At 71.1% G+C, this 56872-nt stretch carries 49 protein-coding genes and 2 tRNA genes; 26 read left to right on the top strand and 25 right to left on the bottom strand.

Translation table 11 applies throughout. The annotated features are described in order from the left end of the window. Window positions 1-840 precede the first annotated feature (840 nt). On the top strand, window positions 841-2037 hold the full coding sequence (locus VFW71_12545) for a hypothetical protein (protein ID HEU5003589.1): 1197 nt from the start codon (window positions 841-843) through the stop codon (window positions 2035-2037). A gap of 59 nt (window positions 2038-2096) precedes the next feature. Here the strand turns inward: VFW71_12545 and VFW71_12540 are convergent, their stop codons facing one another. Next, window positions 2097-2861 carry a L,D-transpeptidase gene (locus tag VFW71_12540; GenBank protein HEU5003588.1) on the bottom strand — a complete coding sequence of 255 codons (765 nt, stop codon included), beginning with the start codon at window positions 2859-2861 and terminating at the stop codon, window positions 2097-2099. Window positions 2862-3083: 222 nt separating this feature from the next. Continuing rightward, the gene (locus VFW71_12535) at window positions 3084-7808 is read right to left on the bottom strand and encodes an IPT/TIG domain-containing protein (GenBank protein HEU5003587.1); all 4725 of its coding nucleotides are present in this window, start codon (window positions 7806-7808) and stop codon (window positions 3084-3086) included. 779 nt (window positions 7809-8587) lie between these two features. Here VFW71_12535 and radA point away from each other — a divergent pair. The 10 genes from radA (at window position 8588) to VFW71_12485 (ending at window position 16961) form a co-directional block, all read left to right on the top strand. After that, window positions 8588-9994, top strand: coding sequence for a DNA repair protein RadA (gene radA / locus VFW71_12530; protein ID HEU5003586.1), 1407 nt, complete (start codon window positions 8588-8590; stop codon window positions 9992-9994). 182 nt (window positions 9995-10176) lie between these two features. After that, entirely contained in the window at window positions 10177-10653 is a 477-nt protein-coding gene (locus tag VFW71_12525) for a CarD family transcriptional regulator (protein ID HEU5003585.1), read from the top strand. A gap of 39 nt (window positions 10654-10692) precedes the next feature. Then, entirely contained in the window at window positions 10693-11370 is a 678-nt protein-coding gene (ispD, locus tag VFW71_12520) for a 2-C-methyl-D-erythritol 4-phosphate cytidylyltransferase (protein HEU5003584.1), read from the top strand. Window positions 11371-11374: 4 nt separating this feature from the next. Continuing rightward, window positions 11375-11866, top strand: a complete 492-nt coding sequence (gene ispF / locus VFW71_12515) for a 2-C-methyl-D-erythritol 2,4-cyclodiphosphate synthase (protein ID HEU5003583.1) — start codon at window positions 11375-11377, stop codon at window positions 11864-11866. A 7-nt stretch (window positions 11867-11873) separates the two neighbouring features. Further along, entirely contained in the window at window positions 11874-12602 is a 729-nt protein-coding gene (gene rlmB, locus VFW71_12510) for a 23S rRNA (guanosine(2251)-2'-O)-methyltransferase RlmB (GenBank protein HEU5003582.1), read from the top strand. A gap of 20 nt (window positions 12603-12622) precedes the next feature. After that, window positions 12623-12699: transfer RNA gene (locus VFW71_12505), tRNA-Thr, on the top strand. Between the two features lie 24 nt (window positions 12700-12723). Continuing rightward, the gene (locus VFW71_12500; GenBank protein ID HEU5003581.1) at window positions 12724-12999 is read left to right on the top strand and encodes a hypothetical protein; all 276 of its coding nucleotides are present in this window, start codon (window positions 12724-12726) and stop codon (window positions 12997-12999) included. Window positions 13000-13231: 232 nt separating this feature from the next. Then, entirely contained in the window at window positions 13232-13735 is a 504-nt protein-coding gene (locus VFW71_12495; protein ID HEU5003580.1) for a (2Fe-2S)-binding protein, read from the top strand. After that, window positions 13735-16113: a molybdopterin cofactor-binding domain-containing protein gene (locus tag VFW71_12490; GenBank protein HEU5003579.1), complete on the top strand. Its 2379-nt coding sequence runs from the start codon at window positions 13735-13737 to the stop codon at window positions 16111-16113. Before VFW71_12495 ends, VFW71_12490 begins: the two co-directional genes overlap by 1 nt. Next, a complete protein-coding gene (locus tag VFW71_12485; protein ID HEU5003578.1) occupies window positions 16110-16961 on the top strand; it encodes a xanthine dehydrogenase family protein subunit M in 852 nt (283 codons plus the stop codon). Before VFW71_12490 ends, VFW71_12485 begins: the two co-directional genes overlap by 4 nt. Before the next feature lie 219 nt (window positions 16962-17180). On the opposite strand, the gene VFW71_12480 is transcribed toward VFW71_12485, so the two are convergent. From VFW71_12480 to VFW71_12460, 5 genes are all read right to left on the bottom strand, one after another. Beyond that, complete coding sequence (locus VFW71_12480) at window positions 17181-19310, bottom strand: ABC transporter ATP-binding protein (GenBank protein ID HEU5003577.1); 2130 nt, start codon at window positions 19308-19310, stop codon at window positions 17181-17183. Then, window positions 19307-20215: an ABC transporter permease gene (locus tag VFW71_12475; GenBank protein ID HEU5003576.1), complete on the bottom strand. Its 909-nt coding sequence runs from the start codon at window positions 20213-20215 to the stop codon at window positions 19307-19309. The genes VFW71_12480 and VFW71_12475 overlap by 4 nt, the downstream gene beginning before the upstream one ends. After that, on the bottom strand, window positions 20215-21162 hold the full coding sequence (locus VFW71_12470; protein HEU5003575.1) for an ABC transporter permease: 948 nt from the start codon (window positions 21160-21162) through the stop codon (window positions 20215-20217). The genes VFW71_12475 and VFW71_12470 overlap by 1 nt, the downstream gene beginning before the upstream one ends. Before the next feature lie 72 nt (window positions 21163-21234). Then, window positions 21235-23097, bottom strand: a complete 1863-nt coding sequence (locus VFW71_12465) for an ABC transporter substrate-binding protein (protein ID HEU5003574.1) — start codon at window positions 23095-23097, stop codon at window positions 21235-21237. Window positions 23098-23359: 262 nt separating this feature from the next. Then, a complete protein-coding gene (locus VFW71_12460) occupies window positions 23360-24208 on the bottom strand; it encodes a phosphosulfolactate synthase (GenBank protein ID HEU5003573.1) in 849 nt (282 codons plus the stop codon). Between the two features lie 336 nt (window positions 24209-24544). On the opposite strand from VFW71_12460, the gene VFW71_12455 reads away from it, so the two are divergent. Further along, complete coding sequence (locus VFW71_12455; GenBank protein HEU5003572.1) at window positions 24545-25987, top strand: site-specific DNA-methyltransferase; 1443 nt, start codon at window positions 24545-24547, stop codon at window positions 25985-25987. Next, on the top strand, window positions 25894-26409 hold the full coding sequence (locus VFW71_12450; protein HEU5003571.1) for a hypothetical protein: 516 nt from the start codon (window positions 25894-25896) through the stop codon (window positions 26407-26409). Before VFW71_12455 ends, VFW71_12450 begins: the two co-directional genes overlap by 94 nt. 210 nt (window positions 26410-26619) lie before the next feature. Here the strand turns inward: VFW71_12450 and VFW71_12445 are convergent, their stop codons facing one another. Both VFW71_12445 and VFW71_12440 read right to left on the bottom strand, forming a co-directional pair. Continuing rightward, on the bottom strand, window positions 26620-27597 hold the full coding sequence (locus VFW71_12445; GenBank protein HEU5003570.1) for a hypothetical protein: 978 nt from the start codon (window positions 27595-27597) through the stop codon (window positions 26620-26622). A gap of 2 nt (window positions 27598-27599) precedes the next feature. After that, on the bottom strand, window positions 27600-28385 hold the full coding sequence (locus VFW71_12440; GenBank protein ID HEU5003569.1) for a biotin--[acetyl-CoA-carboxylase] ligase: 786 nt from the start codon (window positions 28383-28385) through the stop codon (window positions 27600-27602). A gap of 60 nt (window positions 28386-28445) precedes the next feature. Here VFW71_12440 and rlmN point away from each other — a divergent pair, with 60 nt between their 5' ends. Both rlmN and VFW71_12430 read left to right on the top strand, forming a co-directional pair. Then, a complete protein-coding gene (gene rlmN, locus VFW71_12435; protein ID HEU5003568.1) occupies window positions 28446-29489 on the top strand; it encodes a 23S rRNA (adenine(2503)-C(2))-methyltransferase RlmN in 1044 nt (347 codons plus the stop codon). 34 nt (window positions 29490-29523) lie between these two features. Further along, window positions 29524-30417 carry a PAC2 family protein gene (locus VFW71_12430; GenBank protein HEU5003567.1) on the top strand — a complete coding sequence of 298 codons (894 nt, stop codon included), beginning with the start codon at window positions 29524-29526 and terminating at the stop codon, window positions 30415-30417. Between the two features lie 29 nt (window positions 30418-30446). Here the strand turns inward: VFW71_12430 and VFW71_12425 are convergent, their stop codons facing one another. Next, window positions 30447-30935 (bottom strand): GNAT family N-acetyltransferase, encoded by a 489-nt coding sequence (locus VFW71_12425; protein HEU5003566.1) that lies wholly within the window; start codon window positions 30933-30935, stop codon window positions 30447-30449. 56 nt (window positions 30936-30991) lie between these two features. On the opposite strand from VFW71_12425, the gene VFW71_12420 reads away from it, so the two are divergent. Further along, on the top strand, window positions 30992-32461 hold the full coding sequence (locus tag VFW71_12420; GenBank protein HEU5003565.1) for an FGGY family carbohydrate kinase: 1470 nt from the start codon (window positions 30992-30994) through the stop codon (window positions 32459-32461). Window positions 32462-32468: 7 nt separating this feature from the next. Here the strand turns inward: VFW71_12420 and VFW71_12415 are convergent, their stop codons facing one another. Together VFW71_12415 and VFW71_12410 are read right to left on the bottom strand one after the other, a co-directional pair. Continuing rightward, the gene (locus VFW71_12415) at window positions 32469-33665 is read right to left on the bottom strand and encodes an iron-containing alcohol dehydrogenase (GenBank protein ID HEU5003564.1); all 1197 of its coding nucleotides are present in this window, start codon (window positions 33663-33665) and stop codon (window positions 32469-32471) included. Further along, a complete protein-coding gene (locus VFW71_12410) occupies window positions 33665-33967 on the bottom strand; it encodes an antibiotic biosynthesis monooxygenase (protein HEU5003563.1) in 303 nt (100 codons plus the stop codon). Before VFW71_12410 ends, VFW71_12415 begins: the two co-directional genes overlap by 1 nt. Before the next feature lie 74 nt (window positions 33968-34041). Here VFW71_12410 and VFW71_12405 point away from each other — a divergent pair, with 74 nt between their 5' ends. Then, window positions 34042-34512 carry a GatB/YqeY domain-containing protein gene (locus VFW71_12405; protein ID HEU5003562.1) on the top strand — a complete coding sequence of 157 codons (471 nt, stop codon included), beginning with the start codon at window positions 34042-34044 and terminating at the stop codon, window positions 34510-34512. A 10-nt stretch (window positions 34513-34522) separates the two neighbouring features. On the opposite strand, the gene VFW71_12400 is transcribed toward VFW71_12405, so the two are convergent. Then, complete coding sequence (locus VFW71_12400) at window positions 34523-34825, bottom strand: hypothetical protein (protein HEU5003561.1); 303 nt, start codon at window positions 34823-34825, stop codon at window positions 34523-34525. A 96-nt stretch (window positions 34826-34921) separates the two neighbouring features. Between VFW71_12400 and VFW71_12395 the strand changes: the two genes are divergently transcribed. The 3 genes from VFW71_12395 to VFW71_12385 all read left to right on the top strand — a co-directional run bounded on the left by VFW71_12395 (window position 34922) and on the right by VFW71_12385 (window position 37018). Continuing rightward, window positions 34922-35305, top strand: a complete 384-nt coding sequence (locus VFW71_12395; GenBank protein ID HEU5003560.1) for a VOC family protein — start codon at window positions 34922-34924, stop codon at window positions 35303-35305. Next, complete coding sequence (locus VFW71_12390; protein HEU5003559.1) at window positions 35302-35463, top strand: hydrophobic protein; 162 nt, start codon at window positions 35302-35304, stop codon at window positions 35461-35463. Before VFW71_12395 ends, VFW71_12390 begins: the two co-directional genes overlap by 4 nt. A gap of 724 nt (window positions 35464-36187) precedes the next feature. Continuing rightward, on the top strand, window positions 36188-37018 hold the full coding sequence (locus VFW71_12385) for a DUF3592 domain-containing protein (protein ID HEU5003558.1): 831 nt from the start codon (window positions 36188-36190) through the stop codon (window positions 37016-37018). Between the two features lie 66 nt (window positions 37019-37084). Here the strand turns inward: VFW71_12385 and VFW71_12380 are convergent, their stop codons facing one another. Together VFW71_12380 and VFW71_12375 are read right to left on the bottom strand one after the other, a co-directional pair. Next, window positions 37085-37996 (bottom strand): TIGR01777 family oxidoreductase, encoded by a 912-nt coding sequence (locus tag VFW71_12380; protein HEU5003557.1) that lies wholly within the window; start codon window positions 37994-37996, stop codon window positions 37085-37087. A gap of 86 nt (window positions 37997-38082) precedes the next feature. Then, window positions 38083-39546 carry an alkaline phosphatase family protein gene (locus tag VFW71_12375; GenBank protein HEU5003556.1) on the bottom strand — a complete coding sequence of 488 codons (1464 nt, stop codon included), beginning with the start codon at window positions 39544-39546 and terminating at the stop codon, window positions 38083-38085. A gap of 478 nt (window positions 39547-40024) precedes the next feature. On the opposite strand from VFW71_12375, the gene VFW71_12370 reads away from it, so the two are divergent. After that, the gene (locus tag VFW71_12370) at window positions 40025-41986 is read left to right on the top strand and encodes a cellulase family glycosylhydrolase (protein ID HEU5003555.1); all 1962 of its coding nucleotides are present in this window, start codon (window positions 40025-40027) and stop codon (window positions 41984-41986) included. 151 nt (window positions 41987-42137) lie between these two features. Here the strand turns inward: VFW71_12370 and VFW71_12365 are convergent, their stop codons facing one another. The 7 genes from VFW71_12365 to VFW71_12335 all read right to left on the bottom strand — a co-directional run bounded on the left by VFW71_12365 (window position 42138) and on the right by VFW71_12335 (window position 48909). Beyond that, the gene (locus tag VFW71_12365; GenBank protein ID HEU5003554.1) at window positions 42138-43094 is read right to left on the bottom strand and encodes an RNA polymerase subunit sigma-70; all 957 of its coding nucleotides are present in this window, start codon (window positions 43092-43094) and stop codon (window positions 42138-42140) included. Further along, window positions 43091-43531: a glyoxalase superfamily protein gene (locus VFW71_12360; GenBank protein ID HEU5003553.1), complete on the bottom strand. Its 441-nt coding sequence runs from the start codon at window positions 43529-43531 to the stop codon at window positions 43091-43093. The genes VFW71_12365 and VFW71_12360 overlap by 4 nt, the downstream gene beginning before the upstream one ends. Window positions 43532-43566: 35 nt before the next feature. Then, window positions 43567-44355 carry an SDR family oxidoreductase gene (locus tag VFW71_12355; GenBank protein HEU5003552.1) on the bottom strand — a complete coding sequence of 263 codons (789 nt, stop codon included), beginning with the start codon at window positions 44353-44355 and terminating at the stop codon, window positions 43567-43569. Between the two features lie 60 nt (window positions 44356-44415). After that, a complete protein-coding gene (locus VFW71_12350; GenBank protein HEU5003551.1) occupies window positions 44416-45411 on the bottom strand; it encodes a nitroreductase family protein in 996 nt (331 codons plus the stop codon). A 45-nt stretch (window positions 45412-45456) separates the two neighbouring features. Next, the gene (locus VFW71_12345; protein ID HEU5003550.1) at window positions 45457-47076 is read right to left on the bottom strand and encodes a phenylacetate--CoA ligase family protein; all 1620 of its coding nucleotides are present in this window, start codon (window positions 47074-47076) and stop codon (window positions 45457-45459) included. Window positions 47077-47427: 351 nt separating this feature from the next. Next, complete coding sequence (locus VFW71_12340; protein HEU5003549.1) at window positions 47428-48054, bottom strand: hypothetical protein; 627 nt, start codon at window positions 48052-48054, stop codon at window positions 47428-47430. Window positions 48055-48267: 213 nt separating this feature from the next. Beyond that, a complete protein-coding gene (locus tag VFW71_12335; protein ID HEU5003548.1) occupies window positions 48268-48909 on the bottom strand; it encodes an NAD(P)H-dependent oxidoreductase in 642 nt (213 codons plus the stop codon). 530 nt (window positions 48910-49439) lie between these two features. Between VFW71_12335 and VFW71_12330 the strand changes: the two genes are divergently transcribed. After that, complete coding sequence (locus VFW71_12330) at window positions 49440-50114, top strand: TNT domain-containing protein (GenBank protein ID HEU5003547.1); 675 nt, start codon at window positions 49440-49442, stop codon at window positions 50112-50114. Window positions 50115-50276: 162 nt separating this feature from the next. Here the strand turns inward: VFW71_12330 and VFW71_12325 are convergent, their stop codons facing one another. Beyond that, the gene (locus VFW71_12325) at window positions 50277-51560 is read right to left on the bottom strand and encodes a DNA/RNA non-specific endonuclease (GenBank protein HEU5003546.1); all 1284 of its coding nucleotides are present in this window, start codon (window positions 51558-51560) and stop codon (window positions 50277-50279) included. 423 nt (window positions 51561-51983) lie between these two features. On the opposite strand from VFW71_12325, the gene VFW71_12320 reads away from it, so the two are divergent. Further along, window positions 51984-52748, top strand: coding sequence for a GNAT family N-acetyltransferase (locus VFW71_12320; protein ID HEU5003545.1), 765 nt, complete (start codon window positions 51984-51986; stop codon window positions 52746-52748). 94 nt (window positions 52749-52842) lie between these two features. Here VFW71_12320 and VFW71_12315 read toward each other — a convergent pair. Then, a tRNA-Sec gene (locus tag VFW71_12315) sits at window positions 52843-52933 on the bottom strand. Window positions 52934-53014: 81 nt separating this feature from the next. Then, window positions 53015-53521, bottom strand: a complete 507-nt coding sequence (locus VFW71_12310) for a DinB family protein (protein ID HEU5003544.1) — start codon at window positions 53519-53521, stop codon at window positions 53015-53017. A gap of 83 nt (window positions 53522-53604) precedes the next feature. Here VFW71_12310 and VFW71_12305 point away from each other — a divergent pair, with 83 nt between their 5' ends. The 3 genes from VFW71_12305 (at window position 53605) to VFW71_12295 (ending at window position 56848) form a co-directional block, all read left to right on the top strand. Beyond that, complete coding sequence (locus VFW71_12305) at window positions 53605-54435, top strand: hypothetical protein (protein HEU5003543.1); 831 nt, start codon at window positions 53605-53607, stop codon at window positions 54433-54435. A gap of 74 nt (window positions 54436-54509) precedes the next feature. Continuing rightward, window positions 54510-55307 (top strand): ABC transporter ATP-binding protein, encoded by a 798-nt coding sequence (locus VFW71_12300; GenBank protein ID HEU5003542.1) that lies wholly within the window; start codon window positions 54510-54512, stop codon window positions 55305-55307. Next, complete coding sequence (locus VFW71_12295; protein ID HEU5003541.1) at window positions 55283-56848, top strand: hypothetical protein; 1566 nt, start codon at window positions 55283-55285, stop codon at window positions 56846-56848. The genes VFW71_12300 and VFW71_12295 overlap by 25 nt, the downstream gene beginning before the upstream one ends. The last annotated feature ends 24 nt before the right edge of the window (window positions 56849-56872 follow it).

The following is a 56872-nucleotide window of genomic DNA, read 5'->3' as shown; positions in this document are numbered from 1 at the left end:
TCAGCGGCCACGGCCGCGCCGGCGGCGGTGGCGATGCCTTCCGTGGCCACCCTTGGAGCGCCCGAAGCCCTCCCGTCCGGGGGGCTCCGGACTCTGCAGGAGCCCTCCCCCGCGGGGGCCGCCTTCCAGCCGCCCCCAGCCGCCCCGCCCGAGGCTGGGGCTACGGGTGATCCCGCCGGGCTGGGCAAGGCCCCGGAGGCCGCAGACAGTCAGCGGGCGGGGGAGCCGGAACGGCCGAGCGCCATCCCTGGCGGGGCACACGCTGGGGACGGCCACACTCCCGACGGTCAAGCGGCCAACGGTCAAGCAGGCAACGGTCAAGCAGCAAACGGTCAAGCAGCAAACGGCCACACTCCCGATGACCGCATCTCGCAGCCCTCAGCGCCAGCAACCGGTATCTCCGGGGCAGGCACTATCGAGTACCGGCACGCCGGAACCCAAGCGCCGGAGGCAGAAGCTCAGGAGGCTGCGCCGCTCATCCCGGCGCCCCCCTCCGGAGCCGTAAGCCTCACCCTGGCAGGCGCCGCCCCCGCCCCGGCGGACGAGCGCGCGTCGCCCCCGCTCCACGAGAGCCTGTGGGGCCCTGCTCGCTTCGCCGGTCCGCCCCTCCGGGCCGCGCCGCAGGCGCCCCACGTCCCGCTCCCGAAATCCGAGCCGAAAACTGAGCCGAGGTCAGAGCCGAGGTCAGAGCCGAAGGCCCCACCGAAGGAGCACGCTGAACAAGCCTGGGTTCGCCCTGCCCGCCAGCGCACTCGCACGTCCCGGGTGCCGCCGTCCGAGGTGCCGCCCCCGGCCCCGACACCCACGCCAGGGGCGGCCCCAGCTCCCAGGCCCGCCGTCATGTCCCGCGCCCCGGAGGCGGTGCGGAGCGCGCCGGACATCGGAGACCGTGATGCGAAGCCGGCGAGGCGATTTGGCCTCCTGGCCCTGCTGGGGCGCTCGCCCGTCCTCGTCATCGTTGCCGTGGCGGTGCTTCTGCTGGCTGCCGTCCTCGCTTACCCGCACCACACTCCCAAGCACACCAAGGTCAAAGGCACCCGCACGTCGCTTCCGGCCCAGGGCGCAGTGATCTCCGACCTGGCCGGCTACAGCCTGGTGTCAGTTGGGCCGACGGGTGCCGTCACGGTGGCCCCCTTCGGCGACCTGTCGCCCCGCCGGACCATCCCCAATTTCACCGCCTCGGTGTACCCGCAACTGCCCATCGAGTCCGGCCAGTCGGTGGCACTGGTGGCCGACGGGCAGGCCTTCCGGGTGGGCTCCCCGCCCGGCGCCGCCCCGGCCCTCCTGGGGACGGCGGCCACGGTCTTCCCCTCCGAGATCGACGACACCGTCGGGGCCTACACTCCCGGCTCGGGCAGCTCGCCCGCTACGGTCCGCACGCTGGCTGTGACCGGTACTGCCACCAGCTCGGCGGCGATCCCCTTCCCCCCGGCCTATACGCCCGTCGCACTCCTCTCCGACGGCTTCTACCTGGTACTCAAGGCAAACACGCTCCAGCTGTGGGACTCCGCCCGCGGCCTCGGCCAGTCGGCCATGGTGGCAAGCTATGGCAACGCCTCGTCGGTGATTGCGGTCTCCGGCACGCAGTTCGCCTGGCTGGACGCCGCCAACTGCGACGCCCACGCCGAATGCCCGCTGCACATCACCGACGCCGCCACCGGGCAGGGGTCACTGGTCGCGGCACCACCCGGCTACGCCGGGTACCTGGGGGTCGGCGCCTTCGACCCGGTGAACGCGAATCTACTGGCCGCCCTCGTCTACGACCCGGTCAACAACGCACCCGGGGCGCGCCTGGCCCTCCTCACCCGCAACCCACGGGGCAGCTGGGTGCCCGTGCTGGTCCCGCAGTCGTCGCTCATCCCGGGCAAAACTGTGTCTGGCCAGGTTGCCTGGACCCCGGATGGGGGCCATATCCTCTTCTCGGGCGGCTACGGTCCGATCCACGACTACCGCCTGGGCGATATCTCCGCCTTCGAGACCGAACAGCCGGCGTCCGACGCTTTCGCGGTCATCGGGAAAGCCCTACCGGCGCCATAGAACCGGCGCCATAGCAAGTGGCCGGCGGCTCCGGCGCACGCCCGCCGATCACAGGCGCACTAGGTCAGGATGTCGACCGGGGTCCCCAGCGGCACGGTGTGCAGGAGCTGGGAGAAGTCGGTCGGGCGCATCCGCACGCACCCATGGGAGGCCCGCCGCCCGATGATGCTGGTGTCCGTCCACCCATGGATCCCGGCCCGGCCGCCGCCCGGCCAGTTGTCCAGGACCGGCGAGAACCCGGACAGGGCGAAGATTCCCGGGGTGTAGGGCGCGCCGTAGGATTCGCTCGCCCAGATGTAGAACCGGCCGTAGGGGGTGGGGGTGGACGGGGCGCCGGTGGCCACCTCGAACGACTTCTGCAGCGCGCCGCCCACGTACACCTCGAGGCGGAACTGCGACTGGTACACGCGGATGTAGTAGGGGTCGGATCGGATGGTGACGTCGGAGGCCTGCACCCACGCCTCGGCGCCGTTGGGCTTGACCGGGACTTCCACCAGGTACCACCCGGGCGCGGTGCCCACCACCAGGAAGCTCTCCGGCTGGCCCATCCCGTTGATGTTGGGGAAGTCGGCCAGGACCTTGCCCACCGCTGGGGAGCCGTAGACCGGCACGGTGGACACCGCGGCGTCGGCCACCATCGATGTCGCCGGGACCGGGATCGGGGAGGGCGAGGGCAGCACAACGGGCGATGGCGAGGGGGACGCCAACTCAGGGATGCTCGTCGGCCCGATGTTTGCCACCGGGTGACCGCCGCCCGTGTTGCGGTGGTAGAGGTAGGCGTCGGCGAGGAGGCCGCCGATCAGCACCACGACGACCCCCACCATGATCGCCCGCCCCAGGAGCCGGGACCGGGCCGCGTTGCGGACCGGCGCTCCGCCTTCGGCTCCGGTTTTTCCCGGCGCTCCGCCTTCGGCTCCGCTGTTTTCCAACGTCGTGCCCCACTCGGGTCCGCGAGGCCCCCGGCCTCGGAGAGGATGCGTCCTAGACTAGATCGGCTCCGGCCCCGGCGCCCTTGAGTGCGCCCAGCGGAACGACAAGGGGCTCAGCTAGCCCAGGCTCCCGGCGGTGAAGTCCGTGATCGCCCAGCCCCCGCCGCCGTCCCAGGCCTCCACGCCCACGGTCCCGGCCGGTAGCGGGTTGGAGTCGGTGTAGGTCAGGTTCCAGGTGGCCGGCTCCGGGGTCCCGTCGGTCCAGATCTTGACCTGGATGGTGGCCGACGATCCCGCCGTCGTGATGCGCACCCGCTGCCAGTACGACGTGCCGTTGACCGCCGGGAAGGCGACCGCCGCCACCCGGGCCTCGCCACCGCCGGACGCGCGCATCACGTTGATCTCGGCCCCCGACACGGGCGAGTCCAGCCCGGCGGCGTAGAAGGTCGACGTCCCCGAGAAGCGCACGACAATGTGGCCGGCGTCGTTGTTGTAGCTGCCCGAGGTGTAGCGGTCGACCACCTCGGTGTCGGTCATGCCGGGCGAGTTCAGGGTCACCCGGGCGGTTGCCATCGAGGAGCTGCCGTGCACCTGCCCGCTGTTCCCGGCCACTGACAGCACCGAGGAGACCCCTGACTGCTGGGTCCAGAGGTGGCCGTCGGAGGCCGTGCCCCAGCCGCCGGTCAGGGTGCGCCCCTGGAAGGTGTCGTTGGCGATGATGGTGCCCGAGGCCATCGGGTAGGGCGCCACGGTGATGACGTGCGAGTTGGACGCCACCACCTTCACCTTGTTGCCCACCCGCAGGATGAACGAGTAGCTCCCGGGCTGGGTCGGGGTGCCGGACAGCACGCCGGACGGGCTCAGGGAGAGGCCGGGCGGCAGGCTCCCGCGGACCAGGCTGAACGCCGGTGCCGGCGAGCCGCTGGCGGTGAAGGTGTAGGTGTAGGCCGTGCCGACGGTGGCGGCGGTCGGGGGCGAGTCGGCGGTGATGACCGGGGCCGAGTCGGCCACCGGGGCGGTGAGGTCACCGGCGGAGAAGTGGTCGATCGCCCAGCCGCCGCCGCCGTCCCAGGCCTCGACGCCGGTCACACCTGCCCGCAGCGGGTTGTTGTCGGTGTAGGTCAGGTTCCAGGTGGAGGGTTCGGGGGTGCCGTCGGCCCACGCCCGCACCTGGATGACGGCGGTGGTTCCCGCCGTGGTGATCCGCACCCGCTGCCAGTAGGAGGTGCCGTTCACTGCCGGGAAGGCCGCGTTGGCCACCCGGGTCTCGGCGCCACCCGACTCCCGCATCACGTTGATCTCCGCCCCGGACACCGGCGAGTCCAGTCCGGCGGCATAGAAGGTGGTGGGGCTGGAGAAGCGCAGCATCACGTGGCCGGCGTCGGTGTTGTAGCTGCCCGAGGTGTAGCGGTCGACCACCTCGGCGTCGGTCACCGAGGGCGAGTTGAGCGTGAGCCGGGCGGTTGCCATCGAACCGCTGCCGTGCACCTGGCCGGTGTTGTTCGCCACCGAGAGGACCGAAGCCGAGCCCGACTGGAGGGTCCAGGCCTGGCCGCTGGCCGAGGTGCCCCAGCCACCGGTTGCGGTGCGCCCGGCGAAGCTGTCCTCGGCCACCGGTGCCCCGGCGGCGATCGGGACGGCGGGCGTGGGCCCGACGGTGACCGTGGTGGTGGCCGAATGGGCGCTCCCCACCGGGTTGGTGGCCACGACGTCGAAGGCGAATGTGCCCAGGGTGGTCGGCGTCCCGGCAAGGGTGCCGGTGGCGCCCAGGGTCAGCCCGGGCGGCAGGGTCCCGCTCCCGAGCGAGAACGTCGGTGCCGGGCTGCCGCTGGCGGCATAGGTGTAGGCATAGGGCACGTCCACGAAGGCGACGGTCAGCGGGGTGTCCGCCGTGAAGACCGGGCCGCTGGCGCTCGGGGCGACAGTGATCGTGTGGGCTGCGGAGGTCGCCGTCCCGGCCGAGTTGGACGCCACGACGGTGAAAGCGAACGAGCCGGCGGAGGTCGGCGTGCCCGACAGTGCCCCGCCCGAGCCCAGCGTCAGGCCCGGGGGCAGGGTCCCGCTCGCGGTGAAGCTCGGTGCCGGGCTACCGCTGGCGGCAAAGGTGTAGCTGTAGGGCTGGCCCACGACGGCCGTGGTGGCCGGGCTGTCGGCGGTGAAGACCGGGGCGCTGGTGGCCGGCGGGGGCGGCGGGCCGGGGGACAGGTTGCCGGCCGAGAAGTTGTCGATCCGCCAGCCGGACCCGTTGTCCCAGGCCTCCACGCCGACCGACCCGGCGGGGAGCGGGCTGGTGTCGGTGTAGCTCAGGTTCCACGTGCTCGGCTCGGAGGTGCCGTCGGCCCAGACCCGGACCTGGATCGTCGCCGCGGATCCCGCCGTGGTGATCCGCACCCGCTGCCAGTAGGCGGTCCCGGTCACGGTCGGGAAGGCCACGTTGGCCACCCGGCTCTCGACGCCGCCCGAAGTGCGCATGATGTTGATCTCGGAGCCGGACACCGGGGCGTCGAGGCCCGCCGAGTAGTAGCTCGAGGGGCTCGAGAAGCGCAGCAGCACGTGCCCGGTGTCGCTGCCGTAGGCCCCGGAGGTGTACCGGTCCACCACCTCGGCGTCCGCTGCGGTGGCGGTGCCCAGCGTCAGCCGCTCGGTGCCCAGCGAGCTGCTGCCCTGCAGGATGCCTTCGCCGCCGGACACCGACAGCGCGGTGGGCGAACCGGTCTGCACGGTCCAGGACTGGCCCGCCGTGGTGGTGCCCCAGCCACCGCTCACAGTGCGCCCGGCGAAGGTGTCGGTGGCGAAGATCGTGCCGGAGGCCCTCGGGGTGCCCGGAGGCGGCGGCGCCGAGTAGGTGAAGCCGTTGGGCAGGGTGGCGGTGCCGGCGGGCGTCGTCACCGACACGTCGACCGTGCCGGAGCCGGCCGGGGTCGTCGCAGTGATCCGGGTGCCGGCGGCGTTGATTGAGATCCCTCCGGCAGGCGCCCCCCCGAAGGTGACCGAGGTGGCGCCGGTCAGGTTGGTGCCCGTGATGGTCACCGGGGTCCCGCCGTCGGCATCACCGGAGGGCGGACTCACGCCCGAGATCGTCGGGGCGGTGGGGGGCGGGGGCGGGGTGTTGGTGGTGTAGGTGAACGCCCCCGGCAGGGTGGCACTCCCGGCCGGTGTCGTGACCGCGACGGCGACCGTCCCCGACCCGGCGGGCGTGGTGGCCGTGATCCCGGTGCCCCCGCCGTTGACCGACACGCCGATGGCCGGGGTGCCCCCGAAGGTGACCGAGGTGGCCCCGGACAGGTTGGTGCCCGCGATGGTGACTGCAGTGCCGCCGGTGTTTGGCCCCGAGGTGGGGTTCACGCTCGCGAGCGTCGGCCCGGGGGGTGGCGCGGGCGGGGCATAGGTAAAGGATGCGGGCAGGCTGGCCGTGCCTCCCGGGGTCGTGACGACGATGTCCACCGTCCCCGACCCGGCAGGCGTGGTCGCGGTGATCTGGGTCCCGGCGGCGTTCACCACCACCGAGGCGGCCGGGACGCCCCCGAAGGTGACCGCGGTGGCCCCGGCGAGGGCTGTGCCCGCGATCGTCACGCGGGTGCCACCCCCCGAGGGTCCGGTGGCCGGGCTGACGCTGGCCAGGGTCGGCTGGGCAGGCGGTGGCGGGGGCGGCGGCGGCGTGATCGAGGCGGGGGGCAGGAGGTCGGTCATGGGCGAGGCTCCGCCGTCGCCCGACGCCATGGTCCCCAGGCCCCAGGTGCTCTCGACGGTCTTGAGCAGCGAGTAGTGGTCGTAGTTGACGTTCGACGTGGCGTGGAAAGCCGGGGCGCTGGTCGCCACGATGGTGGCGACCTGGTTGTTGTTGTCGCTGCCGGCATCCTCGTCCCAGGTCATCATCATCATCGACCGGGTCTGGGTCCACGCCGGCGAGTTGAAGATGATGGGCAGGTTCTGCGACAGCCAGTTGTCGCCGTCTTGGATGCTGCCGTCGTGCATGTCCGAGATCAGGTTGGGCGTGATCCACACGTAGTTGGCGGTGGTGCTCAGCGAGGACATGTCACCGGAGAAGTGCGAGTAGTCCACCACGTTGGCCTGGCACTCGGCGGTGCCCTGGAGGCTCTTGAAATAGGGGAAGGGGTCGTGGCGCACGGCGTACTCGCCGTTGTCCGAGGACCGGCATGCATTCCCCATCGACTCCATGTAGCCCTTCCACGACAGCCCGGCCGGGTCCAACTCGTTGGAGGCCAGGTTCGCCCCGCTGACGATGCACGAGCCGGTCGGGTCGCAGTCGTTGCCGTTGGAGTCGTAATCCGTGCCGCCCACCAGGGCCAGGTAGTTGGCCAGGCTGGGGTGGTCGGTGCCGTGGTAGTTGGTCGCCAGCCCGTACGTGTTGGCCAACCCGTTGATGTAGGGGTCGCCGTTGTTGGAGCCGATGATGTCGGAGTAGTTCTGGTTCTCCATCGGGACGATGAAGATGTGGTCGTACAGCGTGTAGGTGAACTTGGCCGCCGCGCTGGTGGCCGATGCCCCGCCCGGGGCGGTGACCACCACGGCCGACTGGCCCGTGGTCCCGGCGGGCGCGGTGGCGACGATGCTGGTGTCGGACTGCACCGCCACCGCGGTGGCCGCCCGCCCCCCGAACGTGACCCCGGTGGCACCGGTGAAGCCGCTCCCCGAGATGGTGACAACGGTGCCCCCGCTCGGCCGGCCGGTGTTCGGGGTCAGCTTCGTCACGACCGGCGTCCCGGCGGCGGCCGCCGGGAGCACCGACGTCGCGGCGGTGGCCACCCCCAGCGTGGTGGCGATCAGGGCGATGAGGGCGGTGAACACGGCCCAGGGGGCGACCAGCCGGCGCATCATCATGAGGCTCCCGCCGCCCGCGGCATGCCGGGGTTCGGCGGGCCGGGCCGGTGCCGCCGCCCGGTGCGCCGGGTGCGGGGGAGTCGGGCGCGGGCGTACCCGGGGGCCGGATTCCCAGAGCCATCCATGGCGTGTGCGCTGGCTGCCGCGGCCCGCTGACGGGGGGTGGCCGCTGTCTTGCCCTGACGAAGCCATATCCTCTTTCCACCCCCACACGTCAACCGGCCAAAGCCTTGCACGCGTGGCTCTGTTCCGCCGTGCTACAGGTGCACGGGCCAGCGCATCGTATCGGTTCCGGCCGAGCAGGGCAACAATAGCGATTTTATTTGCCCAGATTTTAAGGATCGGGCGGTCGCCCGACGGGGTCCTGTCAGGACCCTTGTCAGGATGCTGGCTGGGCCTGGTTGGCGAACTGGCCGAGGCTGCCGTTCTGCTTGTCGGGCACCATGCACAGCCAGTCCTCAGAACATTCGGCCCATCCGCTTATCAGGCTTCTCGGCGGTTAACCAACCACAAAATGTTGCGCTTGTGACCGGATACCGGCGGCTATTTCGTGACTCGTGAACGGTGCCGCCTCCCAACCGCCGGTCGCGTCGCACCGACGGTGCGCGCTCGCTCTGGGATTGCCTGGAAGTGCGCGGTGCCGGGCGCACTGCCCCAGGGATCCCTCCCGGCGCCTCCGCGTACCTCCCGGGCCCGCCGTTCTCCCGGGATCCGACCCGATTCCCGGCACCAGCCAAAAACTGCCGTTTTTTGTCACACCCCCTCCGTAGGCTCTCCCCATGGCGATCTCCCGGGCCGCACTCTCCTGCTCCGGCTGCGGCTACCGCACCACCCGCTGGCTGGGCCGCTGCCCGCAGTGCGGGGCCTGGGAGGCGTTCGTGCCCGAGGCGCCGCCCGTGCCCTCGCCCCGCCCGGCCTCGGCACCGCAGGCCCTGGCCGCCATCCCGGGGGCGGCCCACGAGCGCCTCGCCACCGGGGTCGAGGAGCTGGACCGGGTGCTGGGCGGCGGCCTGGTTCGGGGCTCGGTCGTCCTCCTGGCCGGCGAGCCCGGGGCGGGGAAGTCAACTCTCGCCCTGCAGGCAGCCGCCGGCCTGGAGGCGGCCGGCGCCACGGTCCTCCTGGTCTGTGGCGAGGAGTCGGTCCACCAGGTGGCGGCCCGGGCCCGGCGCCTGGGCGGCATCCAGACCACCCACGCCTTCGCCGCCACTGACCTCGCCGAGGTCGTCGCCCATGGCCAGGGCTTCGATGTGGTGGTGGTTGACTCCATCCAGACCGTCGCCACCCCCGAGCTGAGCGGCGAGCCCGGCTCCGTCACCCAGGTGCGGGGCTGCACCGCGGCCCTCGCCCGCCAGGCCCGGGACCGGGGGAGCGCGCTGGTGCTCATCGGCCACGTCACCAAGGACGGCTCGGTGGCCGGCCCCCGGGCGCTCGAGCACCTGGTGGACGCCGTCCTCACCTTCGAAGGTGACCGGGACCAGCCGCTCCGCCTCCTGCGCACCAGCAAGAACCGCTTCGGCGGTACCGCCGAGCTGGGGGTCTTCGAGATGACGGAGCGGGGGCTGGTCGAGGTGGGCGACGCTTCCCGCCTGTTCCTCGCCGACCGGCGCCCAGGCATCCCCGGATCGGCGGTGGGCTGCGTGCTGGAGGGCCGGCGGCCGGTGGCGCTCGAGGTCCAGTGCCTGGTGCTCGACAATCCAGGCGGCCACCTGCGCCGGGTGGCCCACGGGTTGGAGCGCGACCGTCTGGAGGTCACCGCCGCCATCCTGGAGCGCCGGGCCGGGCTGAGCTTCAGCCGGTGCGACGTCTTCGCCCGGATCGCGGGCGGCTTCAGCGCCCGGGAGCCGGCGGTGGACCTGGCTCTCGCCCTGGCGCTGGCCAGCGCCCGTTTGGAGCTGCCGGTGCCCGGGGACCTGGTGGCCATCGGTGAGGTGGGCCTGTCGGGGGAGGTGAGGGCGGTGCCCGACCTCGCCCGGCGGCTGCGGGAGTGCGCCCGGCTCGGCTTTGCCCGGGCAGTGGTCGGGGGCTCGGTGGGTGACGGCGCGGGGGCCGCGGGGTCCCCTGCCGGCCTCCAGGTGCACCCGGTGGGCGAGCTCCGCGAGGTCGTGGCGCTGCTCGCCCGGCCGGTGAAAGACGGTGAACCGATGTCCGGAAAAGAAGGAGTGCCGGTGCCAGCGCCGGCCCGATGAGCGGGCAGATTCAGGTGCACCCGACTGGTCGGGATTGCCAGGAGGTGCTGTTGCTTGTTACCATGGGATGTCCGTGCCGGAGTTCGTCAAAGCTCGCGGGGAGTGAGAGGAACCCACGAAGGCCGTCGCGTGGACATCACCACACTACTGATCAAGACCGGGAAACTAAGGAGGAACACTGATTGTTTTGCGTAGGTGACAAGGTTGTCTACCCGCACCACGGCGCAGCGATCATCAAAGGCGTCGAAGAACGAGAAGTCCATGGCCAGAAGCGTCAGTACTTCGTTCTCCGCCTCTCCTACGGCGACCTCACCCTGCTCGTCCCGCTGGACAACACCGAAGAAGTCGGCATCCGCGGGGTCATCGGTCGGGACGAGCTCGAGAAGGTCTTCAAGGTGCTCCGCTCCAAGGAGTGCCGGATGCCCACCAACTGGAGCCGCCGTTTCAAGACTCACGTCGAGAAGCTCCGCTCCGGGGACATCTACCAGGTGGCAGAGGTGGTCCGGAACCTTGCCCGGCGGGACAAGGAGAAGGGTCTGTCGGCGGGCGAGAAGCGCATGCTGGCCAAGGCTCGCCAGATCCTGCTCTCCGAGATCACCTTCGCAGCCGATGTCGACGAGCTGGAGGCGGGGAAGCTGCTCGACGGCGTCCTCGCCTGACGCAGCGCCTGCCGCAGCCGCACCACCGAAGCGCCGGCCGTGAGCCCGGTCACGGCCATTGTCCTCGCGGCCGGGCACAGCGCCCGGCTGCCTGGTGACGTCCCCAAGCCGTTCCTCGCGGTCCGCGGCCGGCCGATGCTGGGCTACAGCCTCGCCGCGTTCGCTGCGGCCCCCTCGGTGAGCGCCATCGTGGTGGCAGTCCCCGAGGACCGCCTCGTCTCCGTGCCCGCCACCGCACCCAAGGTGGTGGCCGTGGTGGCCGGGGGCCCCAGCCGGCAGGAGTCCCTGGCGTGCGCGCTCGCCCAGGTGCCGGAGGACGCCACGGTCATCGCGGTGCATGACGCCGCCCGGCCACTGGTCAGCCCGGAGGTGATCGAGGCCGTGCTGGCCGCCGTGGGGAACGGCACCGACGGCGCGGTCACCGCAGTCCCCCTCGATGACGCCATCAAAGCGGTGGACGACGCCCGCACCGTGGTGGGCCCCCGCAGCCGCGCCGGCCTCTGGCGGGCGCAGACGCCGCAGGCCTTCCGGCGGTCCTGCCTCGAGGACGCGCTCCGGCGGGCCCTCGCCGACGGTGTCCTGTGCGACGACTGCTCGGAGATGGCCACCCGCATCGGGTACGCCGTGCGCGTCGTGCCCGGCGACCCCCGCAACATCAAGGTGACCCGCCCCGCCGACCTCGCCCTGTGCGAGGCGCTCCTGACCGCCCAGGGCTAGCGCCGTGCGGGTCGGCACCGGCCTCGACGTCCACCCCTTCGTGCCCGAGGGGCCCGCCAGGGACGGCCGGGCGCTGGTGCTCGGCGGGGTGTCGATCGAGGGAGCACCGCCGCTGCAGGGCTGGTCGGATGCCGACGTCGTCGCCCACGCCGTGGCTGACGCCCTGCTGGGCGCCGCCCACCTCGGGGACCTGGGCACCCACTTCCCGCCCTCGAAGGTCCCTCGGGGAGGCTCCAGCCTCGACCTGCTGGCCGAGGTCGGCCGGCTGATCCGGGACGCCGGCTGGCGGATCGGCAACGTGGACTGCGTCGTTGTCGCCCAGGCCGTGCGCATCAGCCCGTACCGGGAGCGGATGGAGCAGCTCCTGTCCGGTGCCCTGGCGGCCCCGGGCGCGGTCAGCGTCAAGGCCACCACCACTGACCGTCTCGGCTTCCTGGGGCGCGGCGAGGGGATCGCCGCCACGGCGGTGGCCCTGCTCGAGCCGGCTGTGCCGTGAGAACTCGGTGACCGCCCCGCCCCCCGACCTTGTCCTCGGCCGCCACCCGGTGGCCGAGGCCCTCCGGGCCGGCGTCGCCGTCCGCCGCCTCTTCCTGGCCGAGGGCATGCGGCCCTCGCCGCTGCTCGACGAGGTGGTCGCCGCCGCCGAGCGCGCCCGGGTACCGGTCGGCTTCGAGAGCCGGGCGGCCCTGAACCGCCGGGCGGGGGCGGGCAACCACCAGGGCGTCGTGGCGGAGGTCGAGCCCTTCTCCTACCACACCCTCGCCGACCTCCTGGCCGGCCCGGCACACCGGCTCGTCCTCCTGGAGGGCATCACCGACCCCGCCAACCTGGGCTCCATCCTCCGCTCCGCCGAAGCGTTCGGGTGGCATGGGGTGCTCATTCCTGAGCACCGGGCGACCGGGGTCACCCCGACCGTGCGCAAGGTGGCGGCCGGCGCCGCCGAGCGGGTGCCGATCGTGCGGACCAACTCCCCGGCGGCGTCGGTGCGGCTGCTCCAGGAGCGCCACGAGTTCGCCGTCTTCGGCCTAGACCCCGCCGGCACCGCCAGCTACAAGGAGGTGGAGTTCCCCGAGCGGGTGTGCCTTGTGGTGGGAGCCGAGGGCCCGGGCCTGTCCCGCCTGGTCCGCGAGCGCTGCGACCGGCTTGTGCGCATCCCCATGCACGGCGCCCTTGCCAGCATCAACGCCGCCGTGGCCGCGGCCATCGTGATGGCGGAGGCCGCCCTACAATGACCAGCGAAGCATCGACGACTGCTGGTGTGGCGCAACCCGGTAGCGCAAGCGACTTGTAATCGCTAGGTTCCCGGTTCGAATCCGGGCACCAGCTCCACACAGCGACGGAGGAGCAGAGCCCATGCCGATGAACCCGCAGGCGGAGTACGACGCCTTCATCCGGTGGCTGGCAACCAACCCGCACAAGCTGGAGGAGTACCGGGCCGATCCGACCGGGTTCCTGGAGGCGGCCAACGCCGGCCAGGTCATCCGCGCCCGAATCCAGGCGATCGGGTTCGAAGGGCTGCAGCGGGCGGTCCGCGACGACGCCGAGAAGGCCATGACCGCCGTCAACGAGCCCAACTTCGGCCGGGACGAGAACGTCCAGGGCTTCGGCGCCCGCAAGCCGAGCAGCTAGCCGGAAGTCGCCGCCCGGCTGCGGCCGGCGCCGGGCGCCACGCACCCGCCGGGGCGGACCGGTAGGCGCGGCCAAATTTGGTAGTAAACTATCTAGGCCGAGAAGCCGCCCAACCTGCTGGGGGGATTGCCTGGCCGTGCCCACCTGCGGAGGCTCACGCGGGCCACCCTGATGGTCCCCGCACCCGCGCACCTACCGAGTCCATCGTGCAGATGCGAAGGAGGAACCAACCTTGGGCAGCAGACAGATCACGGTCAGCGTCAACGGCGTCAGCCATACCCGGGAGGTCGAGCCCCGGACGCTGCTCGTCTACTTCCTCCGGGACACCCTCGGGTTGCTCGGCACGAAGATCGGCTGCGACACCTCATCCTGCGGGTCCTGCACCGTCCTCATGGACGGCGAGTCGGTGAAGTCCTGCACCCTGCTGGCGGTCCAGGCCGACGGCACCCAGCTCACCACCATCGAGGGCCTCTCCACCAACGGCAAGCTCCACCCGCTCCAGGAGGCCTTCCGCGCCAACCATGGCCTGCAGTGCGGCTACTGCACCGCCGGGATGGTCATGGCGGCGGCCGGGTACCTCGCCACCAAGGACGAGGTGCCCGACGAGGAGTCCATCCGCCACGCCCTCGAGGGCAACCTGTGCCGGTGCACCGGCTACCAGAACATCGTGAAGGCGATTGCCGAGGCCGCTCCCCAGCTGGTCGGCGTCCCGGCCGCGGTGGGAGGTGCGTCGTAATGGCCACCGATCTGTACACCAAGTTCATCGGCGAGCGGGTCCTGCGCAAGGAGGACCCCAAGCTGCTCACCGGCCAGGGCCGCTACCTGGACGACCTGACCCTGCCCGGCATGGTCTGGATGTCCGTGGTCCGCAGCCCCCTGGCCCACGCCCGCATCAACTCGGTGGACCTGTCCGCCGCCAAGGGGATGCCCGGCGTGGTCGGCGCCTTCTCGGGCGAGGACCTGGCCGGCGAGTGGACCGGCCCCCTGCCCTGCGTCTGGCCGGTCACCGAGGACATCAAGATGTCCGAGCACTTTCCCGTCACCAAGGACAAGGCCCGGTACCTGGGCGACGCGGTCGCCGTCGTGGTGGCCGAGACCCGGGTGCAGGCCGAGGACGCCGCCGAGGCGGTCGTCGTGGACTACGAGGCCCTGCCCGCGGTCACCGATCTCGAGGCCGCCATCGCCGAGGGCGCCCCGCTGGTGCATGAGAACCTGGGCACCAACAACTCCTTCACCTGGGTGCACGCCGGTACCGGCGACGTCGCCGCAGTGATCGCCGGCGCTCCGGTGGTGGTCAAGGAGCGCTACCGCCAGCCCCGCCTGATCCCCAACGCCATGGAGCCCCGGGGCGCCCTGGCCCAGTGCACCCCGATCACCGGTGAGTACATCATCTGGTCCGCCACCCAGATCCCCCACGTCCTCCGGCTCCTCCTGGCCCTGTGCGTCGGCGTCCCCGAGGGCAAGCTCCGGGTCATCGCCCCCGACGTGGGCGGCGGCTTCGGCTCCAAGCTCGACATCTACGCCGAGGAGGCGCTCTGTCTCGCCCTCTCCCGCCGCCTGGGCCGCCCGGTCAAATGGATCGAGGGCCGCTCGGAGAACTACCTCGCCACCACCCATGGGCGGGGCCAGATCCAGGACATCGAGATCGGTGCCACCGAGGAGGGCAAGATCCTCGGCATCCGGGTCAGCCTGCTGACCGACATGGGCGCCTACTTCCAGCTCCTCACGCCCGGCATCCCCATGCTGGGGGCGTGGCTGTACACCGGCTGCTACACCGCCGAGGCGTTCCGCTTCGAGTACACCGGCATCTTCACCAACCAGACCCCCACCGACGCCTACCGGGGCGCCGGGCGTCCGGAGGCCTCCTACGCGATCGAGCGGGCGATGGACGCCCTGGCCCGCAAGGTGGGCAAGGACCCCGCCGAGGTCCGGCGCATGAACCTCATGGAGCCCTTCGACGTCGCCACCCAGTCCATCGGGGGTCTGATGTTCGACTCCGGCAACTACCAGGCCACCCTGGACCGGGCTCTCGAACTCTCGGACTATGACGGGCTGCGGGCCGAGCAGCAACGCCGCCGGGACGCCGGCGACGTCAAGCAGCTGGGCATCGGCCTCTCCACCTACATCGAGCTGTGCGGCTGGGCCCCCTCCCAGGTGGTCGGGTCCCTGCGCTACGCCGGGGGCGGGTGGGACGCCGCCAACGTCCGGGTGCTGCCCACCGGCAAGGTCGTGGTCACCACCGGCACCTCGCCGCACGGCCAGGGCCACGTGACCTCGTGGTCGCAGATCGTGGCCGACGGCCTGGGTGTCGGCCTGGACGACGTCGATGTTCTCTACGGCGACACCGCCACCGCCCCCCTCGGCCTGGACACCTACGGCAGCCGCAGCCTGCCGGTGGGGGGCATCGCCGTGCACCTGGCCACCCAGAAGGTGGTGGACAAGGCCCGCCGCATCGCCGCCCACGAGTTGGAGGTGGCCGAGGCGGACCTCGAGTACGAGCACGGCACCTTCCGCATCAAAGGGGCGCCCGAGCGCAACCGGAACATCGGGGGCCTGGCCTTCTCGGCCTGGAACGCCCACAACCTCCCCAAGGGGGAGGAGCCCAGCCTGGAGGCCACCGCCACCTACGACCCGCCCAACCTCACCTTCCCCTCCGGGACCCACGTGTGCGTGGTGGAGGTGGACACCGAGACGGGCAAGGCGGAGATCGTGCGCTACGTGGCGGTGGACGACTGCGGCAACGTGGTCAACCCGATGATCGTGGACGGCCAGCTCCACGGGGGCATCGCCCAGGGCGTCGCCGAGGCGCTCTACGAAGAGGCGGTCTACGACGAGAACGGCATCCTGCTGACCAACTCGATGATGAACTACGCCGTCCCCTCGGCGTGCGAGATCCCCACGGTCACCCTGGACCGCTTCGTCACGCCGTCCACCACCAACCCCATGGGGGTGAAGGGCATCGGGGAGGCGGGCACCATCGCCTCGCCGCCCGCCGTGGTGAACGCCGTGATCAACGCCCTGGAACCGCTCGGGGTCACCCACGTCGACAAGCCCTGCACCCCCGAGCGGGTGTGGCGGGCAATCCAGGCTGCGCGAAACGGAGGTGGCGCGTGATCCCCGCACCGTTCGAGTACGAGGTCGCCAGCTCGGTGGAGAACGCCATCGAGCTCCTCGCCGCCGGGGGTGAGGGGGCCAAGCTCCTCGCCGGCGGCCACTCGCTGATCCCGCTCATGAAGCTGCGCTTCGCCCGGCCGACCCTGCTCATCGATATCGCCCGGGTGGGCAGCCTCTCTTACATCCGCGACGGCGGCGACCACATCGCGGTCGGGGCCTGCACCCGGCACGGCGACGTCCACCGCGACGAGCTGCTGGCGGAGGCCAACCCGATGCTGGCCTACGTCGCCGGGCTGATCGGCGACCCGCAGGTGCGCCATAAGGGCACGATCGGCGGCTCCGTCGCCCACGGCGACCCCGCCTCTGACCTGCCCGCCGCTCTCGTCGCCCTGGATGCCACCCTGGTGGCCCAGGGGCCGGGCGGCACCCGTACCATCGGTGCCGGGGACTTCTTCGCCGGCATCTTCACCACCGCACTCAGCCCCGACGAGATCCTGACCGAGGTCCGCGTGCCCCGGCTGGACGCCTCGACGGGCTGGTCGTACATCAAGTTCAACCGCCGGGCGCAGGACTGGGCCATCGTCTCGGCCGCCGCCGTCGTGCACCGCTCCAACGGCGCGGCGGAGAGCGCCCGGGTGGCGCTCGGCAACATGGGCACCGCACCGGTGCGGGCCACCGGCACCGAGGAGGCAATCACCGGCGCGGGCCGGGACGCGATCGCGGCGGCCGCCGCCCGGGCGGCAGAAGGCACCAACCCGCCGGCCGACACCAACGCCGGCCCGGACTACCGCCGGCACCTGGCCCAGGTGCTGACCGGCCGCGCCCTGCAAGGAGCATTCGGCTCGTAACGAGCAGCCGCCGGCACGGTGAGGTCACTTTGCCCGCATTTCGCGTGTGAAGTGACCTCAACGCCGGCGGCCTGCGGCCCACGCATGCGGCACCCTCGGCTGAGGTGGGGGACATTTGTCCCGGCCAGTGGGACAAATGTCCCCCGAATGCTGCCGGCGGCATAGACCGCCCTCAGCGGCCCCCGCCCCCGCCCTCGACCTACGGCCTTCCCCCGGCCCCTACGCCAGCGGGAAGTGGCACGCCGCCAGGTGCTCCCCGCCCCGGCTCGCCAGGGGCGGCACCTCCTCGGCGCAGATCGGCTGGACGATGGGGCACCGGGTGCGGAACCGGCACCCGGACGGCGGGTGCACCGGGGACGGCAGCTCGCCCTTGATCGTCTCGCCGGTCTTCGACCGCTCCAGGCCCGGGTCGGGCACCGGGATCGCCTCCAGCAGGGCGGCGGTATACGGGTGGGCCGGGCGGAGGTAGATGTCGTCGCCGGTGCCCACCTCGACCAGGCGCCCGAGGTACATCACCCCGATGCGGTCGGCGAGGAAACGGACCACCGACAGGTCGTGGCTGATCACGATGTAGGTCAGGCCGTAGGTGTCTTGCAGCGCCTGCATGAGGTTCAGGATCTGCGAGCGGATCGAGACGTCGAGGGCCGAGACCGGCTCGTCCGCCACGATGAGCTTCGGGTTCAGCGCCAGTGCCCGGGCCAGGCCGATCCGCTGGCGCTGCCCACCGGAGAACTCGTGCGGGTGGCGCTCGGCCGCCCGGGGGTCCAGCCCGACGTCGGCCAGGAGCTCGGCCACCCGCTTGTGCCGGGCGGCCCGGTCCCCCTCGTGCTGGACCACCAGCGGCTCGCCGACGATGGTCTCCACCCGCATCCGGGGGTCCAGCGAGGCGTAGGGGTCCTGGAACATCATCTGCAGGTCCCGCCGGGTGCGGCGTAGCTCGCCGGCGGAGAGCGTCGCCAGATCGGTGCCGTTGAACCACACGCTGCCCGCGGTGGGGGTCTCGAGGTCGACGATCATCTTGCCCAGGGTGGTCTTGCCGCAGCCCGACTCGCCCACCAGCCCGAACGTCTCCCCCCGCCGTACCCCGAGGGAGACCTCGGTGACCGCGTACAGGCTGCCGACGGTGCGTTGCAGGATCATCCCCGACCGCACCGGGAACTCCTTCGACACGGCGCGCAGCTCGAGGATCAGGTCGTCGGCCTGGGCGACCGCCGCGGCGTCGCCATTGCGCTCCCCCGAGACCGCCACCGCCGGGCCCTTGTCCGGCCGGGGGAAGAAGCACGCGAAGCTGTGGGGCACCGGCCGGTGGCCATCGTGTCCTGGAGCCGCGGTCGGGGCTGGCACCGGGACGTCCCCGTCGGGCGGTGCCTCGGCGGCCGGGTCGGGCGCCGCCCACGCCTCGTCGGGGACCACCGGATCCCGGGGCGCTTCCAGGGGCGGGTCCTCGGCCCGGCAGCGCTCGGCGGCATACGGGCAGCGGGGGGCGAACCGGCAGGCTCGGGGCGGTTCCACCAGGTCGGGCGGCAGACCCGGGATCGACTTCAGCCGCTGGCCGGCCCCCAGGTCGAGTTTGGGGATCGAGGCCAGGAGCGCTTCGGCGTAGGGGTGGCGGGTATGCGCGAAGAGCTCGGCGGTGCCGCAGCTCTCCACGATGCGCCCGGCGTACATGACGATCACCCGGTCGGCCCGCCCGGCGATGACGCCGAGGTCGTGGGTGATCAGCAGCATCGCCAGGCCGAGGCGCTCCTTCAGGTCGTCCAGCAGTCCGAGGATCTGTGCCTGGATGGTCACATCCAGGGCGGTGGTGGGCTCGTCGGCGATGAGCAGCTTCGGGTCGCAGGCCAGTGCCATGGCGATCATCACCCGCTGGCGGAGCCCGCCGGAGAGTTGGTGGGGGTAGTCGCCCAGGCGCTCCTCGGGCCGGGGCATCCCCACCAGCTTGAGCAGCTCGGCTGCCCGCCGCAGGCCCTCCTCCTTGCTCTTGCCCCGGTGCAGGCGCACGGACTCGGCGATCTGGTAGCCGATGGTCAGCGTGGGGTTGAGCGAGGTCATCGGGTCCTGGAACACCATGCCGATGTCCCCGCCCCGCACCCGCTGCATCGCCTCATCGCTCGAGCGGCTGATCTCCTTGCCATTGAAGCGGATCTCGCCACCGGCGATGCGGCCGCCGGGCGGGAGCAGGCGGAGGATCGATAGGCCGGTCATCGTCTTGCCGCACCCGGACTCGCCCACCAACCCGACGGTTTCGCCCGCGTCCACCGAGAACGTGACCCCGTCCACGGCGTGGACTTGACCCGCCCGCACGTCGATGACCGTGCGGAGGTCGGAAACCTCCAGCAGCGCGCTCACCGCTTGTGCAGCCGGACGTCCAGGGAGTCCCGCAGGGCGTCACCAATGAAGTTGAAGGACACCACGGCCAGGATGATCAGGATCAGCACGGGGTAGACCTGCCACCAGTACCCGTCCTGCAGGAAGGTGGTGCCGCCGGAGAGCATGCCGCCCCAGGTGGCGGTGGGTGCCGGCAGGCTGAAGCCCAGGTACTCCAGCAGGGCCAGGATCAAGATGGCGTCGGCCACCTGGAAGGTGGCGTTCACCACGATGGTGCCGATGGCGTTGGGGATGATGTGGCGCACCACGATGCGCCGGGGCCCGCCGCCCATCGCCCGCACTGCCTGGACGTACTCCCGGGTGCGCAGGCTGAGCGTCTCGCCCCGGATGAGGCGGGCCGGGCCCAGCCACGCCAGGCCCGCCAGCAGGCCGATGAGCAGCAGCTTGCTGGGGCGGAAGATGGTGGACATCAGGATGAACAGGAAGATGAGCGGCACGGAGAGGCCGATGTCGACGACACGCATCATGATGGTGTCGAGCCACCCGCCGAAGAAGCCGGCGATCGCCCCGTAGAGCGATCCCACGGTGGTGGCCACGAGCGCCACGGCGAAGGAGATCTCCAGCGACACCTGGCCCCCGGCCATCAGCCGGCCGAGGATGTCGTAGCCGTTCTGGTCCGACCCCAGGGGGCCCCCGGGGCCCGGGGCCAGGTTGGTGTTCAGGAGGTTGGTGCTGATCTGGTCGGTGTGGTAGACGAGCGGGCCCACAAAGCTGAACAGCGTGATGACGATGACGAACCCCAGGCCCAGGATCGCCAGCTTGTTCTCCAGGAAGGTCCGGTAGATCTGCTTGCCGACACTGCCCTGGGAGATGACCTCGCCGCCCTCGGGGAGGACGGCCGGGTCGGTGGGCGGGGCGACCTGCATCAGGAGAACCGGACCCGGGGGTCGAGGGCGGCGTACGCCAGGTCGGCCAGCAGGCTGCCCGCCACGGTGGCCACGCCCACCAGCAAGGTGATGCCCAGCATCGTCGGGTAGTCGGTCTGGGTGGCTGACGTGAAGTACTGCAGGCCGACGCCGGGGAAGTTGAAGAGCTGTTCCACCACGAGCCCGAAGGTGAACACCGCCGGCAGCGACAGACCGACCAGGGTGGCGATGGGCACCAGCGAGTTGCGCACCAGGTGGCGCCAGAGCACCAGGTGCTCAGGGAGGCCTTTCGCCCGGGCGGTGCGGATGTAGTCCTGCGCCAGGGCGTCGATCGCCGAGGAGCGCATGTAGCGGCTGAACAGGGCGTACACCGACAGCGTCAGGGTGGCCACCGGCAGCACGAAGCCGGAAGGGTGCGCCAGGAGCCCCAGTACCCCCGCCGACTGCGGGGCCTCGGGCGGCAGGATGGCGAACTGGATGGCGAAGACCTGGATCAGGATCAGGCCGAGGGCGAACGACGGCATCGAGTAGAGCAGGAACGAGACGCTGGTGGCGGCGTAGTCCACCAGGCCGTTGCGCTTGACCGCCTGGGACACGCCCACCGGGACGGCGATGAGCACCGCCAGCGCGATCGACGTTCCCACCAGGAGCAGATCCCGGGGGACCTCGGCCTTGAGCACGTTCCACACGCTGCGGTTGAGGGTGTAGGAGAACCCCAGGTTGCCGTGGATGAGCTGGTTCAGGTAATGGGCGTACTGGTAGAGCACCGACCGGTCCAGGTCGTTGGCACGGTTGAAGGCGGCGATCTCGGGCCCGGTCGCCCGGGGCCCGATGATCGCTCGGGCGATGTTGCCGGGCAACAGGTGCTCCATGACGAATACGAGCAGCGTGAGGCCCAGCAGCACGATGATCGCCTGCCCGATCCTTCGGACGATGAAGCCGATCATGGTGCTGTCTGGGCCCCCAACTGGCTATGAATTAGCTAATGGAAACGAACGGTCGTCCTCCTCGTCGATCAGCTACTGGGTCAGGTAGTAGGTCTCCGGGGTGATCGCCTCGAACGCGTTGGCGGTGAAGCCCCCGAGGTGGGTGGACACGATGGTCAGCCCGCCGGGCACCGGGTTCCCGGCCGCGTTGGGCTGGAACCAAACCGGCAGCTGCTGCTGCATGTAGTCCTGGTAGGCGTCGAGGGCGCCCTGCGGGTTCACCGTCTCGGTGGTGGTGGCGGCGATGAGCGCGTCGGCCTTGGGGTTGCTGTAGCTGCCGTAGTTGGCGACCGCCCCGGTGGCCCAGATCTCCTCGCCACTGGGGTAGTAGTCGGGCGAGTAGATCCAGCCGCCACCCCAGTTCTCCACCTGCCAGGCGCACTTGGCATCGGTGGGCTGGCAGGGCACCGCGGCACCGATCACCTGGTTGAAGGGGTGCTGGGTCAGGTTGATGGTGATGCCCACCTTGGCGGCCTCGGACTTGAGGTCCTTCATCTCCTGGTCCAGGGCCACCGGGCCGGACTGGTAGTCCAGGGTGAAGGTGATCGCCTCGCCCTGGGTGATGCCCGCCCCGCACTGGCCCGAGCCGGTGCCGGGGCTGGTACAGGTGGTCTGCCCGCCGGGAACCACCTTCCAGCCGTTGTCGGTCAGCAGCTTGGTGGCTCCCGAGATGCTGAAGTTCCAGGGGAAGGACTTGGCCTTGGCGTCGATGAAGGTGTTTGGCGGGTTGGTGGGGATGACGCCGTACTGCGGGATGCTGCTTCCATGGGTGAAGGCTTTGATCCAGCCCTGCTGGTCGATCAGCTCCTGGAAGGCCTGGCGGAAGTAGAGCTGGGAGAACACCGGCCCCATCGTGGGGTTGTGCAGGTTGGGCAGGAAGTAGTTCGTGGAGAAGCCGAACAGCGTGTAGGCGTCATAGCCCTTGGCAACGATCGAGCCCTCCTGCGGCACCGACGCCTGCGGGATGTAGCCGATCGTGAGGTTGGAGGCGCCGGTCAGAGCCTGGTTGGTCTCCGCCTCCTCACTGGTGAACGGCACTTCCTTGAACTCGGCGATCGTCGGCTTGGGGGACCCGGAGTAGGACGGATTCGGGACGAAGTCGAGCTCGCCAGTGTTCGTGTAGTTGGTCAGCTTCCAGGGCCCGTCCACGACGCTCCAGATCGGGCTGGCGCCGTAGCCGGCCGTGTTCTTGGCCTGGCTGTCCAGGTAGGTGTACACGGCCAGCGCCCCGGCCGGCGTGGAGTCGGGCAGGTGGCCGTTGTCAGCGGTGGGCGCCGGCTGGCCGTCGGCGGTCACGTCCCAGGCCAGCGGCAGCGGGGTGAGCTGGCTCAGCTCGTTGTAGAGGAACCAGTCCGGGCTGTAGGCCTGCGTGAGGTTGAGCACCACGGTCGAGGGGTCCGGCGCCGAGTACGACTTCACGTTGTCCGGGAAATAGCCCGGGACGTAGGCGGCATAGTTGCTCGGCTTTGCCTTCAGGATGTTGAGGAAGAAGAGCACGTCACGGCTGGTGACCGTCTCGCCGTTGGACCACTTCCAGGGCTTCAGGGTGATGGTCGCCGTCGTGTTGTTGTTGGACCACACCGGCGGGTTGGCGATGCTGTAGTCCGGGTCGATGGACGCCTTGTAGTTGTTGCCGAACCAGTACAGGGGCCGGTAGAGGAGGTACTGGAAGTAGTCGAGGTTGGCCACGCTGAAGACCTGCCCGTTGTCTACCGGGAAGATGTAGTTCGGACTGACTTTCGGGGCCTCCGCCCAGGTCACGGTGCCGCCCTGGATCTTGCTGCCCACCGGGGGGGCGATGCTGGACCCAGCAGTGGGGGTTGCCCCCGAGGACGAGGACTTGTTCGTACTCTTGCCGCAAGCAGCTGCGATGAGGGCGACAGTGGCGATGATCACCAACAGGGTCGCCCCCGGACCGGGTCGCGACCGGGAATGATGCCTGCTGGCGGGATGGTGCTCTGCCATTGCCTGCCTCCCTCTCCTGGGAACGCTGCTGGATGGGGCACTCACTGCGCTGATTGTGACTCTGCGCAGGCGCGACAGCAAACGATCTGAGAAAAATCCGGTCAATTGCGGTCGGAAAAGACAGCCGGCGGCTGCGCCTCGTCAGGATGCTCGTGCGAAGCCGAGGGCCGCCCGGGGACGGCCCCAGCGGGGCTTAAAAGTTGGGCGCTGCCGCCACGCCTTGGGTCGGGCTCATGGGGGCCGTGTGCACCCCGCCCGGGCGGGTGGGGGAGACCGTGGTCAGGGTGTCCGAGCGCAGCCCTAGGCGGAGGGTCTCCACGCCGATGACGTCGCCGGGGGCCACATTGCCCAGGTTGGCGTTCGGGCCGATGCGCCGGATGAACGAGGTCTGCAGGTCCTTCGTGGGCGCCTCGAACAGTAGCCGGTCGGTGGAGATGCCGGCGCCCAACAGGGCGTCCAGCACATCGGCCCGCAGCCGCCCGTCGGCGTGGCAGATGCCGCTGCGGCCGCTCTCCCGGGCCTCGGCGATCACCCAGCGCGCCCCCGCCTCCAGGTCCTCGCGCACGAACCGGACCCAGTCCCGGGCGCTGAGCGCCTCGGACCGGGCGGCGTCCTTGAGCCCCACCTCGGACAGCACCGTGAACTCGCCCGCCAGCTTCTCGACGTAGCGGGCCTTCTCGTCGTTGGCGAGCGCCACGGTGCCGTTGGACACCTCGACGTAACGGCAGGCGAAGGCGTGGCACCAGGCCCGGAAGTCGTCGAAGCGATCCTGCAGCACGTGCTTCTCGAAGAGGGTCCCGCCGAAGAAGTAGCCGATGCCGTGCTCCACCAGGAGGGCCACCTTGGCCTCGATGGTGCGCGACACCACCGAGGTGCCCCAGCCGAACTTGACGAAGTCTATGAGGCCTGCAGTGCTGGTCACGTGGTCGGTGAAGGCACCGAGCGGCAGCCCGTTGTCGATCACCATCGTGATGCCCTGCGTCCGGGGCCCGGTCGGCGGCTTGGCCGGTCGGTACGGTAGGTCCAGTGCGCTTGGGATCATCGGGCCCTTCCTCCCTCGGGTTCCCGGACCGGCAACCGGTAGTTCATACCCCAGGTAGTTCCAAGTATCCCGGTGGATCCCCAGCGGGCCATAAGTATGGAAATCATCGCCCACTCCTGCTCTCCCGGTGCCCATGACACCATGCGGGGCTGGCCACGGGATGGCGGCGGCTTGTGCTCGGGCTGTGGGTCCGGCGGCCGCCCAGCACCAGCCACGCGCCCGACAATTCGCGGCCCGCGCGGTGGCTCATCCTATGATCCACCCACGTGACCCACCCACGGCGTAGTAGCCTACGAACATTCGTTCTCATTCGGTTGTAACGACGAGGGGGTGAGCGTGGCGCAGCGCAGGGAGGCGACGCAGACCTCGGCCTTCGGCGTCTCCCGCCGGGAAAACCACGACGCCAGCCCCTTCTACGCCCGCTTCGCCGCCCCCGAGCTCTCCTCCCACGACTGGGTGGACCCGGGCAAGGACCTCGACCGCCTTTTCGTGGGCGACGCCCGGCACATGACCGCCATTGCCGACGCCTCAGTCGCCCTGGTGGTCACCTCCCCGCCCTACTTCGCCGGCAAGGAGTACGAGGAGGCTCTCGGCGAGGGCCATATCCCGGCCACCTACTTCGAATACCTGGGGATGCTGGAGGAGGTGTTCGCCGAGTGCGTCCGCTGCCTCGAGCCGGGCGGGCGCATCGCGGTCAACGTGGCCAACCTGGGCCGCCGCCCGTACCGCTCACTGTCCTCCGACGTCACCGCCATCCTGCAGGACAAGCTCCGCCTCCTGCTGCGCGGTGAGGTGATCTGGCAGAAGGGCCGGGGATCCTCAGGATCCTGCGCCTGGGGGTCCTTCCAGCGCTCCACCAACCCGGTGCTGCGGGACCTGACCGAGCGGGTGGTCATCGCCAGCAAGGGACGCTTCGACCGGGCCCAGACCGCCCGGCGCCGGGCGGCGGCCGGCCTGCCGTCGTCGGGCTCACTGTGGCGGGACGAGTTCATGGAAGCCACCACCGACGTCTGGGAGATCCCCCCGGAGTCCGCCACCCGGGTGGGGCATGCCGCCCCCTTCCCCGTGGCCCTGCCCCGCCGCCTCATCCACCTGTACACCTACTACGGCGACCTCGTGCTGGACCCCTTCATGGGGTCGGGCTCGACGGCCATCGCCGCCCTGGAGACCGGGCGCCACTACGCCGGCTACGACATCGATCCCGACTACGTGCAGCGGGCGCAGGCACGGGTGTGCGAGTGGCGGGAGCAGGCTGCCGAGGGGGCGCTGGAGAGCGAGACGCCGCCGGTGGTGCTGCCCCCACTGCCCCCCGCCGGGGAGACCGCCCCGGCCGAGATCCCGCCGCCAGGCACCGTGGCCGCCGCCGTGACGGCCGGGCACGCCGCCCGGGATGTGGCCCGGGCCGCCCTCGTGGCAGCCGGCTTCCGGCAGGTGACCGGGCCGGTGCGCCTCGGAGGCATCGAGATCGCCCTGGGCGCCCGGGACGCCACCGGCACCGAGTGGCTGTTCGAGGTCGCCGGCGGCTTCACCTCGACCCGGCCCGGGCTGCGCCGGACCGAGGCGCTCTGGAAGGTGCTGGGCAAGGCGGCGGTTGTCCGGGAAGTGGCGCCCTCCGCCCGCTTCGGGGTGCTGGCCGCCGGCCTGCCCGAGCCGGGGAGCTCGGCCGCAGCGTCGCTCAAGGCCGTGTGCGGGGTGGGCAAACCCATCGCCGGCGTCTTCCGGCTGCCGGGGGACCAGGATCCCCTGGCCCGGGCAGCCGGCGGCCGAGGGGCGCCCTGACCGAGCACCTGTTCCAGGCGGCGGCCTCGCTCCAGGGCCGCCAGTTCGCCGACCAGTGCGACCTCCTCCTGCGCACCAGCGGCTTCCAGCTCGGGGGAGCGGTACAGCTCAGCGGCCTCGGCATCGAGATCGACCGGGAGGCGGTCAGCTCCCACGGGCGCACCATCTGGTTCGAGTACAAAGGCAGCGTCCAGGGCTCCCGGCCCGGGCTGATGCGCACCGACACCCTGAAGAAGGCGATCGCCAACGGCGCCCTGCTGCGGGCCATGGAGGACCGGCCGCCGTTCGTGGTGCTGACCTCCCACCTCCCCGAGGCGGGCGCCGGTCTGGCGATGCTCGCCCGGGCCCGGGAGCTGGGCTACCTGGACGACGTGATCTGCATCTACCGCCCGGGGGACACCGGCCGCCTCCGCCTCCTGTAGATCGTTCCCGGCGGGCTCGGCCAGATGCCAGCCCCGTTCTGGCCAGCCGGCACCCGTCCAGGGTCCGCACCTTGAGATTGTCTGTGAGTGTCTACCGTACCTATACGGACCTGAGCACTCACAGACAGTGCAGAAGGGGCCGCACGGGCTACGGCGCTCGCCCCCCGGCCAGTTCGGCCCCGCCCCACCCTCCGGCGAGGCCATGCAGGGTCACACCGCAGGTTGGGACGTGCCCGGCCCCTTCGTCTTCCAGCCGTGCACCACCTGAGGCCCCAGGCTCCCCGTCCGGGGCGGGAGCTGGATGACCTCGGGGACGTGGCGACGGTAGCCCTCCATGCCCGGCTCCTCCCCAGCGGCCAGGGCCAGGCAGGGCGCCACGAAGGGGCATGTCCGGCACGACGGGCCCGGGCTGGGGTAGGCGGCCGTTGCCGGGTCCACCAGCTCGGCCAGCTCGGTGGCCGCCTGGCGGCGGACGGCGGCCAGCTCCTTCGGCGGCTTGCGCAGCTGGGTCCGGCGGAAGGACGGCGGTGGCCCGACGCGCAGCTCGTTGACGATGGCTCCGGCGATCTTGGTGACATAGAAGGACTCCAGGGCCCAGCACAGCATCCCGGGCCCGTCGTCCAGCGCCAGGATGCCCGGGTCCGCCCAGGGGCGCGCAGAGCGACCGTCACTGATGCGGTGGATGACCACCCACAGCCGGCCGAGCTCGTCGGACACCACCACGTCCACCACCCCCTGCAGGTGGATGCCGCCGCCGTCGGGGGCCAGCACGCCGTCATCGGGGTGATCGGGATCCGCCACCACCACCCGGAACTCTTCGTTGGCCCGCACGGCGGTGAAGGTGTCCTGCTCCTCGGCCCAGTCGAAGTAGCTGTCCAAGGTGGCGTGGCCCAGCGCCTGCGCCTCTGCCCAGACCGGCGGCGGGGCCTCCGGGCAGACCTTCTGGCGCTGTGTCTGAAGGGCCTTGTCGAAGGTGTCGTGGGCGATGGGGCGCACCATCGGCCGGCTCCAGCTCCACATCGCCGGGAAGTAGTAGGCACCCAGCCCGGCGCGCACCGCTGCGGCCAGGTCGACGTGCTCGGGGGTGGGGATGGGCTCGAAGTTCTGCCGGGCGGGTGACCCCAGGTCCCAGGCCCGGCGGCAGGCCTTGAAGAGGTCCCGGTCCGCCAGTGTGACAACGTGGTCCATCGCTACTCCAGGTGGATGTCCCCCATGGGGATCACGTCGCCGGTGTCCAGCACGAGGCCCCCGTGGTCATCGATGTCCACCGCCTGGCCCTTGACCTTCCGGCCGCCGAAGTCCGTGGATACCGTCTTGCCGAACGTCTCGCACAGCTTGATGTAGCTGTTCAGGATGTTGTGGCTCCGGCCGGCGTCGAGGTCCTTCAGGATCGGCTCCAGCTGGATCAGGATCCCGGCGATCACCTCGGCCCGGTCGTAGCTCCGTCCGGTCTCGACCTGGGCGCTGGTGGCGGTCGCCTTCAGCTCCCGGGGGAACTGGTCCCGGGAGATGCGCATGTTCACGCCAACGCCCACCACCACGAAGTCGACCCTGTCCCCGCTGATCTCGGACTCGGACAGGATCCCGCCCATCTTGCGCCCCCGGACCATGAGGTCGTTGGGCCAGCGCAGCCGGTTGTTGGTCTTGCGCTCGGTGAACGCCAGCGACACCGCCACGCCCATCCCGAGGCTCACCAGCCCGAGGTCCTCCGGGTGGATGTTGGGGCGCAGGATGACGCTGAACAGCAGCGACGCCAGGTGGGGCAGGCTGAACCACTCCCGGCCCGCCCGGCCCCGACCCTCGGTCTGGTGGTCGGTGACCACGATGGATCCGTGCGGCGCCCCTTCCCGGGCCCACTCCAGCGCCCGGTTGTTGGTCGAGTCGCACACCTCGAAGAACCGGACCGGTTTCGCCCAGCGCCACGTCGCCATCTCGACGGCTTCCTGGGAGATGTCATAGAACTGGGGCTGGGGCATCGCAGGACGAAGAATAGGCGGGCGGGCGGGGACCTGCACAGACCCGCGTACGATGGGGCCATGCCCCTGCGCCGAGAGGTCCCATTTTCCCGCTATGACATCACCCGGCCCGCGCTCGCGGCTCTCCTCGACGGTGAGCCCGGCTACCGGCTCGACCAGGTCTGGGAGGGCCTCTGGGCCCAGGGGAAGGACCCGGCGGAGATCTCCGTCCTGCCGAGGCCCCTCCGCCAACGGCTCGCCGCCGCCCTCCCCGCGGCGCTCACCCTGGCAGCCGAGCGGGAGGCCGACGCCGGGTCAACCATCAAGAGCGTCTGGTCGCTGCACGACGCCTCGTTGGTGGAGTCCGTCCTCATGGCCTACCCGGACCGGGTGACTGTCTGCGTCTCCAGCCAGGCGGGCTGCGGCATGGGCTGCGTCTTCTGCGCCACCGGCCAGGCCGGGCTCACCCGCCAGCTGACCACGGGCGAGATCGTCGAGCAGGTGATCCGCGCCCGCCGGCGGGCAGCACCCCGGCGTCTGGGCAATGTCGTGTTCATGGGCATGGGCGAGCCGATGGCCAACTACGCCCACGTCTGGGCCGCCATCGAGCGCCTGCACACCGACGTCGGGATCTCGGCCCGCCGGATCACGGTATCCACGGTGGGCCTGGTGCCCGGCATCCGCAAGCTGGCGGCCGAGGCCCTGCCCGTCAACCTGGCGGTGTCGCTGCACGCCGCCAACGACGAGCTGCGCACCCGGCTGGTGCCGCCCAACCGCCGCTACCCCCTCGCCGACCTCACGGCGGCGTGCCGGGAGTACGTGCGCACCACCCGGCGCCGGCTGTCGTTCGAGTGGGCGCTCATCGACAGGGTGAACGACCGGCTCTCCGATGCCGCCGAGCTGGCGGGCCTGGCGGTCCCGCTGCGCGCCCACGTCAACCTGATCCCGCTCAACCCGACCCCGGGCTACCCGGTGCGCGGCACGCCCGCCGCCGGCGTGCGGGCCTTCCGGGACCGACTCGAGCGGCTGGGTGTGAACGCCACCGTCCGCGACACCCGGGGCTCGGACATCGACGCCGCCTGCGGCCAGCTGGCGGCCCGGGTCCCGGTGGCCGCCAGTGAATGACGCCGGGTCCGGCGCCGGGCATGCGGAGCGATCTGTGGCAAGCTCCACGGGCATGCCCCTCTTCGAGGTCCTGGATGACTCGGCCCTGACCGCCCCTGCGCTGGTCTCCGCCCTGAACGGCTGGGTGGACGCCGGCTCGGCCGGCACCACTGCCGCGGGATACCTGGCCAAGGGCGGCGAGGTCATCGTGCGCTTCGACACCGACGCCCTCGTGGACTACCGGGCCCGCCGCCCCACCCTCGAGATCCGCGACGGCGTGCTGTCGTCGATTGCCTGGTCCGACCTCACCATCCAGCGGGTGCGCACCGACCGGCGGGACCTCCTGGTGCTGACTGGTCCCGAGCCGGACTACCGTTGGCAGGCCTTCCGGGAGGCCATCGTCGATGTCGCCACCCGCCTCGGCGTCGTCGAGAGCCTCTGCCTGGGCGCCATCGGCGCCATGGTCCCCCATACCCGGGCCACGCCCATCCTGGTGACCGGGGCCGAGCGTGCCTCGCAGGAGAGCGACATGCCGCTCCCCGCCGAGCACATGCAGGTCCCCGCTTCGGCGCTCAACCTGATCGAGCTCGCCTTGGCCGAGCGGGGTGTGCGCAGCGGCGGCATCTGGGCGCAGGTGCCGCACTACATCGAGGGCGCCTACTTCGCCGGGGCGCTCGCCCTGGTCGAGCGGGCGTGCGGGCAGCTCGGAGTCCGCCTGCCCATCGAGGACCTGGTCAACCTGGCCCGCGAGCAGCGGGTGCGCCTGGATGCCGTGGTCGCCGACCGGCCCGACGCCCAGGCCTACCTGGAGCAACTCGAGGAGAGCGGCCCGGTGACCCCCGTGCCCCCGGGTGAGGACATCGCCACCGAGATCGAGCGCTACCTGCGCGACGCCACCGGCGACGGCCGCAACCCCTTCGGCGACCCCCCCGAACCGCCGGCGCCTTAGCCCAAGCCTTAGCCCAAGCCTCAGCCGCCTCAGCCCTCGGCCGAGCCGCCCCCCAGTGGCTTCACCAGGTGCACCAGGTCGTGGGTGCCCGCCGGCGACCGGTGCGTCTCCCGGTAGCCGTGGCGCTGGTACAGCCGCAGGTTGGCGAGGCTCCGGTCGCCGGTGAACAGGTACAGCTCGTGGGTCCCCCCCGGGCACCGCTCCTCGGCGGCCAGCAGGAGGCGGGTCCCCAGGCCCTGGCCCTGACGGTCGGGCACGACCGCGAGCCGCCGCACCTCCACTCGCCCGCCGGCTCCCCGGATGCGCACCGCGGCCACCAGCCGGCCACCCGGGTCCCGGATCCCGAACGCCCGGATGGCCGGATCTGCCAGCTCCTCGAGCAGCTCGCCGAGCGACTGGGTCAGGGGTGGCAGGTGGCAGTCCCCGTTGAGCTGGGCCTCGGTGACGTACGCCGCCCGCTGCAGCGTCAGCAGCTCGCCGGCATCGCCCGCGCCCAGCTCCACAATCGGTGGCTCCACGGTCCCAGCATGGCGCACCGCAGCTTGGGCAGCGGGCTGCCGGGTAGCGTTCAGGTATGGAGTTGGTCGTCGGCATCGACGTAGCCACCGCGGAGGTGCGCGTGCTCGCCGCCGACCTCGAGGGCCGGGTCCACGCCTCGGCCCGCGCCCCCCTGCCGCCCCCGGTCAGCCCGCAGCCGGGCTGGGTCGAGCAGGACGCCAGCCCCTGGTGGCCCACGGTCGCCACCGCCCTCCAGCAGCTCACCGGGCAGCTCGGCCCGGCCGCTGCCCGGATCGCCGGGGTGAGCGTCGCGGCCACGTCGGCCACCGTCGTGGCGCTCGACCGTGACGGGGAACCCCTCGGCCCGGCGCTCACCTACGCCGACCAGCGTGCGGTCACCCAGGCCCGGGCCGCCCAGGAGGCCGCCGCCGACCGCTGGGCCGCGCTCGGTCTGCGCATCGGGGCGTCGTTCGGCATCGCCAAGTGGGCGTGGCTCATGACCCAGCCCGAGATCGCCGGGCGGGCAGCCCGCCTGGCCCACGTGCCCGAGGTGGTCCTGCGCCATCTCGTCGGCGATCTCCCGCCCACCGACTGGAGCCACGCCCTCAAAAGCGGCTACGACCCTCTCCGGGGCGAGTGGGCGCTCGAGGCGATGGAGGCTGTGGGCGTCCCTGCCGACCTGCTTCCCCCGGTCGGCCGCCCGACCGCGGTGGCCGGCACCGTCTGCCAGTCCGGATCGCAGGCCACCGGCCTGCCTGCGGGGTGCCCGGTGCGTTTGGGTATGACGGACTCGTGCGCTTCCCAGATCGCCGCCGGGGCCGAGCTGCCGGGCCACTACGTCTCGGTGCTCGGCTCCACCCTGGTCCTGAAAGGTGCCAGCCCGGGCATCGTGGCCGACCCGGCCGGGGCGGTCTACAGCCACCGCCACCCCGAGGGCTGGTGGCTCCCGGGTGGTGCCTCCAGCGCCGGCGCCCGGGCTCTCGCGGTTGGGTTCCCGGGCCAGGACCTGGCCCGCCTCGATGCCGCAGCTGCCGGGCGCCCGGCCTCGGTCATCGCCTATCCCCTGGTGGGGCGGGGCGAGCGCTTCCCGTTCACCAATCCGGACGCGGAGGCCTTCCTCATCGGCGATCCGGTCAACGAGGCCGAGCACTACCGGGCCCTGCTCGAGGGGGTCGCCTTCGTCGAGCGGCTGTGCTACGAGCGCCTCGCCACGCTCGGGGCGCCCCCGCCGGCTTCCATCGCCGTCACCGGGGGTGGCAGCACGAGCCGGGTGTGGAACCGCATCCGGGCCGCGGTGCTCGGGCGGGTCGTGTCCGAGAAGCCCGGGGCCAGCACGGCCCTCGGCGCCGCCATCCTGGCCGCCGCCGGCGGGCCCCACGCAGACCTGGCTGCGGCCACGCCCGCCATGGCAGTGGGGGGTGTCGAGGTCGAGCCTGACGGCGAGCACGCCGGCCCGCTGGAGGAGAACTACCGCCGGTTCGTCGCCGCTCTGGTCGACCGGGGCTGGTTGCCGGCGGGCCCGGACGGCGCCGCAGAGCGGGCCTGACCCGGCGTCACCCTTGTGCCAGCGCCGCCCCCACGATCGACTCCAGCTCGGCGTCCGTCAGCTCCACCGGGTTGAAGCGCATGCTGCCGCCTCGGGAATGCTCGACCGCTCCCTCGATCTCCGCCCGGGCCAACCCTGCAGTTCCCAGGCCCGGCACGCCCAGTCGGCAGCGCAGGTCCTCCAGCACCCCCGCCGCGGCTTCCGCGGTCGGGTCCGTCGGGCTCAGGACCGAGAAGACGTCGGCATAGCGCCCCAGCGCCGGGCTGTCCGGCGTGCGGCGGAGCAGCGCCTCATGGTTGACCAACACGGTGTGGGGGAGCAGGCAGGCGCAGGCCACGCCGTGGGTCACCCGGCCCGAGCCGCCCAGGGCGGCGACCAGGCCGTGCACCGCCCCGAGGCCGGCGTTGGCCAAGGCCATCCCGCCCCACAGGCTGGCGAGGGCCATCCGATCGCTGGGCGGAGCGGCCTCACCGGAGCTATGCCCGGTGCCGGGATCCGCCAGCCCGGCCAGCGCCCGCAGCCCTCCGGCCGCCAGCCGGATGCCCGGCAGCGCCAGGGCATCGGTCATCGCCCGGGCGCCCGTGGAGGTATAGCTCTCGATCAAGTGGGTGAGGGCGTCGAGCCCGGCGGCGGCTGCCACGGGCACCGGGGCGGTCTCGCTCAACGATGGGTCGACCAGCGCCACCCGGGGCAGGAGGAAGTCGCTGCGCATGCTGCGTTTCACCGCTGCTTCCGGCACCCGCAGCACGGCGTTGCGGGTCACCTCGGAGCCCGTCCCGGCGGTGGTGGGGACAGCAACCACCGGCAGGGACGGCTGCGCCACCGGCCGGCCGGCCCCCACCTCCTCGAGGTAGTCGAGTGCCGCACCCCCGTTGGTGGCCAGGGCGGCGATTGCCTTGCCGGCATCGAGGACGCTGCCGCCGCCCACGGCCAGCACCGCCCCGCACCCCGCCTCGCGGCCGGCGGATGCCCCGGCATCGACGATCGAGATGTCGGGCTCCCCGGCGATGGAGAACCGGGCGAACGACACCCCGCGGTCCGCCAGCGAGCGCGAGAGGCGCTCCAGCAGCCCGGACCGCTCCGCCGAGGCCGCGCCGGTCACCAGCAGCACCCGGTCGGAGAAGCCGGCGATGAGCCCGCCGGCCTTCTCGCACTCCCCGCGGCCGAACAGCACGCTGCCCGCGGTCCGGAAGGCGAAGGCCATCACGACCAGGGGTCGGGGAAGAGGCTCTGATGGCGGTCGCCGATCCTCGGCACCGCCATCAGCGGCGCCACCGTCTCGCGCCAGTGCAGGTAGTGGGGCGTCTGCTGGTGAGTGACGAAGGCCGCCTCGTCGAGGTAGGCCTCGTAGAGGAAGAACCGGTCCGGCTCAGTCGCGTGGCGCAGGACGTCGAAGCGGGCATTGCCCGGCTCCTGGCGGGTGGCCTCGTGATTCGCCCGGGTGGCCTCGATGAATGCCCCCTCCTCGCCCTCGACCACCTGGATCCGGACGCACACGACGTACATGGCCCCTCCTCGCTTTCTTGCGTTCTGGGCACGACGGTGGACTGCCCGACCAACCCGCGGCATTATCCGATGCGATGGCATCCCTGAAAGAGCAGCTGCGCGCCGACCTCACCGACTCGATGCGCGCCCGGGACGAGGTCAGGACCGCCACCCTGCGCATGGCTCTCTCCGCCATCACCAAGGCGGAGGTGGCCGGGTCGGAGGCGGCTGAGCTGACCGACGACCAGGTGCGGGCCGTCATCCGCTCCGAGCTCAACAGGCGCACCGAGGCCGCCGGCATCTACACCGACGCCGGACGGGATGCGCTGGCCGCCCGGGAGAGGGCCGAGGGCGACGTCCTGGCCGCCTACCTGCCGGCGCAGCTGGCCGACGCCGAACTTGCGCTCGTGGTCGCCGAGGAGGTGGCCGCGGCGGCGGGCAACGGGCTGGCCGGGCCGAAGGCCATGGGGGCGGTCATCAAGGCGGTCCGGGCACGCCTGGGAGAGCAGGCGGCGGGGGACCGGGTGGCCGCGCTGGTCAAGGAGCAGCTGGCCAAGAGCGTCTGACCCCAGGTGGTTACCCGAACACGGCCTCGTAGCGGAAGGCCGTCTCGGTTACCCCGACCGGCACCAGGAAGAGCTCCAGCTCCCCGAGGCGATCGTGGGCCAGGCGTTGCACGCCCTGCCCCAGGAGCGTTGCTCTGGGCCCCTCGAAGGTCAGGGAGAAACCCTCCCGGCCGGGCGCCCCGCCCGCATGCCGTTCCACCTCCACCAATGCCAAGCTCAGTGAACCCCCGGCGCCATCACCTGGCTGCACTGCGAACGGGGAGCCGGCCAAGGGGGCAAAGGTGTCGGCGGTCACCTCGGAGAGATCAAGCACGGCCTCATCCTACGGGCCCTGTGAGCGGCGTGGCCCACTTTGCCGCAAAGAGAGACCCAAAGACAGACGCACAGGAGACACCGCTACACTTTCCGCATGGACTTCCGCCTCGAGCTGGTCCAGGTGCCCGTCTCCGATGTCGATCGGGCCAAGTCCTTCTACGTCGATCAGGCCGGCTTTCACTGTGACGTCGATGTGGCCGTCCACGAGGCCCTGCGCTTCGTCCAGCTGACGCCGCCGGGCTCCTCATGCTCGATCTGCATCGGGCTCGGGATTACCGGCATGGCGCCCGGCTCGATTGAGGGCCTCCAGCTGGTGGTCGACGATATCAACCAGGCCCGGATGGATCTTGCCAGCCGCGGCTGCCCGGTCAGCGAGGTCGAGATCATGCCCTGGGGTCAGTTCGTCAACTTCAACGATCCCGATGGCAACCGCTGGGCCGTGCAGTACATCCCGCCCGAGTCGAGGCGGGCCCAGTGATCGTCATCCTGGGTGTGCTGGCGGTCCTGGTGGTCTTTGCCCTCCTGGGGGCGATCATTCACCTGCTATGGATCCTTGCTGTCCTGCTGTTCATTGTCTGGCTCGTAGGTTTTATCGTTAGCCGTGCCCACCCGACCCGCCGCTGGTACCGATGGTGAGCCAACACCAGAGCGCGTCGGCTACGAAATGATTATTTTTTCCCCAGCGTCTTTGACTTCGGTGACAAGGGTTTCTGTCCTCGCGTAAGCTCAGGGATATGGACCTGCCGGGCTGGCAGCCTGACCCCTTCCACCGCTTCCAGGAGCGATACTTTTCCGCCGGCCAGCTCACGAAACTGGCACGGGCTGGCACTGGTGGGTTCTATAACCCGGTCCCGTCCGAGGACGCCCTCAGGCGCCGACCCACGCACCGGCGCCCGTTGAGACTGCGGGCGAGCCTATGCCGCCCGATGCCGAGCCGGTTGCCCAACTCACAGATCCCGAAACGGTGAGCTCGGTGGGTGATCCTGTGCCAGCCTCCGCAGTTGGTCGGCCTGCCGAAACCCCGGTCCCACAGCCAGCCATGGTCGAGGAACCGGAGGACGCTCCTCCCCGGGTGCTCCCGGTTGCGGCCGCGCGCTCGGCAGGCCCACCACCGGGGGTACTGGACTTCCTCATCTCCCGGCCCTCCCGGGTTCCTGATTCCGAGCCGCCGGCAGCAGCCACGACGCCACCGGCGGAAGCCGGGACGGCAAGGGCCACCCCGGTCGAGCTCGCGCTTCCCGCCGAGGGGGAGTCCCGGAGACCTGCGGAGGAGTCAACGCCTGATCCTGCGGGCTCCCGCTCGGCGAGCAGCGCCGCCTCGTCCCCCGCCGCGCCACCCCCCGCCTCGAGCGAGAAAGCGATGACCGCCGATCCCCGGACGGGACGCCGGACCTGGGCCAGCAGCCTGGCCAGCACCCGGCCCCGCCCGGTGGTGGTCCCGCCGCCGTCCGAGACCGAGCCTGCACCCGCATCCGAGACCGAGCCTGCACCCGCGGCTGCCCCCGCCCCCGGACCCGTGGCCGCTGGGCAGGAACCGGTCGGCGCCGCCCTCGAGCCCGAGCCCGGGGCCGAACCCGAGCACGACCAGCCGGATCCTCCGGGCACACCGCCGCCCGCCGCCCGGCCCCCTTCGCCGCCAGCTCCCCCGTCGGCACGCCCGTCGGGGAAGCGCACGGACGGATCCCGTCCCGCCCCGGCTCCCAGCCGGCGCCGCAAGGTCGCCTTGGGGGCCCTTCTGGTCCTCATCGGGCTCCTGGTCCTGCCGGTGGCCGGCATGCTCCTCATCCACGTGTCGAACGTGCAGCGGCAGTTCTCCCAGCTCCGCGCGGACGGCGTACACGCCGAGGGCACCCTGCTCAACGGTGGCTCCGGTAGCAGGGACCAGATCACCTTCACAGACCAGAGCGGCCGTGTGATCACCCGGATCATGCCGGCTCCCAACGGCAACGACGTGCTGCCGGACGGGAAGGTCGATGTCATCTATGTGCCCGTCAACCCGGGCAACGCCAGCCTGGCCCACCTGGTTGCCCAGTCAGACCATGTCGATGCCGCCCTGCTCGTGGGCAGCGGCTTAGGGGCGGTCGCCGGGCTGGCGCTCATCTTCTGGGGTGTCGTGCTGCTCACCGGTTCCCGGTCGCCGATGGCCGACGCCCCCGAAGCCGGCCCGGCCCGGGCTACCTCACCGGCGTAACGGGCCTCCGCCCCGCCGCCGGCCCACCCGCCACCACCGGCTCCGCCGGAGGACGCTGAACGAGCCTTACCTGCCCAGCAGGGCGGTGAGCGCCGGCAGCAGGTCCACCGACCGGAACAGGTAGCCCGTCTCCTCCAGCCGGGTGGGGGCCATGCGCTGGGAGGCCAGCAGCATCTCGTCGGCGAACTCGCCGAATGCCCGCAGGGCCAGCTTGGGCACGGTCAGCACTGCGGGGCGGTGCAGGGCGGCAGCCAGCGACGCCGTCAGCTCGCCGTTGGTGACCGGGTGCGGGGCGCACAGGTTGAACGGGCCGCTCGCCTCGCCGTCCAGCAGATGCAGGAAGGCACCGATCTCGTCCTCGAGGGCGATCCAGCTCCACCATTGGGTCCCGGCGCCGATCTTGCCCCCCAGGCCCATCTTGAAGAACTGCAGCATCCGCCCGAGGGCGCCCCCCTGCGGTGACAGCACGATCCCGGTTCGGGTGAAGGCCACCCGGATGCCGGCTTCGGTGGCCGGGGCCGCTGCCGCCTCCCACTGCTGGCACACCTCGGCCAGGAACCCCGTGCCCGGGCCGCTCTGCTCGGTGAGGATTTCGTTGCCCCGGTTGCCGTAGTACCCGGACGCAGAGGCGCTCACCAGCACCGACGGCGGGCGCTGCAGGCCGGCAAGCGTGGTCGCGATCAGCGTCGTGGCCTTCACCCGGCTCCCCAGCACCTCCGCCTTGTAGGCGCGGGTCCACGGCTGGGGGGCGATGGCCCGCCCGGCCAGATTCACCACGGCGCCGATGCCCTCCAACGAAGCGGCATCGATCGTGCCCGCCGACGGATCCCAGCGGATGGTGTCAGCCCCGCCGACGAAGCCGGCGGAGCCCGTTGAGCCCGGGCGCACGAGGCGGACCACATGGTCACCCCGAGCGGTCAGGGCTGCGGTCAGGGCAGAGCCGAGAAAGCCGCTCGACCCGGTGACCGCGATATCCATGACCGGCACGATACCCACTGGCCAGGTTCGCGGCCCGCACCGGGCGCCCCGAAGGGCGCCCGGAGAACGGCAGCGGAAACGAGGGGTTACCTGCGGGCCACGATGGCGTTCGACGGAGCCGAGGCGGGGCCGGTCCCGGCGCAGTTGGTGGCCGTGGTGGTGAAGGTGTACGAGGTGCCCACCGTCAGCCGGGTGACCTTGGCCGAGAGGGTGGACCCGCCCACCGAGGCGGTCTTGCCGCCGGGCGACGAGGTCACGGTGTAGCCGGTGATCGAGCACCCGCCGGTGCTGGAGGGGGCGGTCCAACTCACCGTTGCCGAGGCGTGCTTGTCCGCCACGGCCGACACGCCGGTGGGCGCCCCGGGCACCGTGGCGCCCGCCGTCACAGTGATCGTGATGGACGGGGTGGTGGCGCTCCCGGCGCTGTTGGTGGCCGAGACGGTGAAGGTGGAGGACCCGGGGAGGATCGGGGTACCGGACAGCACGCCGGTTGTCCCGTTCAAGCTCAGCCCGCTGGGCAGGGAGCCGGACGCCAGGGCGTAGGTCGGCGCCGGGGTGCCGCTCGCCTGGAACGTGTAGCTGTAGGGCTGCCCGACCGTCGCCGAGGTCGGCGGGGTGTCGGCGGTGAAGGACGGGGGCGTGGTCGTCCCGCCCCCGAAGAAGTCGCTCATCGCCGAGGCCCCGCCGTCGTTGCTGGTGAGCGGCGACAGGCCCCAGGCGCCCTCGATGGTCTTCAGGTAGGAGTAGTGGTTGTACTGGGCGGCCGAACGGGTCCCGGCCCCCACGCTGCTGGCGATCATCAGCATCGGCACCTGGTTGCCCATCGAGGAGTCGTCCTCGTCCCACGTGATCATCAGCAGGGAGTTCTGCTGGGTGAACGCCGGCGAGTTGAGGATGGTGGGGACGTTCTGGCTCAGCCAGGTGTCGCCCTGGGCGATGGTGCCGTCGTGCATGTCGTCGATCAGGTTCGGTGTGATCCAGGCGTAGTTGGGCGTGGTCGTGGTCGAGGCGAGGTCGGTGGCCAGCTGCGGGTAGGGCACCACCTTGTTGCACTCCGTCGAGTTCAGCCGGATGTCGTTGTAGTAAACGAAGGGGTCGTGCTTCTGGGCGTACTCACCCGAGTCGCCGACGAAGCACGGGCTGGGCATCGACTCCATGTACGCCTTCCAACTCCGGCCGGAGGCCTCCACCCGGTCGACCGCGATGTTGGGCTGGGCCTGGAAGCAGGTGGTGCAGTCCGAGGTGACCCCGAAGGTGCTGGCTCCAGTGGCCGCCAGGTAGTTCGGCAGGCTGGGGTGGGAGACGGCGAAGTAGTTCGTCGCCAGCCCGTACCGGGAGGCCAGGCTGTTGATGTAGGGCGCCTGCGAGTTGCCGATGATGTCGCTGTAGGAGTGGTTCTCCATCATGATCGTGAAGATGTGGTCGAAGTTCGGCACCGTCCCGGCAGCGTGTGCCGGCGACCCGGCGCCGACGCCCGCTGCTCCCAGCAGCATCCCGAAGCCGAGGGCGGCTCCGAGCCAGTGGTGGACGGCACGCCTGAACATCCGCATGGGCTCCTCCTTCTCTCCGTCGGTTGCAGTGCGCGGGTTGCAGTGCGCGGTCGGGCGACCGAGGGCACCCTAGGCGTCCTCTGTAACAAAATCGAGCTGATTCAGGGAATATTCTGTGACGGATCTGTGAATATTCTCCGAACATTAGGTGTTCAGCAAGTCGCAGATGACCCGAAAGGGTTCGGCAGGGCGCCCGGCGCAGCTCCCTATCCTTATCAAAACCGTCATATCCGGGACGTGCAGGGCCTGCAAGGTGTTGCCTTCCCTCCGGCCGGGTAACTCCTAGATATCGCGCGATGAGGACTGGATGCCCGGGTGCTCAGGCCGGTGGCCTGGGGAGCCCTGGGAGGCGGGGAGTTATCCCGCTGAGATCCCGATAAAACATAACAAACGCTCGTAACCCGTCTCCAATCGGCTCCGGGGGGCATCTATGTCAAGACGTCATTTACCGTTGTTGGCACTTGGTGCCGCAGGCCTTGTGGTCGCCGCAACCTGGGCCCTGTCGCCGGTACAGGGGGCCACCACAGCCCCCGTGGTCAAGGTGTCAGGCCACACCGTGGTGTCGTCCTCGGGAGCCCCGATCCGGATTGCCGGGGTTAACCGCTCGGGGAGCGAGTACGCCTGCGCGCAGGGGTGGGGCTTCTTCGACGGGCCGACCGACGACACCTCCATCGCCGCGATGACCGCCTGGAACATCAACGCGGTCCGGGTGCCGCTGAACGAGGACTGCTGGCTGGGCATCAACGGGGTCAACGCCGCCTATGCCGGCGCCAACTACCAGAGCGCCATCCGGGCCTACGTCACCCGGTTGCAGGCCCACGGCCTCGACGTGGTGCTGGACCTGCACTGGGGGGCGGCGGGCAGCCAGCTCGCCCTCGGGCAGGAGCAGGCCCCCGACGCCGACCACGCGCCCGCGTTCTGGTCGTCGGTCGCCGCCGCCTACAAGGGCGTCAACGGCATCCTCTTCGACCTGTTCAACGAGCCGCACGACATCTCGTGGTCGTGTTGGCTGAACGGGTGCACCACGCCGGCGGGGTGGAAGGCCACCGGCATGCAGCAGCTCGTCAACGCGGTGCGCGGGGCGGGCGCCACCCAGCCGGTGATTGCCGAGGGGCTCAATTGGGGCGGCGACCTCTCCGGCTGGCTCGCCAACCGGCCCACGGACTCCCAGAACCAGCTCGCCGCGGGCTGGCACATCTACAACTTCTCGGGCTGTAACACCACGTCGTGCTGGAACTCGGCGGTCGCCCCGGTGGCCCAGCAGGTGCCCGTTCTGGCCACCGAAGTCGGCGAGAACGACTGCGCCGGCGGGTTCTTGAACACCCTGCTGCCCTGGGCCGACGCCCACAGCATCGGCTACCTGGCCTGGGCCTGGGATACCGCAAGCTGTACCGGCGGCCCGGCGCTGATCAGCAACTACAACGGTACGCCGACAGGTTTCGGCGCGGCCTACAAGAGTTGGCTGGCCTCCTCCTCGACCCCGCCTCCTGCGCCGGCCTCCACCACGCCGGCCCCCACTGCGTCTCCCACCACATCCCCTACTCCCACGACCCCGCCTCCGCCCACCACGCAGCCCCTCGACCCCAACGCCCGCTTTGACTTCGAGGACGGCACCATCCAGGGCTGGTCGGTGGAATGGGGGACGACCCTGGGCCTGTCCAATGAGAGCGGCACCGCCGCCTCGGGCAGCCACGGCCTGGCGATGGACATCTCAGGAAACGGCTTCCCCGCCGCTGGCGTGAGCACCGGCCTGACCGGGGCCGCGCCCGGGTCGGTCGTGACGTATCACGTGTACGCTCCCGGCGGCGTGGCGGCCTCGGTCCAACCCGTCGTGTACGACACGAACTGGAACACCTCGGTCCTCGGCACCCAGACCCTGTCCGCCGGGTGGAACACGGTCACCTTCACCGTCCCGGCCATCAACGGGGTCCGGATCATCGGCCTGCAGGTGGACGACTCGTCCGGCTGGGCCGGGCGCCTGGTGCTGGATGACGTCACCTGGCAGGGGGCGGCCGCCCCGCCGGTCTTCGACTTCGAGGACGGGACCACCCAGAGCTGGACCGTGCGCTGGGGATCGACCGTGGCCCTGTCCAATGAGTCGGGCACCGCCTTCACCGGCACGCACGGCCTGGCGATGGACGTCTCGGGCACCGGGTTCCCAGGCATCGGCGAGACGGCCCACGTTGCGGGCCTCACCGCCGGCTCCCCCGTGCACTACGAGGTGTGGGCGCCTTCAGGCGTCGGCGCCACCGTGTCGCCGGTTGTCTTCGATGCCAACTGGAACGCGACGGTTCTGGGCGCCCAGACCCTGGTCCCGGGCTGGAACTCGGTGAACTTCAACGTCCCCGCCGGCATCAGCAGCCTCCAGGTGCTCGGCCTGCAGGTGAACGACCCCAACGGCTGGACCGGCCGTCTGGTGCTGGACTCGGTCTTCTTCTAACGGCCCAGCCCGAGCCGGTCCCCGCTCGGAACGGGATCGGCTGGCGAACAGGGACCATGCGGCGGCCCGATGGACCCGCCCGGCAGCGAGGTGGGGGACAAATGTCCCATGGGCCGGGACAAGTGTCCCCCGGATCCTCGGCCCGCGGCGCCTATTCCAGCCAGTCCGGCAGCCCCAGCAACGGGAATGGCGCCGAGCCGAAGGTGGTGACCTCCCGGATCCTTCCCCCCTCCACCCGGATGACATCTAGTTTCATGGGGCGGTAGAGCGAATCTCCCGGCTGGCGCAGGTAGCTGCCGGCCGCCGGCATCCGGTTAACCGCAGTCGCCAACAGCCGCCAGTCGCCCTCCCGGTTGGGGCCGAAGGCCCGCTCCAGGAGCGGGGCCATGGCGTCGATCCCGTCGAACAGCCACGGCATGGGCGGCATGGTGATACGGATGTCCGTGCTGGCGATGGCCACCGCTGCGGCCGCGTCGCAGCGCTCGTGCGCATCGATGAAGCCGGCCAGCAGCTCCCGTTCCTCGGCGGTCGCGCCCGCGCGGGACCACTCCATCCGGCGGGCGGGGAGGTGCTCGGCGAGGGTGGCGCGCGCCCGCTGCAGGGCGCTGTTGGCCGCCGCCACGCTGGTCTCCAGCAGAGCAGCGGTCTCGGCCGCCGGCTGGCCCAGGACGTCGCGCAGCACGAGGGCGGCTCGCTGGCGGGGAGGCAGCAGCTGCAGGGCGGCGATGAAGGCCAGCTCGATGGTCTCCCGGGCCACTGCTATGGCGTCGGGCTCGTCGTCGCTCGGGGCGATCTCGTCCAGGAGCCGGTCGGGGTAGGGCTGGATCCAGGGGATCTCGGCGAACGATCGGGCCGGCTCCGGCCGCCGCCGGCGAGCCCGGAGGAGATCGAGGCACACGTTGGTGGCGATGCGGTACAGCCAGGGCCGGGCGCCCGCCGCGTCGGTCAGGCTGTCCCGGCTGCGCCACGCCCGGAGGAGGGCCTCCTGCACGGCATCCTCCGCCTCATCAAAGGAGGCCAGCATCCGGTAACAGTGCACGTGCAGTTCCCGGCGGTGCCGCCGGGTCAGGTCCTCGAAGGTTGCTTCCTCCAGCACGCCCGCCGTCATGGGTGCGCCTCCGGCCCGGCCGGCACCCGCCGGTGGCCCACCTCCTGGACGGCCCAGGTGTTGCCGTCCGGGTCGGCGAAGAACGCGAACGAGTTGTAGTCCGCCCGGTCCGGGTGCGGGCCGTCCACCCAGCCGTTCGGCCCCATGTGGCGGATCGGGCCCACCTCGACCCCGGCGGCGGCCAGCTGGGCGACTGCCGCCTGGATGTCCGGGACGACGATGTGCAGGCCCCGGACCGAGCCCGGCGCCGCGTCCGTGATGCCGGTGCCGATGCTGATCGAGCACGGGGACCCGGGCGGGGTGAGCTGCACCACCCGGAAGCTGTCGCCGGCTCGGTGGTCGACGTCTACCCGGAAGCCGAGCTGGTCGCTGTAAAACGCCTTCGCCCGGTCGACGTCGGTCACCGGCAGCACCACCAGCTCGATCCTCCAGTCCATCGCGACCTCCTTTGCCTCCCCGCCGGGAGTGCCGCTCACCGCAGCACCAGTCCGGCGGTCACGTTCGTCATCGACCCGGTGATGCCTGCTGCCCGGTCCGAAGCCAGGAAGGTTGCCACCTGGCAGACATTGTCCAGCTTCGGGCAGCGCCGCAGCGCCGACATCGACGAGATCATCGCGATGACCGTGGCGGGGTCGGGGGTGGCGTCGCCGCCCACCTCGAAGAGCCGTTCACGGGTGAGGGTCTCCTCGACCCCGGCGGTCCAGATGCCGCATACCCGCACGCCGAACGGGCCGGTCTCGGCCGCCAGGTAGCGCATGAAGGACTCGGTGGCGGCGTCGGCCGGCCCGGTGCTGCCCATCCCCGGGTGGGCGCCGTCGCCCGAGGCGGAGTTGAGGTGCAGGATGACCCCGCCGCCCCGGACGATCATCCGCCGGGCGGCTGCCCGGGCGGTGATGAAGTTGCCCTGGAGCCCGGTGGTCACGGCCCGGAGCATGTCGCCGACCGACATCTCGAACACCGGCTGGCCCTGGACGTCGCCCCGGTCGATGAGGTTGAAGGACACGTCCACGCTGCCCGCGGCCTCCACCACGTGGGCCACGTGGTCCTCCACCGCCCGCTCGTCGAGGGCGTCCACGACGGCGACCTCGGCCCGGCCGCCGCCGGCGGCGATGGCATCGGCGACCGCCTGCAGCTTCGACTCCGTGCGCCCGGCGAGGAACACGGTGGCCCCCTCCCGGGCGAAGGCCTGCGCCACCGCGCTCCCGATGCCGCCCCCGGCGCCGTAGATGATGCAGTTCTTGCCCTCCAGAAGCCCGCTCATGATGCCCTCCTCGTCGTGGTGTGCCGTGTCACACCATGCAACGACGGGGGGCGGGGATACTCATCGGTGATCCGATGATCCTCCGAGCACCTCGGCCAGCCGGCGCCGGTTGGAGCGGGGGACGGTGGCCTTGGGGTGCCCGATCCGGTACACGGCCACCGGCACCGGGACCCCCGCCAGGGTGGCCACCTCGGGGGCTGTCTCCGGCCGGTCCACCGCGATCGAGATCGGGTGGCAGGCCCAGCCCGCTCCACCGACGGTGACCCAGGAGCGGAGGAGGCGCCGGCCGGCGTCGAACAGGTCGGCGGGCTCCAGGCTCGGGGCTCCGAGGACGCACACCGCCACGCTCGTGCGCAGCAGGCGCCGGTCCCGCGAAGAGTAAAGGGCCGCCGCCGGGGCGGGCAGGCGGCCCACCCGGAACGCCACCCGGAGGGCGGCCCACTCCAGCCGGGTGAGCGGCAGGGCGTGGGGTGTCATGCCGGACGGGCTCGCCGGGTCGCCGTGGGTCCAGCGCCGGAGGTCACCCACGAATCTGGCGTCCCGCCAGGACAACGTGCTGGCCCTCGCCACCAGCCGGGCCATCGCCCGGGGCGGGACCATCACGTTGCCGAGGCCGCCCAGCGCCTCCCGGAGCGCTTCGGGCACTGGGGTCGAGTCGTAGGCCGAACGGTTGGTGTGCCGGTCGGCGGCGGCCTCCGCCAGCGGATCGACGGGCTCGTCGGGGAGGGCGGGGCGGAAGGCGACATCGCACACCCGCAGGTCCGCCCCGTCGCGTGCGAAGCGCCGGCGCATCTCGGCCACGTGCCCGTGGCGCTGGGCGGCGAGGGCGATGGTCTCGGCGAAGGCGCCCATGGCCAGGTAGGCATCCCGGTCGTCGGGGTCGTAGGGCAGGTAGTCCCGGTAATCGTAGTGCAGCTCCACGGTGCGGAGGCCCACCGCCACCAGCCGCCAGGGCTGGGCATTGTGGGCCGAAGGCGCCCGGAGCCCGGCAGCGAGGATGCGGGCGACGGTTGGGTCCAGCCCCGCGACGACGGTCGGGGATTCGGTGGCAGGCATGGTTCTTCGGGCCTCCTTTCTCAAAGTGCGTTGTATGCGGCGCGTCTAACGGACGATGTAGCGCTGCTTGATCCGGCCGGCATTGCCGGCGAATGGCCCCTCGCCCGGGGCGTGCAGCCGGATGGCGACGTCGCCCGTGGCCGGATCCTCGGCCACTGCGGCGGCGAAGTCCCGGCTGGCGGCCATCAGCCGCTGGCGCACGGCGCCGGCCAGGCGGCGCTCGAGGGCCGGGTAGGGCAGGGACCCCCGGCGCACCTCGACGTGCACGCACGGCCGGACCTCGGCTCCGGGGAGCTCCAGCAGCTCCAGGCAGAAGGTGCCCAGCCGGGCCGCCTCGGCGCTGCCGGTGAACAGCGCAGTTTCGACGTCCTCGGGATAGATGTTGGCCCCCATGTAGGACAACGTCGAGTCCGACCGGCCCCGGACGAACAGGAACGGCAGGCGGAAGGGGGCGATCCCGCTCTCCGCCGCCGAGGCCCGCAGCGGGTCCAGGCCGAAGTCCCGGCAGATGCCGATCACCTGGGCGAACCCGAGGGTGCCCCCGGCGTCGTGGATGTTGTAGCGGATGCGGGGCGACAGCATGGCCGGCCGGTTCACGGTGATGACCAGCTCCCCGGCGGCGTTGGCCTCGGCGTAGTAGTCGAGCGGGTTGTACTGGAACAGCATCGGCAGCCGGCCGGCGGTGCCGAACAGTGCCCGGGCGAGGGCGGGATCCTCGCACGCCCGCCGGCGGATCCATACGCTGAGCGGGAGTTCGGCGGCGACGCCGATGTCGAGGTCGCTGGCGCCGTAGGCCGAATACACTCGGCTGAAGCGGGCCTCGAGGTAGGTGCGCTGGCCCTCGCTCATCCCCTCGCCGCCCACCACGCCGTAGACCTCGTAGGCGGCCCAGTCGAAGCCCGCCGCCTCGGCCTCGTCGATGAGCCGCTTCAGGAAGGGCGGGTACCCGGCCACCAGGTACCGGCGCCGTGCCCCGAGCTCCCCGAAGACCGAGAGGATCTTGTCCACGTCCGGGCCGGGCGACTTCACCAGCCCGTTACGGGCGAGGGCGGCGGTCACGTTGGTGCCGGTGGCCCAGGCGCCCATCGAGAAGCCGTTCAGCGTCACCAGGTCGGGGCCGTACAGGTGGGCGGCGAGCCGGCTCAGGCTGCGATGCACGTCTGCCAGCTCCCGCTGGCTGCGTACCCAGGTGTACGGGCGTCCCGACGACCCGGAGGACTCGTCGATCGCCACGCCCCGGGCTGGGATCGCCCCGCCCACACACCTCGCCGCCAGCGGGTAGGCGTCGACGTAGGAGGCTTTGTCGGTCTCCGGCAGGTCGCCGATGTGCCGGGCCCGCCCGGCCCCGGCGGTGCGCACGAAATCCCGGTAGGCGGGGACCCAGTCGTAGGCCAAGGCGGCTGCCCGCATCGCTGCGGCCGGGCTGAGACAGTCCGGCAACCCGCAGGGGTGCTGGGCGAGGATGCGGAAGGCAGTTCCGTGGCGGAGGCCGGCGCCGCGGATCGCCCGGGCCGCCGCCAGGACGGGGAGCCGGGTCAACGGAACGGCGGGCGGTGGTGCCGGTGCGGCCAACGGCCGGTGACATTGGAGGGCGGTGTGGAGCGGGGTGGCGCTGGGCGTGTCTGCGGTGCCGATCATGGGGGCCTCCCGGGTCGATGTGTCCATGGCTCTATGGTCGACCTGCGGCGGCCCGGGAACTAGACGGACTCGGCCTCAATCACGAGGGCTCGAGGCCCTAGATTTGCTAGGTAATTCCGGCAGCCCGCGCGGGCGGAGTCAGGGGCGGAATCAGGGGGTGGAGCGGGGGGTGGGTGCCCGCCCCAAGGTCACTGCTTTGCCCGGGCGCGGCGCCGGATCGACCACCGGGGGGTCCGCTTCGGCTGCATGGCCGCCTGGCGGAAGGAAGGCTCCCTGGTTCGGGGTTCGGCTGCTGCGAAGCCTCCATCGGGTGGGCCGAGCGCTTCCTCGAGGGCGTGCTCCTCCTCAGGTGTGCGGAACGACTGAGTGGCCATAGGCCTATGGTACCCCCGGTCCCTCCGCCTCTCCAGGAGGCACGGATGCCAGCCCGCGTCCGGCGTGCGGTACGCGCTGGCCCTCTCGGGGTCGGGTCAGAAACGTCGACGTCGTCCAATCAAAGGCGCCTTCGGCCTTCCCGGCAACCATGAGCTGGCGCAATCGTGAGACGGGCTCGATGGCTCGGAGCCCAAACTCCACCCTGTAGGCGATAACGTCTTCAGCCGGTATCGGGAAAGAGACAAGACAGGCCTCATCGATTGCCTCGCCAGAATCAACGGTCTGGTTCTTGAAGATGCGCTGCGCAGCCAGCACATCCGTCCATTGCGGATCCGGGAGCCCGAGCATCGTTCGTCGGTACGCCTGTACCGCCACGAAACATCCTTCCGATTCCAATTGGAGGGTCCCCTTTCCCACGCAGGTGGCGCTGGCAGTGACTCGGACGACTTCGAAGTCGCCTGCCTGCAGGAGGTCTGCGCTCAGTTCCAAGTTGGCTCGGGCAAAGTAGGGATGGTCCTTGCGGTACCGCCAGTAGGCAACGCCAGCCCCCGCCAGGACCACAAAGGCCGATACGGCACTCGAGAGGGCACTCACCCAATCCGTTGCGCCGGCCACCGCAAGATCGCCCATGCCATAGGAAATCTAGTCCCTGGGCCAAGACTGGTCAATGCCCGTTTGTATGTCTTGCCGCCGTAATAGGTCACTTATGCCGACTTACGCGGTCAACACATCACATGATCCACCCCGCGACCCATGCTGGGGACGTCTTGTGGTCGTCTTTGTGGTCGGAGCAAGCGACGGCGGCGAATCGGCCTTCGAAACCGCCCGCCCCCGTCGGCCCGCTTACCGCCCCGCCATCGCCGCCACAGCCGCCCGCAGCCGCTGCGTGCCCGGCGGGAGCTGGCCCTCGGCTCGCGCCCGCTCCAGCGCCGAGCTCCACCACGCGAGGTCGTCCAGCAGCACTCCCAGGGCGGCCTCGGTGGCGGGGTCCACGGGCTCGCGGTCCACGAATGCCTGCTGCACGAACGGGATGAGCACCGAGCTGCGGATGGGATGGGAGTCGGTCTCGACCATGATCTGGGCCAGGTGCTCCACTGCCCGCACCCCGGCTCCCACCCCATTGCTGTAGCCCACCACCGCCGCCGGCTTGTTGCGGAAGCCGAAGGAGACGAAGACGCTGTCGATGGCGTTCTTCAGGCCGCCCGGGACGCTGTGGTTGTACTCCGGGGTGACGAACAGGAAGGCGTCGCCCTCCTGGATCTTGTGGTTCCAGCGCCGGACGAGGGGCTCGGAGTACGTCGGGTTCCGGATATCGCCGATGCTGCCCATGTGCTCGGCGAAAATCGGCAGGGGCCAGTCCCGCAGGTCCAGCACCTCGACGTCGAACGCCGGATGGGCCTCGGCCCGGGAGACCACCCAGGGCAGGACCAAATCGGCCGCCCGCCCGGGCCGGATGCTGCCAACGATGATCTGCAGTCGGGACATGGCGATTCCTCCTTTGAGAGATGGTATGAGACAGAATAGTTTGGGACCAAACTAATGTCAAGCCGACGGTCTCGGGAGTGTTGTACCCGCCCCGGCCGTTCAGGCGCCGCTGAACCCCGGGATGAACGCCTCCTGGATCGGGAGCGCAGGGCTCCCGCCGACAAGGGAGGGACCCGACATGCGCCGCCCATCTCGCACCGCCCCCGTTATCCGCGCCCGCTCGGCCGCGCCGCCATCGATTCATGCCGCAGCGTGGGTGGTCACGGCAGCAGCAGCCGTCGGCCCCGTCGGGTTCTTCTGGAGTGGGCTGATGGCGGCCGACCTGGACCCCCCACCCATCCGGGCGGGCACCACCCGACCCGGTACGGGGCGGGCCGCGCGACCGGCATCCGGCACAGATACCCGGGCCTGCTCTGGATGATGGACTGACCGCTGCTGACTCCGGCATCCAGCAGGTCTTGCTGTCCTACCATCAGGTAGGTATGATCCGCTCGAATGGAATAACTCACGTGTTCGCAAAGGAGCGGCGGATGAACGGCAGGCGGTGGGCGGTGTTGGTGGTTGTCGTGTCCCTCCTGCTGTCCGGCGGGGTGGTGGCTGGTCAGGCCGCAACCGCGGCCACCCATCACCCCCGGGCGGGCGGGAGCACCACGTGCTCCACTGCCTATTTCGGCGGCGACAACCGCCTCGGCCCCGAGGACCTGCCCACCTCTGGGCCGATCCTGCCCATCGTCCGCCACTACGACCGACTCGCCGGTCTGACCCCCGCGCAGTTCCTGGCGACCTACTGGGATCCGGCCGCCAACGGCGGGGCGGGGGGCTGGCGCTACCCGCCGGCCAACGGCTTCATGCTCAATGGCCAGGGTCGACCCATCGAGTCCACCCGGCCCCTGGCGGCGGGCCAGGAGATCGACCGATTCGGGAGCGAGTTCGGGGCGTTCCTGGCACCCCGGGACGAGGCGTATGCCCGGCGTGCCCTCCCGCCGATGAGCCTCGACACCTTCGACCCGGCCTACACCTGCAACTACCACCTCTACAAGGTGCTGAAGCCCTTCGAGGCGGAGACCGGCCCCATCGCCCCCGGGTTCGGGCAGCCCGGCCACGGGATCCAGTACCAGATCGTAGCCTCGCTGCTGCCCGGGAACCCCGCCACCGGCAACGTGTCCTGGCTCATTTCGAACGGCTACCTGGCGCGGGAGAACTAGCTGTGGCGGTGGCGATCTGGAGCACGGCGCCCGAGTAGGGCCCGGTCGGCGTGTTCAAGTTCCACGCAAACTTGGCATCGGAGCGGGCGCCGGAAGGCATCCTCTGGTTTGCCGCTCACCCTTGGTGTTATTGGGACAGCAGCGACGTCGGTGCGGCGGCCGTTACCTGGCCGCCTTGAACAACGGAGGATCCACGGAGTCATCTTTGGTGACCTCACCGTCAGCGACCAGCTCGGCGAGCTCCTCGGCCACGACCTCCCGGCGGCGCTCGGTGACGGATGACCAGTGCAGCTTCTCCTGGCAGAGGCGGATCATCTGGGCGGCAGTGGTGCCCGCCTTGGGCCCGCGGATCAGTTGTTGCTGGACCACGTCAGCGACGCTGTAGGCCGGGCTTTCGGCGAGCCGGGTGACGTCCACCAGGTCCTGGATGCCCTTCACCCGCGCCACCCGGTTGTTGAGCTCCCAACTCACGACCCGGGCGTTCGAGAAGGCGTTGGCGCCGCCGGAGGACTTGGGGATGATGTGGTCGACCTCCGGAAAGTCCACCGTGCCGTTCTCACTCAGGTCCTGGTGCGGGTCTCTGGGGTCATCGGAGGTGAGCGAGCCGTTCTTCGAGAGGTTGGCCTTGATGATGAGCTGGCGCTGCTCCTGGGAGAACTCCCGGTGGGATTCGATGGTGAACACCTGGCCCAGCTTGTACGACAGATTCAGCAGGTCGAGGTTCCCGTAGGGGCGGTCGGCCGCGTCATCCGGCCACTGGGCCTTCTTCGACTTCGGCAGGTGGCCATCCCGGAGGGCATCCCGGGCTTCCTTGGTGTTCTCCACCTCCATGCGGCCCAGCAGGTGAGCCGCGCCCGCGATCTTGCGGGTGAGCAGCTTCCGCTCCGGTTTCTCCGGACGCGCGGTCACCGCTCCTTCATGGGTATGGGTCGTGGGGTCTCCGGGGATGAGGACGTAGGGGGCGAGCGCGCTGGCTCGGGCCTTGCGGGTGACCGAGACCGCTGAGGGGATCCGGGGGTCAGCCAATCCGTAGGCAAGCTCGATCACGGTGACGTAGTTATCTTTGCCCGCCGACCGCCCGGCCTCCCGGGTGGCGTGCTCGACGCCCCGCCAGACGCTGCCCCGGTTGAACCCGGGGAGCATCGGGGCGATGTTGTAGGACTCGTTCTCCCCGCCGATCTCGAGTCCGGCCATGTGGCCCCGGTGCCAGCCCTGCTTGATCTCGGCGTCGACCGTCCCGGTGACCTTGCTGACGAAGCTGATGGGCACCGGGGCGGCGGCCCGGCCGCCGGTGGGCCTGGGGGAGACGTAGATCGTCGCCTTCTTGGCCCGCTCCCGCTTCGAGACCTCACCGGGGTACGTGAACTCTTCGGTCTCATAGGCGTCGGCTCCCGTACCCTTGCCCGAGTAGGAGGCACGCTGGACCCCGAGATTCTGCCTGGCCAATGCCTGCCCAACGGCCCGGTTGCCCGCCCCCGACTGGAGGCTGCGCAGCAGCGCGTGCAGGGGCGGTCCGGAACGCGGCTGCCGAAGAGCCGTGGGCGCTGCGTGGCTCGAAGCGTTGCCTGCCAGTTCCCGGAGAACCATTACGGAAAGACTACGCTGATCGGACACGGCACGCCCGGGCGCCTAACGAAGGAGGTCGCCTGCCCGGGTGTCGATCTTCATCGCCACTACCCGCCGAGACCCGGGGGGCATGGATGGCCCACCGGGAGTTCGGCCAGCGGATGCGGCGTGCCGTACGCGTCTGCGACCAGGTGCAGCGGCCCGACCACGACTCGGCGGTCGCCATCGGCCAAATGCTCCTGCGGTCCTGAGCTGCATCCAGCAATCACGTGACATAGGTAGGTCGGGCGGTATCGTTAGCCCGTGGGCATTGACGCGGACATGGCCGCTGCTGCTCTGGCCCGCACCATGGTGCATCTCACTCCAGCACTTCCAGGGGCGTGGATCCGCCGCGAGGGCGGCCTTTTCGCTGGCTTCTCGGGCGTTGCCCTGCCGATGCTCAACGGTGTCTGGACCGAGGCCACATCGGTCGACGAGGTCAGGGTCGAGTCCCTCCTGGACGAGGTCGCCGCCCGTGGCTTCCCGCACTGCCTGCGGGTGCGGCCCGCACTGAGCGAGCGACTCGGTCGTCTGGCCACACGTCGCGGCATGACCATGGAGCCGAAGACCCCGATGATGGTCCTGGACCAGCCAGGGAAGCTTTCCCCAGCCCTGTTGCCGCCCGGTTGCAGCCTACGGTTGCTCTCGCCCGACGAGGCGGCTGCGCACGCCATCGTCGGTGCGGCTGGCTTCGAGGCTCCCCTTGAGCTCTTCCTGCAGCTGGCGCCCCGGTCGCTGCTCGCCCTCCCCGGGGTGCGGACCTACCTGGCCGAGATCGACGGCCAGGGCGTCGCCACCGGCTTCGGGTGCACCGTGGGCGAGTCCGTAGGCATCTTCAGCGTCGCCACCCTCCCCGAGTACCGTCGCCGCGGCTTCGGGGCGGCGATCACCCGCCAGGCCGTGGAGGATGGGTTTTCGGCAGGCGCCACGTGGGCGTGGCTGGAGTCGAGCCCGTCCGGGTACTCCGTCTACGAGCGGCTCGGCTTCGGGACGCTGGAACACTGGGACTGCTGGGTAGCGGCAGCGTAGGGACCGAGTCATGTGTCCGTTCTTGTGAGCACCAACTACCCATACGGTAGTTCAGCGTCACAAGAACGGTTCCGCGAGGCCACACCCCACTTTGCGGAGGCGGACGGGAATCGAACCCGCCCACCGAGTCTCCCCGGCGCACTGGTTTTGAAGACCAGGAGGGCCACCAGGCCCCAGTCGCCTCCGAGGCCAGGATAGCCGCAGAGCCCAGATAGTCGTGCGCAGCGGCCCGCCCCGCCCCCAAGCACCCCTCGCTCCGGCCAGCTCTATCGGGGGGGGATTTCCACGACCCGGTTGTCGGATGCGCCGAAGTCCCAGACGTCGATGGCGGGTGGTTCCACCCCCAGGCCGGTCAGGGCGGTGCAGATCTGGCTGCGGTGATCGGTGCCGTGGTGCAGGGCCTGGGCCAGCCGGATGCTCACGGGGGCCTGGGTCTCGGAGCCGTCGGCCCGCACGCGCCCCATGACCGCCGCCGGGTCCAGATCCCGGACCAGCACCGCCGCCCAGGAGCCGCCGTGCAGGGTCATCTGGGCCCGGAGCTGGGGCAGGCCCATCTCGCTGGCGTCGATGGGGGCGACCTCCCCCCCGCTCAGGATGAACAGGTACCGGGCGTCTGCCGCCACCAAGTGGCGCAGCGTGTCCAGGATGGACCCGTAGGTCCCGGGTGCGGTGGTCTGCACCTGCTGCTGAGGAAGCGCCTGGCTGGCGTCGATGATCTGCAACGTCGCCCAGACGTGGTGACGGAAGGCATCCTCCAGCACAGACTCGCCCATGTCCGCCACCGTACCAGCAGGCTATGACCGCGGTGGTCAGGCCGGGACGGCAGGCGCAGCGATCTTGCGGCAGGATGCCGGACATGGCGCGTTTTCTCGGAACCCAGTCCGACCCAGAGACCACGGCAGGACGCCGGACGATGTCCCGGGCGCTGCGGGTGCCCCAGATCACCGTGTTCTTCTGGGTCATCAAGGGCCTCTCCACGGCCCTGGGAGAATCGACCTCGGACTACCTGGTCCACGCCATGGCCCCGGTGCTCGCCGTGGCCCTGGGCTTCGTGGGGTTTGCCGTGGCCATGGCGCTGCAGTTCTCCCGCCGCCGCTACGTCGCCTGGGCCTACTGGTTGGCCGTGGTCATGGTGGGGGTCTTCGGCACCATGGCCGCCGACGTCCTCCACGTCGGCTTCGGGGTCCCCTACTGGTCCTCATCCCTGCTCTGCGCCGTGGGCCTGGTGGCCATCTTCTACACCTGGGTGAAGCTCGAGAAGACGCTGTCGATCCACAGCATCGACTCGCCGCGCCGCGAGCTGTTCTATTGGGCCACCGTCGTGGCCACATTCGCCCTGGGGACGGCGGTGGGAGACCTGGTCGCCTTGACCCTGAACCTCGGCTACCAGGTGTCCGCCGGGCTCTTTGCCGGGGCGATCGCGCTGGTGGGCATCGCCTTCCAGCGAGGATGGAACCCCATCGCAGCCTTCTGGGCGGCCTACGTGATGACCCGCCCGCTGGGGGCCTCCCTGGCGGACTGGGCCGGCAAGCCGACGGCGGCGGGTGGGCTGGGCCTGGGGGCGGCCCCCGTGGCCGGGGCGCTGGCCCTGCTGACCGCCATCCTCGTGGCCTACCTGACGCTCAGCCACCGGGATGCACAACCCGGTGGTCCGGGAGGCCGGGCCAGCAGCGGCATCCGGTCGTAAGGAGGGAGACCAGAGCCGGCCCCCCGGAGTGAGCCGGGGGCCCCCGATCTCCCGAGAGCTGCCAAGCTGTCTGCATGACCCAGCCGCCACCCCCGCCACCCCCAGGGCCGGCGTTCGCCCTGCAGGTCCGGGAGCTGTGGAAGTCCTATGGGACCAAGGTGGCCGTGCAGGGCATCGATCTGGACATCCCCCAGGCATGTTTCTTCGGCCTGGTGGGCCCCAACGGTGCCGGCAAGACCACCACACTGCGCATGTGCACCGGCCTGCTGCGCCCCGACGCGGGCGGCATCTGGGTGGAAGGCCTGGACGTCTGGCAGAACCTCGTGCGGGCCAAGGCCTCCATGGGCGTGCTCCCCGAGGACCTGCACCTCTTCGAGCGCCTCACCGGTGCCGAGCTGCTCACCTTCAACGGCCTGCTGCGGGGCCTGCCCAAGGACATCGTCAAGGAACGCTCCGCCGAGCTGCTGGAGGCCTTCGGCCTGGTGGAGGCCGCCAGCACCATGGTGGTGGACTACAGCCACGGCATGAAGAAGAAGGTGGGCCTGGCCTGCGCCCTCATCCATGGCCCCCGGGTGCTCTTCTTGGACGAGCCCTTCGAGGCGGTGGACCCGGTCTCGGCCCGCAGTATCCGCTCGGTGCTGGAACGCCACATCCAGAGCGGGGCGACGGTGGTCTTCTCCAGCCACGTCATGGAGCTGGTGGAACGCCTCTGCGAGCGGGTGGCGATCATGCACCAGGGCCGCATCGTCGCCGTCGGCCCGACAGCGGACATCGCAAACGGCCAGCCCCTGGAGGAGGCCTTCGTCAACCTGGTGGGCGGCGAGACTAACGGCGCCAAGGACCTGGGGTGGCTGGGTACTTCCTCCGGCTGAAGTTTGCGCTGGCCCGCAACGGCCTGCGCTCCAGCGGACGCCGCAAGGTGGGCCTGGTCTTCGCCCTTATCTTCTGGGTGTGGGTGGCGGCCGCCGGCTTCTCCCTGCTGGTGGCCGGCCGCGACCAGTCTGTGGTGGTCCCGCTGGTGTTCGACGGCTTCTTCTTCGCCTGGCTGACCTTCCCGCTCCTGGGCTTCGGCAGCGACGAGACGCTGGACCCGGCCAACCTCGCCCTCCTGCCCCTGTCCCGGGGCGCCATCATCGCCGGCCTGCTGGTGGCCGCCCTGCTGGGCGTACCGCCGGTGGCCACCGTGGCGACGCTGACCGGCACCGTCGCCCACGGCCCCTTCGGGACCCCGACCGCCATCGCCGTACTGGCAGTGGTGCTGGAGATGGCCCTGTGCATCGTCGCCTCCCGCACGGTCACCACGGCGCTGTCGGGCATCCTGCGCTCCCGCCGGGGCCGGGACCTCCTGGTGTTCATGTTCGCCATCGTGGCGGTGGTCCCGGCCCTGGCCGGCCAGCTGGTGCCCCGCCTGGTGGTGGGGCCCGGCCACCACGGCCTCACGCTCGGTTCCTCCGCCCGGACCCTGTTCTGGCTGCCCCCCGGCTGGGCTGCCCGGGCGGTGATCCTGGCCCGCCAGGGCCACACCCTGCCGGCCGTCGCCTGGCTGGCGGCGGTGGCGGCTGTGGTCGCCGTGCTGGGCTGGCTGTGGAGCCTGGCGCTCCAGCACGTCCTGACCACCGCCGAGGCGGGTGGCACCACCAAGAGCCGCACCCGCAGCGACCTCTTCGCCCGCCTCGGCTTCCTCCCCCGCACCCGGGCGGGTGCGATCGCCGCCAAGGAGCTGCGCTACACCTGGCGTGATCCCCGCCGCCGGGCGGCGCTGGTCAGCGTCGCCCTCTTCATCGTCCTCCCCGCCGCCGGCCTGCTGAGCCGCGGCAGCGACGCCCGCAAGCCGGTGCTGTTCGCCGCCGTGGGGGCCCTGGTCTTTGGCATGCAGGCGATGAACCAGTTCGGCAACGACGGGGCCGCCTTCTGGCTGCAGGTGGCCTCGGGCAGGGATCCCGCCGAGGAGTTCCGGGGCAAGAACCTCGCCGCCGTGCTGCTGGGCCTGTCCACCGCCACCGTGGGGGCCCTGGCCCTGGGGGTGGTGCTGAACGCCATGGTCTACGTGCCCGCCACCATCCTCCTGGCCGCCACCGTGCTGGGCGTCACGCTGGGCGTGGCCAACCAGGTGTCCACCCTGGCCCCTTTCCCGCTACCGGACTCCGTGACCAACATGTGGGCCGGCCCGGGCTGCCTGCCGGCCTTCGCCGGCATGCTGGCCCTGTTCGTCATCTTCACGCTGCTCAGCCCGGTGGTGGTGGCGGTGCTCCTGGTCCTGGGCTCCAGCCAGGCGGCCCTGCTGTCGGTCACCGCGGTGTCGGCGGCCTACGGGCTCCTGGTGTGGCGCCTCGGGCTGGCGCTGGCCACCCGGCGGCTGCGGGCCAAGGAGCTCGCCATCCTGGACATCGTGGCGGGCCGGGCGGGGGCCTGACCGCCGGGCCGGGGGGGCGCCGCC

The organism is Actinomycetota bacterium, from assembly GCA_035765775.1.
Taxonomy (GTDB): Bacteria; Actinomycetota; CADDZG01; order JAHWKV01; family JAOPZY01; genus DASTWV01.
Note: the sequence above shows the minus strand (reverse complement) of the source record. Positions and strands in the feature narration are given on the sequence as shown.

What these genes read in the sequence shown, in the direction of transcription:
- VFW71_12410 (HEU5003563.1), bottom strand. Translation starts at nt 33,967, where the DNA reads ATGTACGTCGTGTGCGTCCGGATCCAGGTGGTCGAGGGCGAGGAGGGG.
- VFW71_12330 (HEU5003547.1), top strand. Translation starts at nt 49,440, where the DNA reads ATGAACGGCAGGCGGTGGGCGGTGTTGGTGGTTGTCGTGTCCCTCCTG.
- VFW71_12310 (HEU5003544.1), bottom strand. Translation starts at nt 53,521, where the DNA reads ATGGGCGAGTCTGTGCTGGAGGATGCCTTCCGTCACCACGTCTGGGCG.
- VFW71_12545 (HEU5003589.1), top strand. Translation starts at nt 841, where the DNA reads ATGTCCCGCGCCCCGGAGGCGGTGCGGAGCGCGCCGGACATCGGAGAC.
- VFW71_12460 (HEU5003573.1), bottom strand. Translation starts at nt 24,208, where the DNA reads ATGATCCCAAGCGCACTGGACCTACCGTACCGACCGGCCAAGCCGCCG.
- rlmN (HEU5003568.1), top strand. Translation starts at nt 28,446, where the DNA reads ATGCCCCTGCGCCGAGAGGTCCCATTTTCCCGCTATGACATCACCCGG.
- VFW71_12365 (HEU5003554.1), bottom strand. Translation starts at nt 43,094, where the DNA reads ATGACGGCGGGCGTGCTGGAGGAAGCAACCTTCGAGGACCTGACCCGG.
- VFW71_12440 (HEU5003569.1), bottom strand. Translation starts at nt 28,385, where the DNA reads ATGCCCCAGCCCCAGTTCTATGACATCTCCCAGGAAGCCGTCGAGATG.
- VFW71_12380 (HEU5003557.1), bottom strand. Translation starts at nt 37,996, where the DNA reads ATGGATATCGCGGTCACCGGGTCGAGCGGCTTTCTCGGCTCTGCCCTG.
- radA (HEU5003586.1), top strand. Translation starts at nt 8,588, where the DNA reads ATGGCGATCTCCCGGGCCGCACTCTCCTGCTCCGGCTGCGGCTACCGC.
- VFW71_12420 (HEU5003565.1), top strand. Translation starts at nt 30,992, where the DNA reads ATGGAGTTGGTCGTCGGCATCGACGTAGCCACCGCGGAGGTGCGCGTG.
- VFW71_12395 (HEU5003560.1), top strand. Translation starts at nt 34,922, where the DNA reads ATGGACTTCCGCCTCGAGCTGGTCCAGGTGCCCGTCTCCGATGTCGAT.
- VFW71_12385 (HEU5003558.1), top strand. Translation starts at nt 36,188, where the DNA reads ATGACCGCCGATCCCCGGACGGGACGCCGGACCTGGGCCAGCAGCCTG.
- VFW71_12500 (HEU5003581.1), top strand. Translation starts at nt 12,724, where the DNA reads ATGCCGATGAACCCGCAGGCGGAGTACGACGCCTTCATCCGGTGGCTG.
- VFW71_12305 (HEU5003543.1), top strand. Translation starts at nt 53,605, where the DNA reads ATGGCGCGTTTTCTCGGAACCCAGTCCGACCCAGAGACCACGGCAGGA.
- VFW71_12490 (HEU5003579.1), top strand. Translation starts at nt 13,735, where the DNA reads ATGGCCACCGATCTGTACACCAAGTTCATCGGCGAGCGGGTCCTGCGC.
- VFW71_12300 (HEU5003542.1), top strand. Translation starts at nt 54,510, where the DNA reads ATGACCCAGCCGCCACCCCCGCCACCCCCAGGGCCGGCGTTCGCCCTG.
- VFW71_12445 (HEU5003570.1), bottom strand. Translation starts at nt 27,597, where the DNA reads ATGGACCACGTTGTCACACTGGCGGACCGGGACCTCTTCAAGGCCTGC.
- VFW71_12335 (HEU5003548.1), bottom strand. Translation starts at nt 48,909, where the DNA reads ATGTCCCGACTGCAGATCATCGTTGGCAGCATCCGGCCCGGGCGGGCG.
- VFW71_12415 (HEU5003564.1), bottom strand. Translation starts at nt 33,665, where the DNA reads ATGGCCTTCGCCTTCCGGACCGCGGGCAGCGTGCTGTTCGGCCGCGGG.
- VFW71_12540 (HEU5003588.1), bottom strand. Translation starts at nt 2,861, where the DNA reads ATGGTGGGGGTCGTCGTGGTGCTGATCGGCGGCCTCCTCGCCGACGCC.
- VFW71_12355 (HEU5003552.1), bottom strand. Translation starts at nt 44,355, where the DNA reads ATGAGCGGGCTTCTGGAGGGCAAGAACTGCATCATCTACGGCGCCGGG.
- VFW71_12340 (HEU5003549.1), bottom strand. Translation starts at nt 48,054, where the DNA reads ATGGGCGATCTTGCGGTGGCCGGCGCAACGGATTGGGTGAGTGCCCTC.
- VFW71_12475 (HEU5003576.1), bottom strand. Translation starts at nt 20,215, where the DNA reads ATGCAGGTCGCCCCGCCCACCGACCCGGCCGTCCTCCCCGAGGGCGGC.
- VFW71_12350 (HEU5003551.1), bottom strand. Translation starts at nt 45,411, where the DNA reads ATGCCTGCCACCGAATCCCCGACCGTCGTCGCGGGGCTGGACCCAACC.
- VFW71_12375 (HEU5003556.1), bottom strand. Translation starts at nt 39,546, where the DNA reads ATGCGGATGTTCAGGCGTGCCGTCCACCACTGGCTCGGAGCCGCCCTC.
- VFW71_12345 (HEU5003550.1), bottom strand. Translation starts at nt 47,076, where the DNA reads ATGGACACATCGACCCGGGAGGCCCCCATGATCGGCACCGCAGACACG.
- VFW71_12360 (HEU5003553.1), bottom strand. Translation starts at nt 43,531, where the DNA reads ATGGACTGGAGGATCGAGCTGGTGGTGCTGCCGGTGACCGACGTCGAC.
- VFW71_12405 (HEU5003562.1), top strand. Translation starts at nt 34,042, where the DNA reads ATGGCATCCCTGAAAGAGCAGCTGCGCGCCGACCTCACCGACTCGATG.
- VFW71_12535 (HEU5003587.1), bottom strand. Translation starts at nt 7,808, where the DNA reads ATGATGATGCGCCGGCTGGTCGCCCCCTGGGCCGTGTTCACCGCCCTC.
- VFW71_12470 (HEU5003575.1), bottom strand. Translation starts at nt 21,162, where the DNA reads ATGATCGGCTTCATCGTCCGAAGGATCGGGCAGGCGATCATCGTGCTG.